Annotated in this window: 54 protein-coding genes and 2 riboswitches (1 of these 56 running past the window's edge); of the genes, 25 read left to right on the top strand and 29 right to left on the bottom strand. The window is 53.9% G+C overall.

Annotated elements, in window-relative coordinates:
- Positions 1-378 carry the 5' portion of a hypothetical protein gene (locus tag EDM57_RS20355; protein WP_122906522.1) on the bottom strand. It extends 57 nt beyond the left edge of the window, so only the first 378 of its 435 coding nucleotides appear in the window; it begins with the start codon at positions 376-378; its stop codon lies beyond the left edge, outside the window.
- A gap of 304 nt (positions 379-682) precedes the next feature.
- On the opposite strand from EDM57_RS20355, the gene EDM57_RS20350 reads away from it, so the two are divergent.
- Positions 683-2737: a methyl-accepting chemotaxis protein gene (locus tag EDM57_RS20350; protein WP_122906521.1), complete on the top strand. Its 2055-nt coding sequence runs from the start codon at positions 683-685 to the stop codon at positions 2735-2737.
- A gap of 192 nt (positions 2738-2929) precedes the next feature.
- A complete protein-coding gene (locus EDM57_RS24115; protein ID WP_425455822.1) occupies positions 2930-2989 on the top strand; it encodes a putative holin-like toxin in 60 nt (19 codons plus the stop codon).
- A 181-nt stretch (positions 2990-3170) separates the two neighbouring features.
- On the opposite strand, the gene gcvH is transcribed toward EDM57_RS24115, so the two are convergent.
- The 4 genes from gcvH to EDM57_RS20330 form a co-directional block, all read right to left on the bottom strand.
- Positions 3171-3551: a glycine cleavage system protein GcvH gene (gcvH, locus tag EDM57_RS20345; protein WP_122906542.1), complete on the bottom strand. Its 381-nt coding sequence runs from the start codon at positions 3549-3551 to the stop codon at positions 3171-3173.
- Between the two features lie 210 nt (positions 3552-3761).
- On the bottom strand, positions 3762-4949 hold the full coding sequence (locus EDM57_RS20340; RefSeq protein ID WP_122906520.1) for an aminotransferase class I/II-fold pyridoxal phosphate-dependent enzyme: 1188 nt from the start codon (positions 4947-4949) through the stop codon (positions 3762-3764).
- A gap of 3 nt (positions 4950-4952) precedes the next feature.
- The gene (locus EDM57_RS20335) at positions 4953-5315 is read right to left on the bottom strand and encodes an arsenate reductase family protein (RefSeq protein ID WP_122906519.1); all 363 of its coding nucleotides are present in this window, start codon (positions 5313-5315) and stop codon (positions 4953-4955) included.
- A gap of 90 nt (positions 5316-5405) precedes the next feature.
- Positions 5406-6218: a DUF2797 domain-containing protein gene (locus tag EDM57_RS20330; RefSeq protein WP_122906518.1), complete on the bottom strand. Its 813-nt coding sequence runs from the start codon at positions 6216-6218 to the stop codon at positions 5406-5408.
- A gap of 142 nt (positions 6219-6360) precedes the next feature.
- Here EDM57_RS20330 and EDM57_RS20325 point away from each other — a divergent pair, with 142 nt between their 5' ends.
- Positions 6361-7062: a polysaccharide deacetylase family protein gene (locus EDM57_RS20325; protein WP_122906517.1), complete on the top strand. Its 702-nt coding sequence runs from the start codon at positions 6361-6363 to the stop codon at positions 7060-7062.
- Between the two features lie 48 nt (positions 7063-7110).
- Here EDM57_RS20325 and EDM57_RS20320 read toward each other — a convergent pair whose 3' ends face one another.
- Positions 7111-7839, bottom strand: a complete 729-nt coding sequence (locus EDM57_RS20320; protein WP_122906516.1) for an amino acid ABC transporter ATP-binding protein — start codon at positions 7837-7839, stop codon at positions 7111-7113.
- A 228-nt stretch (positions 7840-8067) separates the two neighbouring features.
- Here EDM57_RS20320 and EDM57_RS20315 point away from each other — a divergent pair, with 228 nt between their 5' ends.
- Complete coding sequence (locus EDM57_RS20315; protein WP_122906515.1) at positions 8068-9078, top strand: CAP domain-containing protein; 1011 nt, start codon at positions 8068-8070, stop codon at positions 9076-9078.
- A 63-nt stretch (positions 9079-9141) separates the two neighbouring features.
- Here EDM57_RS20315 and EDM57_RS23475 read toward each other — a convergent pair whose 3' ends face one another.
- The 9 genes from EDM57_RS23475 to EDM57_RS20275 form a co-directional block, all read right to left on the bottom strand.
- The gene (locus tag EDM57_RS23475; RefSeq protein ID WP_170163485.1) at positions 9142-9282 is read right to left on the bottom strand and encodes a hypothetical protein; all 141 of its coding nucleotides are present in this window, start codon (positions 9280-9282) and stop codon (positions 9142-9144) included.
- A 142-nt stretch (positions 9283-9424) separates the two neighbouring features.
- Complete coding sequence (locus EDM57_RS20310; protein ID WP_122906514.1) at positions 9425-10609, bottom strand: MFS transporter; 1185 nt, start codon at positions 10607-10609, stop codon at positions 9425-9427.
- Between the two features lie 42 nt (positions 10610-10651).
- Complete coding sequence (locus tag EDM57_RS20305; RefSeq protein WP_122906513.1) at positions 10652-12727, bottom strand: ABC transporter ATP-binding protein; 2076 nt, start codon at positions 12725-12727, stop codon at positions 10652-10654.
- A gap of 25 nt (positions 12728-12752) precedes the next feature.
- On the bottom strand, positions 12753-14495 hold the full coding sequence (locus EDM57_RS20300; protein WP_122906512.1) for an ABC transporter ATP-binding protein: 1743 nt from the start codon (positions 14493-14495) through the stop codon (positions 12753-12755).
- A 131-nt stretch (positions 14496-14626) separates the two neighbouring features.
- Complete coding sequence (locus EDM57_RS20295; RefSeq protein WP_122906511.1) at positions 14627-15181, bottom strand: GNAT family N-acetyltransferase; 555 nt, start codon at positions 15179-15181, stop codon at positions 14627-14629.
- A gap of 161 nt (positions 15182-15342) precedes the next feature.
- Positions 15343-16389 (bottom strand): S-methyl-5-thioribose-1-phosphate isomerase, encoded by a 1047-nt coding sequence (mtnA, locus tag EDM57_RS20290; RefSeq protein ID WP_122906510.1) that lies wholly within the window; start codon positions 16387-16389, stop codon positions 15343-15345.
- Positions 16386-17615 (bottom strand): S-methyl-5-thioribose kinase, encoded by a 1230-nt coding sequence (mtnK, locus tag EDM57_RS20285; RefSeq protein WP_122906509.1) that lies wholly within the window; start codon positions 17613-17615, stop codon positions 16386-16388. The genes mtnA and mtnK overlap by 4 nt, the downstream gene beginning before the upstream one ends.
- Before the next feature lie 134 nt (positions 17616-17749).
- A riboswitch (SAM riboswitch) is annotated at positions 17750-17895 on the bottom strand.
- Positions 17896-17986: 91 nt separating this feature from the next.
- A complete protein-coding gene (locus EDM57_RS20280) occupies positions 17987-19180 on the bottom strand; it encodes an anti-sigma factor (RefSeq protein ID WP_122906508.1) in 1194 nt (397 codons plus the stop codon).
- Complete coding sequence (locus EDM57_RS20275) at positions 19177-19695, bottom strand: sigma-70 family RNA polymerase sigma factor (protein ID WP_246005866.1); 519 nt, start codon at positions 19693-19695, stop codon at positions 19177-19179. Before EDM57_RS20275 ends, EDM57_RS20280 begins: the two co-directional genes overlap by 4 nt.
- A gap of 158 nt (positions 19696-19853) precedes the next feature.
- Positions 19854-20002: riboswitch (SAM riboswitch) on the top strand.
- 110 nt (positions 20003-20112) lie between these two features.
- Here EDM57_RS20275 and EDM57_RS20270 point away from each other — a divergent pair.
- Genes EDM57_RS20270 through EDM57_RS20255 form a run of 4 tightly spaced genes read left to right on the top strand, consistent with a single transcriptional unit; the run spans position 20113 to position 23179 of the window.
- Positions 20113-21327 (top strand): 2,3-diketo-5-methylthiopentyl-1-phosphate enolase, encoded by a 1215-nt coding sequence (locus tag EDM57_RS20270; RefSeq protein ID WP_122906507.1) that lies wholly within the window; start codon positions 20113-20115, stop codon positions 21325-21327.
- Positions 21324-21992, top strand: a complete 669-nt coding sequence (locus EDM57_RS20265; protein WP_122906506.1) for a 2-hydroxy-3-keto-5-methylthiopentenyl-1-phosphate phosphatase — start codon at positions 21324-21326, stop codon at positions 21990-21992. Before EDM57_RS20270 ends, EDM57_RS20265 begins: the two co-directional genes overlap by 4 nt.
- Positions 21993-21995: 3 nt before the next feature.
- Positions 21996-22649, top strand: coding sequence for a methylthioribulose 1-phosphate dehydratase (locus tag EDM57_RS20260; protein WP_122906505.1), 654 nt, complete (start codon positions 21996-21998; stop codon positions 22647-22649).
- A 17-nt stretch (positions 22650-22666) separates the two neighbouring features.
- Positions 22667-23179, top strand: coding sequence for a 1,2-dihydroxy-3-keto-5-methylthiopentene dioxygenase (locus tag EDM57_RS20255; RefSeq protein WP_122906504.1), 513 nt, complete (start codon positions 22667-22669; stop codon positions 23177-23179).
- 55 nt (positions 23180-23234) lie between these two features.
- Here the strand turns inward: EDM57_RS20255 and EDM57_RS20250 are convergent, their stop codons facing one another.
- The 6 genes from EDM57_RS20250 to EDM57_RS20225 form a co-directional block, all read right to left on the bottom strand.
- Positions 23235-24350: a Ger(x)C family spore germination protein gene (locus EDM57_RS20250; RefSeq protein WP_122906503.1), complete on the bottom strand. Its 1116-nt coding sequence runs from the start codon at positions 24348-24350 to the stop codon at positions 23235-23237.
- Complete coding sequence (locus EDM57_RS20245) at positions 24347-25447, bottom strand: GerAB/ArcD/ProY family transporter (RefSeq protein ID WP_122906502.1); 1101 nt, start codon at positions 25445-25447, stop codon at positions 24347-24349. Before EDM57_RS20245 ends, EDM57_RS20250 begins: the two co-directional genes overlap by 4 nt.
- Positions 25444-26979: a spore germination protein gene (locus EDM57_RS20240; protein WP_122906501.1), complete on the bottom strand. Its 1536-nt coding sequence runs from the start codon at positions 26977-26979 to the stop codon at positions 25444-25446. Before EDM57_RS20240 ends, EDM57_RS20245 begins: the two co-directional genes overlap by 4 nt.
- A 158-nt stretch (positions 26980-27137) precedes the next feature.
- The gene (locus tag EDM57_RS20235) at positions 27138-28916 is read right to left on the bottom strand and encodes an acyl-CoA dehydrogenase family protein (protein WP_122906500.1); all 1779 of its coding nucleotides are present in this window, start codon (positions 28914-28916) and stop codon (positions 27138-27140) included.
- Positions 28917-28952: 36 nt separating this feature from the next.
- The gene (locus tag EDM57_RS20230; protein ID WP_122906499.1) at positions 28953-30131 is read right to left on the bottom strand and encodes an acetyl-CoA C-acetyltransferase; all 1179 of its coding nucleotides are present in this window, start codon (positions 30129-30131) and stop codon (positions 28953-28955) included.
- A 19-nt stretch (positions 30132-30150) separates the two neighbouring features.
- A complete protein-coding gene (locus tag EDM57_RS20225) occupies positions 30151-32559 on the bottom strand; it encodes a 3-hydroxyacyl-CoA dehydrogenase/enoyl-CoA hydratase family protein (RefSeq protein WP_122906498.1) in 2409 nt (802 codons plus the stop codon).
- 496 nt (positions 32560-33055) lie between these two features.
- On the opposite strand from EDM57_RS20225, the gene EDM57_RS20220 reads away from it, so the two are divergent.
- From EDM57_RS20220 to EDM57_RS20210, 3 genes are all read left to right on the top strand, one after another.
- Positions 33056-33994 carry a phage tail family protein gene (locus EDM57_RS20220; protein WP_148039129.1) on the top strand — a complete coding sequence of 313 codons (939 nt, stop codon included), beginning with the start codon at positions 33056-33058 and terminating at the stop codon, positions 33992-33994.
- Positions 33991-34455 (top strand): SMI1/KNR4 family protein, encoded by a 465-nt coding sequence (locus EDM57_RS20215; protein ID WP_122906496.1) that lies wholly within the window; start codon positions 33991-33993, stop codon positions 34453-34455. The genes EDM57_RS20220 and EDM57_RS20215 overlap by 4 nt, the downstream gene beginning before the upstream one ends.
- Positions 34456-34809: 354 nt before the next feature.
- Positions 34810-35274 carry an RNA 2'-phosphotransferase gene (locus tag EDM57_RS20210; RefSeq protein WP_246005865.1) on the top strand — a complete coding sequence of 155 codons (465 nt, stop codon included), beginning with the start codon at positions 34810-34812 and terminating at the stop codon, positions 35272-35274.
- Between the two features lie 326 nt (positions 35275-35600).
- Here EDM57_RS20210 and EDM57_RS20205 read toward each other — a convergent pair whose 3' ends face one another.
- From EDM57_RS20205 to EDM57_RS20185, 4 genes are all read right to left on the bottom strand, one after another.
- Entirely contained in the window at positions 35601-36713 is a 1113-nt protein-coding gene (locus EDM57_RS20205; protein WP_122906494.1) for an S-layer homology domain-containing protein, read from the bottom strand.
- A 259-nt stretch (positions 36714-36972) separates the two neighbouring features.
- On the bottom strand, positions 36973-38640 hold the full coding sequence (locus EDM57_RS20195; protein ID WP_122906492.1) for a putative ABC transporter permease subunit: 1668 nt from the start codon (positions 38638-38640) through the stop codon (positions 36973-36975).
- Positions 38633-39358: an ABC transporter ATP-binding protein gene (locus EDM57_RS20190; RefSeq protein ID WP_122906491.1), complete on the bottom strand. Its 726-nt coding sequence runs from the start codon at positions 39356-39358 to the stop codon at positions 38633-38635. The genes EDM57_RS20195 and EDM57_RS20190 overlap by 8 nt, the downstream gene beginning before the upstream one ends.
- Before the next feature lie 169 nt (positions 39359-39527).
- Positions 39528-39944 (bottom strand): hypothetical protein, encoded by a 417-nt coding sequence (locus EDM57_RS20185; protein WP_122906490.1) that lies wholly within the window; start codon positions 39942-39944, stop codon positions 39528-39530.
- A 197-nt stretch (positions 39945-40141) separates the two neighbouring features.
- Here EDM57_RS20185 and EDM57_RS20180 point away from each other — a divergent pair, with 197 nt between their 5' ends.
- The 8 genes from EDM57_RS20180 to EDM57_RS20145 all read left to right on the top strand — a co-directional run bounded on the left by EDM57_RS20180 (position 40142) and on the right by EDM57_RS20145 (position 46627).
- Positions 40142-40756, top strand: coding sequence for a hypothetical protein (locus tag EDM57_RS20180; RefSeq protein WP_122906489.1), 615 nt, complete (start codon positions 40142-40144; stop codon positions 40754-40756).
- 374 nt (positions 40757-41130) lie between these two features.
- Positions 41131-42249 (top strand): glutamate 5-kinase, encoded by a 1119-nt coding sequence (proB, locus tag EDM57_RS20175; RefSeq protein ID WP_122906488.1) that lies wholly within the window; start codon positions 41131-41133, stop codon positions 42247-42249.
- A 43-nt stretch (positions 42250-42292) separates the two neighbouring features.
- The gene (locus tag EDM57_RS20170) at positions 42293-43561 is read left to right on the top strand and encodes a glutamate-5-semialdehyde dehydrogenase (RefSeq protein WP_122906487.1); all 1269 of its coding nucleotides are present in this window, start codon (positions 42293-42295) and stop codon (positions 43559-43561) included.
- 19 nt (positions 43562-43580) lie between these two features.
- On the top strand, positions 43581-44423 hold the full coding sequence (proC, locus tag EDM57_RS20165; RefSeq protein WP_122906486.1) for a pyrroline-5-carboxylate reductase: 843 nt from the start codon (positions 43581-43583) through the stop codon (positions 44421-44423).
- Between the two features lie 137 nt (positions 44424-44560).
- Positions 44561-45379, top strand: a complete 819-nt coding sequence (locus EDM57_RS20160; RefSeq protein WP_122906485.1) for a hypothetical protein — start codon at positions 44561-44563, stop codon at positions 45377-45379.
- Between the two features lie 108 nt (positions 45380-45487).
- Positions 45488-45796: a ferritin-like domain-containing protein gene (locus EDM57_RS20155; RefSeq protein WP_122906484.1), complete on the top strand. Its 309-nt coding sequence runs from the start codon at positions 45488-45490 to the stop codon at positions 45794-45796.
- Between the two features lie 15 nt (positions 45797-45811).
- Entirely contained in the window at positions 45812-46144 is a 333-nt protein-coding gene (locus EDM57_RS20150) for a spore coat protein (protein ID WP_122906483.1), read from the top strand.
- 150 nt (positions 46145-46294) lie between these two features.
- The gene (locus EDM57_RS20145) at positions 46295-46627 is read left to right on the top strand and encodes a hypothetical protein (protein WP_122906482.1); all 333 of its coding nucleotides are present in this window, start codon (positions 46295-46297) and stop codon (positions 46625-46627) included.
- A gap of 43 nt (positions 46628-46670) precedes the next feature.
- On the opposite strand, the gene EDM57_RS20140 is transcribed toward EDM57_RS20145, so the two are convergent.
- A complete protein-coding gene (locus EDM57_RS20140) occupies positions 46671-48119 on the bottom strand; it encodes an aminotransferase-like domain-containing protein (RefSeq protein WP_122906481.1) in 1449 nt (482 codons plus the stop codon).
- A gap of 150 nt (positions 48120-48269) precedes the next feature.
- On the opposite strand from EDM57_RS20140, the gene EDM57_RS20135 reads away from it, so the two are divergent.
- The 4 genes from EDM57_RS20135 to EDM57_RS20120 all read left to right on the top strand — a co-directional run bounded on the left by EDM57_RS20135 (position 48270) and on the right by EDM57_RS20120 (position 51134).
- On the top strand, positions 48270-48899 hold the full coding sequence (locus tag EDM57_RS20135; RefSeq protein WP_122906480.1) for a LysE/ArgO family amino acid transporter: 630 nt from the start codon (positions 48270-48272) through the stop codon (positions 48897-48899).
- Between the two features lie 61 nt (positions 48900-48960).
- Positions 48961-49578, top strand: coding sequence for a DUF47 domain-containing protein (locus EDM57_RS20130; RefSeq protein WP_122906479.1), 618 nt, complete (start codon positions 48961-48963; stop codon positions 49576-49578).
- A 20-nt stretch (positions 49579-49598) separates the two neighbouring features.
- On the top strand, positions 49599-50609 hold the full coding sequence (locus EDM57_RS20125; protein ID WP_122906478.1) for an inorganic phosphate transporter: 1011 nt from the start codon (positions 49599-49601) through the stop codon (positions 50607-50609).
- A 135-nt stretch (positions 50610-50744) separates the two neighbouring features.
- A complete protein-coding gene (locus EDM57_RS20120) occupies positions 50745-51134 on the top strand; it encodes a cupredoxin domain-containing protein (RefSeq protein ID WP_122906477.1) in 390 nt (129 codons plus the stop codon).
- Here the strand turns inward: EDM57_RS20120 and EDM57_RS20115 are convergent.
- Genes EDM57_RS20115 through EDM57_RS20105 form a run of 3 tightly spaced genes read right to left on the bottom strand, consistent with a single transcriptional unit; the run spans position 51124 to position 54265 of the window.
- A complete protein-coding gene (locus EDM57_RS20115; RefSeq protein WP_122906476.1) occupies positions 51124-52344 on the bottom strand; it encodes an MFS transporter in 1221 nt (406 codons plus the stop codon). The two genes, EDM57_RS20120 and EDM57_RS20115, sit on opposite strands and share 11 nt — an antisense overlap.
- Before the next feature lie 9 nt (positions 52345-52353).
- On the bottom strand, positions 52354-53289 hold the full coding sequence (locus EDM57_RS20110) for a 4-hydroxy-3-methylbut-2-enyl diphosphate reductase (protein WP_122906475.1): 936 nt from the start codon (positions 53287-53289) through the stop codon (positions 52354-52356).
- A gap of 46 nt (positions 53290-53335) precedes the next feature.
- A complete protein-coding gene (locus EDM57_RS20105) occupies positions 53336-54265 on the bottom strand; it encodes a ketopantoate reductase family protein (protein WP_122906474.1) in 930 nt (309 codons plus the stop codon).
- 225 nt (positions 54266-54490) lie between these two features.
- On the opposite strand from EDM57_RS20105, the gene glnA reads away from it, so the two are divergent.
- Both glnA and EDM57_RS20095 read left to right on the top strand, forming a co-directional pair.
- Positions 54491-55909 carry a type I glutamate--ammonia ligase gene (gene glnA, locus EDM57_RS20100; protein WP_122906473.1) on the top strand — a complete coding sequence of 473 codons (1419 nt, stop codon included), beginning with the start codon at positions 54491-54493 and terminating at the stop codon, positions 55907-55909.
- 293 nt (positions 55910-56202) lie between these two features.
- Positions 56203-56643, top strand: a complete 441-nt coding sequence (locus EDM57_RS20095; RefSeq protein ID WP_122906472.1) for a hypothetical protein — start codon at positions 56203-56205, stop codon at positions 56641-56643.
- Positions 56644-57017 lie beyond the last annotated feature (374 nt).

Here is a 57017-nt window from a genome sequence, read left to right as displayed (position 1 = left end):
TAACCGTGTTAAACGAATCATGAGTGCTTCGCGCCACTCTTCATCTTTTAACTCCTTGGCAATACCGAGCAAATCCAGGGAAATATCAATCTGCTGCTTCAAGACATCGGAGAAGCTCGCTGCTTCATCCGTCATGGTACAATTCTCAAACAACTCGGATGTATTGTCAACACTCACAAAATCAGCGAAATCGACTTCGGGCGCCTGATCCCCCTGAGCATATTCTACTAAAATTTCGTACTCTCCCTCAATAGCGGGATGAACCTCAATTCTGTCACAAACAGGACAAAACATGATGGGGACGTTGTGTACAAGCGTTCTATAATGACGGACTGAGCCTACGGAACCAACCATTCCTGCACCGCAGCAAAAACTCATAAATAGTCTCCCTCCTTCTTCCCCAAACAGCGAAAAGCGTAAGACGCGTCTGGTCGAAACTCTCTGTCTGTACCCGCATTGTAACCCGTAACCCTGCTGATGCTCTACCGCAAAAAGATGCCAATCAATTTATGGTAAACCGAATTGTCATACCATTGTACTCGATTTGTCTGCGTTTGAACACCATTTTCTGATTAGTTAGAAGATTTATCGCGATTCCCAAATATTGTTGTAAAAAAGTTTGGATTAAGCCGATAACGGGAATAAGTACACAGCTAGTCATATGTAAAAGGAGAGCGGTACTATGTTTCGTTTTAAAAGCCTTCGTGCACGGACACTTGCAATTACGCTTCCTGTAATTGTCCTGACTTTCGTGCTTCTGATGAGCATGGCCTTCATGTTCTCCTATGCCCAGTTGAACAAGGAACTGACCGAAAAAATGAACTACCAGCTGGACTTGCTCGGCAACAAAGTGGAGCAGGAACTGGAAGCGCACAGCAAAGTAACGCTGAACATGGCTCGGGTAATCGAAATGAGTCCGATTACTTATTCGCTGGAGCAGTTGGATTCCCTGCTGACGAAAACGGTTCCCATCAATGAAACGTCTGTCGGCATGGGGATTTTCATGGAGCCGTACGCTTTTGATCCGGCCAAGCAGTTCGTTTCCACTTACGGGGCCAAAAAAGACGGCAAGGTGAGCATCACATACGAGTACAATTCACCTGCCTTCAATTATCCGACGCAAGAATGGTACAAGATCGGTGCCTCGACAAAAAAAGCGACGGATTACACCCCGCCTTACTATGACGAGATTTTGAAGCTTCCGATGACGACTGTCGTTGCTCCGTTTTACTCTCCGGACAAAAAGCTTTTGGGGGTAGCAACGGACGACATCACGCTCACGGATATTCAAACGATGGTCTCGGGTACAAAAGTAGGCGAGACTGGCTGGGCCTTCCTGCTCGACCAGGGCGGCAAGTACCTGTCCCATCCACAGTCGGACAAGATGATGGTGGAATCCGTGCAAACCGACAGCAACACGTCGCTCGCAGAGATCGGTCCCGGTCTGCTCGCCGAAAGCGAGGGCATGAAAACTTTTTCCGACGACAATGGCGTCAACCGTGTATATTTCAAAAAAATCCCTTCCGCAAATTGGACGATCGCGCTCGTCATGCCGGAAAATGAATTTGCCAAACCGCTGAACGCTCTGGCTTACCAGCTTGTCACTGTCAGTCTGCTCGGGCTGTTGATCCTGATTGCCGTCATTTATTTTTTCAGCAAATATTTGACCGGACAAATCAACAAGGCCAACCAGCTCTCGGAAGCTCTGTCCTCCGGTGATTTCACCGCTTCGATGGATGTCAAGACGGTCGATGAGATGGGCGTCATGGCGAGCCGGTTCAATGCGATGACCGCCACCTTGCGCGAAACGCTCAGCCAGGTCAGCTACAGCGCCCAACAAGTCGCCGCTACCTCCGAACAGCTGATGGCGAGCGCCGAGCAGACGAGCAAGGCGACGGAGCAGATTGCCCAATCCGTTCAGGAGATTGCCTACGGAACAGAGCAGCAGGTCGATGCGACCAATCAGGGCAGCGATGTCATCAACGAGATCGCCCGGCATATTTCCGTAATGGAAAAAGGAATCGAGGAAGTCAATTCCTCTACCCGCGATGCCAATCGTCAGGCGACGGAAGGCAATCAGATGGCGGCCAAGACAGTGGAGCACATGACGGTGATTCACGGACAAATGGAACAAACCGCGTCGGTGGTCAACGCACTGGGACAGCGCTCCCAGGAGATCGGCCAAATGATCGAGCTGATTACCTCCATTGCCAGCCAAACCAATCTGCTCGCCTTAAATGCAGCAATCGAGGCAGCCAGAGCCGGCGAGCAGGGACGAGGCTTTGCCGTTGTCGCTGACGAGGTACGCAAGCTGGCTGAACAATCCAGCTCGGCAGCCGAGCAGGTAAGCAACATCGTCGCCGACATTCAGCGCGATACGGAATCGGCCATCGCGGCCATGAGCCATGGCTCCGCCATCCTGGGAGAAGGCATGACGCTGGTCAACGCGACCGGAACAGCTTTCGAACAAATTGCCGACTCTACCGCCCACTTGCTGACCCGCACAGACGAAGTGTCAGCGGAGATGAAACAAATCAGCCAGGAAATGCAAGCCATCGTGACAGCAATCGACCATATTTCCCAAATCGCCATGCAGTCTGCGGGCAACTCGCAAACCGTTGCCGCCGCGGCAGAAGAGCAGAATGCATCGATGGAAGAAATATCGGCAGCAGCGACCATGCTTGCGAAGATGGCAGAAGAGCTGAACGATACGGTGCGCTCGTTTAAGCTCAGTTAACGGGTTGATGTTTTTGCGCTCTATAGGGAAAGGCTTCGCCTGGCAGTTAGTCGCCTGGCGAAGCCTTTTTCTTTTAATAGGGGAGGGTGGATACCACACATTTATCCAAAATACGTGCTATCATTTTTTTGTACAATTAGATCGGCTCCTCAAGGGTGGTCGGCTCATCCCCAATGAGAGGGGGTGAGGCTGATGGAGGTTTATCAGGCGTTGGCGTTGATGCTCATGTTCGGCATGTTCATCCTCGCTTAGCTCACGTACCTCAAAAAGAAGTAGACCGCCCTTGAGCTTGCGAGGCCAGGCGGCCAGTTCCTCTCTTGCCAGAGGTCCAATTTTCCTGTTTTCTCTTTCCACTGCGGCAACGCTCTACCAGCCTCTGCCTGCTAAAAAAGCCAGGGCACCACATGCCCCGGCTTTTTGTGTGACTTGCAACCTATTCTTTTACCATAGACTCGTACTTGTCGGCATCCAGCAGCTTGTCCAGCTCTGCTGCGTCGTCCATCTCGACAGCGATCATCCAGGCCTGCTCATAAGGCGAAGAGTTCACCAGCTCTGGTGCATCTTCCAGTTCGCTGTTTACTTCCACTACTTTTCCGGATACAGGAGCGTACAGCTCGGATACGGTTTTCACCGACTCCACACTGCCAAATGGCTCATCCTGTTTGATTGTCGCGCCTACCTCTGGCAACTCGACAAACACGATGTCACCCAGCTCTGATTGAGCAAAAGCGGTAATTCCGATGTACGCTTTGTTGCCCTCTACTCGCACCCACTCATGCTCTTCACTGTAACGTAGATTTTTCGGGAATTCCATCGTTTTCATATCCTCCTATCGGGTACAATCCACTACACATACATTATTAGACGAACATTCGCGGATTCCTCTTCGCTTAAAAAAATTCTGAGGCACTGCTCAGCAAGCGATTTCAACATCTGTATCTTTTTCCAAATTAGGCGGATGAATACCTGTGATTTTCAGACCGCTGCCGCCGATTTGTCACGCCATACGGGATTGGCGTGCAGCCTATACCCCTGCTCGTCTTGTGAGAATGCCCGACTCCGCAATCGAGCGAGCCGCCTGGCGCAGCACTTCCGGGCTTTGCACGAGCGCGATCCGCACGTAACCTTCCCCTTCATCGCCAAAGGCGCTGCCGGGGATGACGACCACTCCTGCTTCTTCCAAAAGCGCAATGGCAAACTCGCGGGAGGTCCAGCCTTTTGGCACGGGTGCCCAGACGAACATTGTCGCTTTTGGCGGCTCAATGTCCCAGCCCGCCTCAGCCAGTGCTGTCAGCAAGACGTCGCGGCGCTCCTGGTAGACAGGGCCGACACTGTTCTTGCCGCCTGCTTCCCGATCCATGCGCAAAGCTGCGACTGCCATCTGCTGGACTGGCAAGAAGACGCCGTAGTCGACATTCGACTTGACGATCGCCAGCGGCTTGATAATCTCGCTGTTGCCGACTACATAGGCAATCCGGCAGCCCGCCATGTTGAAGCTCTTGGAAAAAGAGTTGAACTCGATCCCGACCTCTTTGGCTCCCGGCGCTTGCAGGAAGCTGGGCGGACGGTAGCCGTCAAAAGCCATCTCCGAATAAGCGAGGTCGTGGACAACGATGATGTCGTGACGCTTGGCGAATGCGACGACCTCTGTGAAAAAGTCGACGGTGGCCACAGCCGACACCGGATTGTTCGGATAGTTCAGAATCATGAATTTCGCACGGGCTGCAATCTCGTCCGGGATGTCCGCGAGCTTCGGCAAAAAGCCGTTTTCAGCGCGCAGCGGCATCCGGTAAGGAATCGCCCCTGCCAGATGCACGCTCCCCTCGTAAATCGGGTAGCCGGGATCAGGCACGAGTACGATGTCCCCCGGATCGGTCCAGGCCAAAGCAAAGTGCGCGAGTCCATCCTGTGAGCCCATCAGGGAGTGAACCTCGCCGTCCGGCGCAAGCTCCACGCCGAAACGGTATTGATACCAGCGCGCCACTTCCTCGCGAAAGGCTGCAGTGCCCTCGCTCAAGGCGTAGCCAAATGCGCCTGGCTGTCTGGCAGCATCGAGCAAAGTCTCCAGCAACTGGTCTTCAGGCGGCTGATCGGGGCTGCCGATACTCAAATCGTACACAGCCCTTTTTTTCGCGACTTCTTTTTTTCGCGCAGCCATCTCGGAAAAAATCGCGGCAGACAGGTTTTGCAATCTTTTGGACGGTTGGCGCATCTTCTACTTGCCTCCCCACGCTTTTTCCAGCTCGTCTTCCTTGAAGCCCAGCGTCACCGTGTCATCGCTTGCCAAAAGAGGGCGCTTGATGAGCTTGCCGTTGGAAGCGAGCAAGTCGAGCATTTCCTCTTCTGTCATCGTCGGCAGCTTGTCCTTTAGCCCAAGTTCACGGTATTGCACACCGCTGACATTGAAAAACTTGCGCAGGTCAAGCCCGCTCGTCCGCCAAATCCGGCGAAGTTCCTCCTTGGAAGGCGGCGCATCGACAATCGGCACTTCCTCGAAGCTCACCTTGTGGTCTGTCAGCCATTTTTTCGCTTTGCGGCATGTATCGCATTTGTTGTACAAATACGCTTTCATGGTCATGCTCCATTCCCTCGCTTTTCGTTATGGAGTGATTCTCTCTGGTAAAAGAATACCACACCGTTCCGGACAATGTTTGCCTGAACTTATGCACTATGCAGGGCGGCTCGCCTTGATCTCCACCTGGTAGCCGGCATGCTTGCGCACCTGAAAAACGCCGTTTTCAAAAATCAGGTACTGCGCCTTGACGCCGATCAGCCGTCCGCCGAGCTGCTCCTCTTTGTCCAACGTTTTCGAATTGATCTTGTCCAGCGACTCCAAGATCGGATATGTAATATCCACCCATTCGTCTTCCCTGTATTGAAAAGGTTTGAACGCTTCGGGAAACTGGCTGTACACCTCGTCGCGCATGGCAAGCAGGTCGACTTCCTTGACGTCGCCCTTGAGCATTTTGCGCCAGTTGGTTTTATCTGGCAAAAATTGGCTGAGATGATACTCCAGCTCCCCCGCCATCCGGCGCGTCGGCACTTCCGCAATCGGGATCGCGCGAATCGCCCCCTGATCGACCCAGCGTTTGAGCTGGTTGTGCTTGCGCGTCAGTCCGACCTTGATGTCGCTGGAAACGGCCAGATAGACGTAATGCGGGATCATGCAGTATTGCTCACCGAAGCTTTCGTCCCGGCACGTCCCCTGGTCAAAATGACATTCGTGCGGCTTGACGATGCACAAGTCATTTTCCGGCAGTTTGGTAAAACAGGGGTAGCAGTACCCGTTGTTAAATGTTTTGTTCGTTTTGCGCCCGCAGGCGATGCAGTTTTTTTGTCCCAGATAGGAAATGGTCAGTTCGCTGCCAAGCCATTCATTTAAAGGCAGACGGTCTTCACCGATGTTCAGGTAGTAGTCGACCGGCTTTTCCCGCCCGTGATAATCGTGGGTCAGACCGTGCAAAATACCGCGGAGTTCCACTTCATTCTCTCCTCTCCGATTGTACAGTCCTTTCATTTTACCATATCGCCTGTGTACACCGGACGCTGTTTTCTTTTGGCAGCATGTTTTGCAAAGCGCCGGGTGAACCTAAACTATCTCAATCAAAAGGAGGGCGTCCGTCATGAGCCGCGTCGTGCTGTACGCTTTTTTGCTGGCCTGCCTGCTCGGCTGCGGAATAACTCCTGCCCTGGCCCGTGAACTGCTCCCCTCTTACGAACCGATTCACCGGATCGACACGAACAAAAAAGTGGTCGCCCTGACCTTTGACGATGGCCCCGATGCGACCTACACCCCGAAAATTTTGGAGGTGCTCCACAAAAACCGGGTGCCCGCCACCTTTTTCGTGCTCGGCTCCCAGGTGGACAAACATCCAAAGATGCTGCAATGGATTTACAAGGCCGGACACGAGATCGGCAATCACGGCTACCATCATGTTGACTTGAACAAGCTGACAGAACACGAGGTGTACGAGGACATCAAGCGAGCCGAACGCTCCATTCTGAGAACGACGGGCATTCTCGCCCAATACTACCGTCCCGCCGGAGGTGTCCTGACCCACGACGTCATGAATGCAGTGCAGGCAAGCGGCTACGACATCATCCACTGGTCGGTCGATCCGCGCGACTGGTCCCTGGCGAGAACGGCGTCCGTCATAGCCAAAAGCGTGAAAAGCAACGTATCGTCCGGCGACATTATTTTGTTCCACGATGGCGGCCTGAACCAGAAGCAAACCGTCGCAGCCCTGCAGGAGCTCATCAGTGACCTGCGCTCGCAAGGCTACCGTTTTGTCACCGTCTCGCAACTGCTGGATGAAGCAAAGTAAAAAGCACCAACGCCTCGCTCTTTCGCGAAGCTGCTGGTGCCTTGTTTTTTAGACCAGAACTTTTCCGAGAAAAGAACGCAGCCGCTCATGACTGGTGTTGTCGAATAGCTCCTTGGGGCTTCCTTCGGCCATAATTACGCCCTGGTCCATGAAAATGATGCGGTCGGCGACTTCACGGGCAAATCCCATCTCGTGCGTGACTACAACCATCGTCATGCCTTCCTTGGCCAGATTCTTGATGACGGTCAGCACCTCTCCGACCAGCTCCGGATCGAGTGCGGAGGTCGGCTCGTCAAACAGCATGACTTTCGGATTCATCGCCAGCGCACGGGCGATCGCCACCCGCTGCATCTGTCCCCCCGACAACCTGTCCGGATACACATCTGCCTTGTCTTCCAGCCCGACCTTTTTCAGCAGCTCCAGACCCTGCTTGCGCGCTTCCTCCTGCGCGACCTTTTTCACCTTGACCGGCGCCAGCATGACGTTTTCCAGAACGGTCTTATGCGGAAACAGGTTGAAGCGCTGGAACACCATCCCGACTTCTTCCCTGACCTTGTTAATGTCTGTCTTGGGGTCTGACAAGTCATGCCCGTTGATGACGATCCTCCCGCTGGTCATTTGCTCCAGTTGGTTCAGACAGCGCAAAAAGGTACTTTTTCCCGAGCCCGACGGCCCAATGACACACACGACTTCCTTTTCCGCCACCTGTGTCGTAATTCCTTTCAATACCTGAAGCTCTCCGTAGCTTTTCGTCAAATCGGTCACTTGAATAATCATTGTCATCCCCCTAGTAACGGTAAATGCGTTTTCTGTATCTTTTACATAACTATATTGTACCGCAATAGTTTGAAAATTGCATGAATAGTCTGCAACCTACACCCCATTTTCATTCGGAGGATGTTTCTTTTTTCGTAGCAGATTTGCTTCCTAAGACCCTTTTTGCAGCCCGTCTTTTCACCGATATTGTAAACAACCGAGCCTATTTCACTCCGAGGAGGTAGATATATGCGCAAGAAAAAAGGAATCAGCATCCTCGCCCTGGGTCTTTCCCTGGCTCTGCTCGGCCAGCTGTCACCCGTATCGGGAGTTTTTGCTCCTGTCGCTGCCGCACAGCAAGTTGCAGTCAAATCGGTGTCCACGTATGGCATCCAGCTCGGAATGAGCACAGCTCAGGTCGAGCAAAAGCTGGGCAAGCCCGCACGCAAAGACCCAAGCCACACCGGAGTAGAATGGTGGATTTACAACCAAGATTTGAACAACTACATCCAGGTCGGCATCCAAAACGACAAAGTCGTCACCCTGTTTACAAACGGAGCAAAAACCAACATCGGGGGAATCACGATCGATTCCACCACCAAAGCCTTGCAGGATGCGTGGGGAGCGCCGCAAAGCACCTTGACCATTACCCCGTCATTGCGCATCCAGGACAATACGCTCAAGCACCCGACCTATATCCATAACGGTCAGGTCATCACCTTTTCCATCGATCAACTGGGCGGCAACAAAGTGGCAGGTGTCCGCATCTCCACACCGGAGCACTTCGCCACAATCGCCATGGGCCTGATGTACCCGATTGTCTATACACAATTGCCGGCACAGCCAAAGCTGACAGACGCCCAGATCAAGCAAGCCGCCATTGCTTATGAGAAAGAAAATTTCGATTTGCTGAACGTAGCACGGCTGCGTGCCAAATTGCCTGTCCTGACTTGGGACGAGCAGGTAGCGGCCGTCGCCAGGGCGCACAGCAACGACATGGCGCAACACAACTACTTCAGCCATCACTCACCGACAACCGGGAGCCCGTTTGACCGCCTGAAAAAAGCAGGCATCCGCTACAGCTACGCGGGCGAAAACATCGCCTACGGCCAACTGGACGGGATCGAAGTCCATATGGGCTGGATGAACTCCTCCGGTCATCGGCAAAATCTGTTGAATCCAAACTACAGGCAGTTGGGCGTCGGCGTCGTCATCAAAGACGGCCAGCCGTTCTACACGCAAAATTTCATCAGGAAATAATCGCGCAAAAAAGACACGCCAGCACGAATGCCATGGCGTGTCTTTTTGTTGCCAAAATGGAAGTTACTTCTGCGCAGCCGCGTTCGCAGCAGGAGCTGGCGGCGGAGCCTGACCCTCTTCGGAAAAGAACGGGATGACGACCAGACTGAGGATGAAAAACAAAATCCAGACGAGCCCCCGCTTGAAAATGCACGGTGTCAGCATCGGGTCAACCCCTTCCAAAAAACACTTCTTCTATAACAATACGCTTCCCTCCCCTGCGCCCGTTTATACTTTTTCTCACAGAAAAACCCGGTTTCGCCCAGAAGATCGATGAAGTCCGCGACGGCTTCTTTATGGACAGATGTCAGCCTTGCTTTTGCAAAGGCAGCGAGTAGTGCTCTTTCTGAGACTTGCTGTTTTTGGCAAACAGACAGGCAGCGGCGAAGACCACCAGGAACGCTCCCATCAGCCAAAACATCGTCCACGGCTCCCACAGCTCCATGAGCAAACCGTTGACGTTTGGCGCAAGAATGCTCGCTACCCCAAAGTTGATTCCCGCTATAATCCCCGCAGTCGGCACCATGGCCGCAGGCAAAATATCGGCCGAATAGGCCAGACCGAGCGAATAGAAAGACCCGACGGCCGCCCCGGCAATCCCGAGCAGCAGCATCATCAGCCAGACGTTCTCCCCGGCCAGCGGGAACAGGAAAAAGGCAATGCTTCCGACGATGGCACAGGTGAGCATCACTTGTCTGCGCCCGATCCGGTCGCTCAGTGTCCCCAGCGGCATTTGCAAAATAATGCTGCCCACCACGAACGATGGAAGAATCAGGGAAACCCATTCCAGCGACAAGCCTGTGCGCAATGCATAGACCGGAAAGCTGCCGTTGAGCGACGTCTCCATGAACCCGTATAAAAAGGAAGGAATCAGCGACAGCCAGCCGATGCGCAAAACGGTAGCGTATTTGTTTTGCTTCTTTTCCGTTTGCTTGAGCTGTTCGGGATATTCGTTTTGAATCCGCGACAAAAGCAAAATGGCAATGGCGTACAAAAACAGCAAAACGCCAAAAGGAACCCACAGCCCAAGCGGCAGCAGATTCAAGCCAAGCGGCCCGATGCTAAAGCCTACGCCGTACGCCAGCCCGTACAAGGACAGGTCGCGTCCCCGCGTTTCTGGCGCGGCAATTTTTGTCACCCACATCTGACTGGAGTAATGCAGGGCGGTGTCGCCAATCCCCATCAGCAAGCGTAAAACAAACCAGACAGCCAGGTGGCTGAACAGCGGAATCAGTGCCGTTGCAATCGTGAGCAGCAGCATTCCCCACAAAATCGTGGAACGGTAGCCGATTCGCCTGAGCGGACTTTCCAGCAAAGGCGAGGCGATCACCATTCCCACATACAAAGCGGCGGCGTTCAGTCCGTTTATGACCGACGAGACGCCCTGCTTTTCCAAAAGCACAGCCAAGAGCGGAATGCTCAAGCCTTGGCTCAAGCCCGATATGGCCACAACCAGAATCAACACCCAAAAGGTATATCTCGATGAAGACATGGTGTTGAAGCTCCTTTCCCCTAAATCCTCTATCCATTCACTTTAACGTAAAAGACTCCCCTGTTGAAGCTGGTACATTTTTTGATACAGTCCATCCTGTGCCATCAGTTCGTCATGTGTTCCCCGCTCTACGATTTCTCCACGGGACAAAACGAGAATCTGGTCGGCGTGCTGGATGGTTGACAAACGGTGGGCGATGATAAACGTCGTTCGCCCGCGCGACAGGACGTGCAGCGCTTCCTGGATCGCAAGCTCCGTTTCGCTGTCGATGCTCGCCGTCGCCTCGTCAAGAATCAATATCGCCGGATCGGCCACCAGTGCCCGCGCAAATGAAATGAGCTGCCGCTGTCCCGCTGACAACGTCATGCCGCGCTCGACAACAGGCTCGTCGTACCCTTGCGGCAGGCGCGTAATAAATTCGTCGGCCCGCACTGCCTTGGCGGCCTGCACGACTTTTTCATCGGAAATCGCGTCGTTGTACATGCGAATGTTGAAGCCAATGCTGCCCGTAAACAAAAACGGGTCTTGCAGCACCAGCCCGATATGACTGCGCAGCGAGTGCGTGTCGATCTGGCGCATGTCTTTTCCGTCGATCAGGATGCGCCCTTTTGTCACCGGATAAAAGCCGAGCAGCAAGTTCATCAGCGAGCTTTTGCCCGACCCGGTATGGCCGACGAGCGCAATCGTCTGGCCCGGCTTCGCGGTGAACGAGACGTTTTTCAGCACGTACTCCTCTTCGTTGTAGGCAAACGACACCTGGTCGAACACCACTTCCCCGCGCGGCCGCGCGATTGGCTCTCCGGCTTTCGGCGATTCGACCGCCGTGTCCAAAATATCGAAGACGCGTGTCGCCGAGATCGTCGCCTGCTGCATTTGCGACAGACGGTTCATAATCATGTTGATCGGCTCGAAAAAGCGGCCCATGTAATCGACGAAAGCAAACAGCGCCCCGAACGAAATGACGCTGTGAAACGACGCCGAGCCGTAGTACCAGATAATCAAGGTCAGGGCGATTTTCCAGATCAGATCGACAGCGGGCCGCAGCAGAAGCGACTCCAGGTTGATTTCCTTCATCCGCACCTTGAAGTAGCTTTCGTTCACCTGCGCGAACTCTTTTTGCACGCCTTCCTCGCGGCGAAACGCCTGGACAATCGCCATGTTCTGGATCATTTCGTTGATCGTCGCGTTCATGTCGCCGAGCTTCGCCCGAATCACTGCGTAGTAGCGGGAGCTGTACTTTTGATAGAAGTAAACCAGAAGCGCAAGCAGCGGCACCGTCAGACAGCAAAACAGCGCCAGCTGCGGCTGGAGCACGAACAGCGCGATCAAAATTCCGATCAAATAAATGCCATTTTGCACAAATGTGGCCAGCACGCTCACGTACAGCTCGCGAATCGCCTCGGTGTCGTTGCTCACGCGGGAGACGAGAGAGCCAACCGGCGTCTTGTCAAAAAAGGACACAGGCAGCTTTTGCAAATGCACGAACAGCTTCATCCGCATCTGCTGAATGATGCGCTGGGCAATCGTTTGCAGCCACAAAATCTGCACGTAGTTAAAGCCTGCCGACAGCAAAATCAGCGCTCCGTACCCGACCGACAGCCAGATGATCGGCTGCACGTCGTTTTGGTACATCGCCAAAACTTCTTCGCCCGTCAGGCGGATTCCTGTCGGGGCCGCACTCGTTCCCGCCGCATCGCCAGCCGTCACCGCAAAGCGCTCCCGGCCATTTTCCGGCTCAATCGGCGTGAACTGCTTCTCGCCATTTTGCTCGATTTTTCCCTCGATCAAGTAATACGTCGTGCCTTCCGCAACGACGGTCACTTCGTTCGCCTGGATGCTGCCGGGTGTCAAGCCCGCATCGGCCAGCATATCTTCCCGTACATAGTAGCGATCGTTTATCGCCACCGCCACGTCCTTTTGCACCTGCGGCTTTTCTGCAAACTCGTACCAGGGCTTCTGGATGGCGAGAATGTGGTTGTCGATCATCACCTTCGCCAGAAACGGTCCCGCCAGCTCCGCACTCGTCCCGAGCAGAAGCAGGATCAGCGCTCCCGCTATTTGCTTCTGAAACGGCCGGGCAAACGCGGCCAGCCGCTTCCATACCTGTTCTTTTCCCACGAAACGCTCTCCCCCTCTTCGCGGCCTAGCCGGCAACATCCCGCTCCATTTGCTGCCTGCGATACTGCTCCGCATACCAGCCATTTTGCTGCATCAGCTCATCATGTGTTCCCCGCTCGACAATCCGCCCTTCGTCCAGCACGAGAATCAGTTCGGCGTGCTGCACGGCAGACAGGCGGTGCGCGGTAATAATCGTCGTTTTATGGGCACGCTCCTCGCGCAAATGACGCAAAATCGCCTCTTCCGTCCGGGCGTCAACAGCCGACAAGGAATCGTCGAGAATGAGGATGCCTGCATCGAGCAGCAAAGCTCTGGCGATGGAAACCCGCTGTTTTTGCCCGCCTGACAGCGTCACGCCCTTTTCGCCCACCATCGTTTGCAGGCCATCGCGGAACTGGGCCAGATCATTGTCCATTTCCGCCAGCTTGAGCGCGTGCAGAATCTCCGCCTCGGTCGCTTGCGGCCTTCCAAATGCCACGTTTTCCGCAATCGTCCGCGAGAACAGCAAATGCTCCTGCGGCACATAGGCGATTTTTTCCCGCAGCGCGGCAAAGGACAGCTGTTCAATCGGCACGCCGCCGACAAACAGCGACTGCTCCTTCAACTCGTATTGATGCAACAGGGCGCGGCACAGCGTCGACTTGCCGCTCCCCGTCCGCCCGACAATGCCCAGCGTCTCGCCTTCCCCAAGCGAAAAGGTGATGTCCGTGAGCGCAGGCTTTTCACTGCCCGGATAGGCAAAAGAAAACTGACGGGCTTCTACCGTATTCGGCGTCTCGGCTGTCACCGGATGGGCGGCTTCCTGCACATCCGGCTGTTCCTCCAACAGCTCGGAGAGGCGCTTGTGCGATGCTCCGCCGCGCTGCAGCACGTTGACCAGCCAGCCAAAAGCGAACATCGGCCAGATCAAAAGCCCCAGGTACAGGTTGAAAGCGACCAGATCGCCCAACGAAATCGCACTCGTAAAGACGAGGTATGTGCCATAGCCAAGTCCGATCAGGAAGCTGAAGCCGATAATGATCCCAATCGTCGGCTCGAACAGCGCGTCGATCCGCGATACGCTCACGTTGCGCTCCAGCGTTTTTTCACTGACCCGGCGGTAGGCTTCAATGTCTTCCTTTTCCTGCACAAACGCTCGCAGCACACGCACACCGGAAACCGATTGCTGTACGTGGTCGTTCATCTCGCCAAACGCTTCCTGGGCGAGATAAAAGCGCTCGTGCAGCAGTCTGCCGTAGTAGGCGGTGGACCAGGCCAAAAAAGGCATCGGGATCAGCGCCGCCAACGTCAGCTTCCAATCGATGACCGTCACCATGACACCGAGCGTCAGCAGTGTCATAAACAGCGAATCGACCAGTGTAAGCACGCCTGTACTGGCCGTCTGTTCAATCGCCGGAATGTCGTTCGTTGCGACCGCCATCAAGTCACCGCTGCGCCTGCGATGGTAAAACGACGGCGTCATCCGCGTCAGGTGCGCAAACAGACGCTCGCGCAAAATTCGCTCCAAAATCAGCGCACCGCCGTTGAGCAAGTACCGCCAGGCAAAGCGCATCACGTACAGACCGACACCGAGCGCAAGCAGAATCGCAACCGTCCTGGTCAAGTCCTGCGGCGTCAAGGAGCTGTTGCGCATCGCATCGACCGTCTCTCCGATCAGACGTGGCGGCCAAAGCATCAGGACGTCGATGAGAAACAAAAACAGGATACCGATTGTGTACCGTTTCCAGTACGCGCGAAAAAACCACGATAGCTCCTTGAGTGTATGCAAGCAGATCCCCCTCCAAATCATGGGCACCGTAATTGTACAATTATATATAAAAAAGGCCGCGCGCATCACGCAGCCCCTTTGTTGCTTCCTACATCGTAATTTACTGAATTTTCTTTGTCAATCCAACATTTTTAGCTGCGTCTGGCCAGCCATTCTTCCTTTAACATGCTGTACACCGCATGGTCGACGAAATGGTCGTACAAAAACTCGTTGCGGCGCAGGATGCCTTCCAAATGAAAGCCCAGCCGCTCCGGGATCGCCCTGCTCCGGTAATTTCCCGTCGCCGCCTGAATCGTCACCTTTTCCAGCCCCCACGAGCCGAAAATGAGATGGTCCATGTACGCCGCCACTGCCTTTGTCATCAGTCCCTTGCCCTGGAACTGGGCGCCGAGCCAATAGCCGATTGCCGTTTTCCTGTTGATCCAGTCAATATTATGTACGCCCAGCGTTCCGGCCAGCCGTCCGTTGTGCCAGATTCCGTAGTGAATGCCCTGGTTGTCGTTATGCTGCTGGATCGTTCGCTGGATAAAATGGCTCGTATCCTCGACACGCTGCGTAAAATCCAGCCACGGCAGCCACTCCTTCAGGTAGGGTCTGTTCGTATCCGTAAGCCAGAACATTTCGGCAGCATCGGACAGCTCCAGCTGTTTGAGAAATGTCTCCTCATCAAGCGGTATCATTCTCATGCAAAAAGCCCTCCTTGTATTCATGTAGATGCAGCGGCTAAAGACTGGCAAACGACTGCTTACGCTCGATTATGCGACCCGAGCCATTATTTGGCAAGCAGTACGGTCATTTTTGCGCAAAAAAGCGCCGCCAGCGAACTGGCAGACGCTCATGGACGTGATTATTGTTTGCTTTTTGCGATCTCTTCCGGTTTGAAAATGCCTGTCTCCGTCACAATTGCCGTAATGTACGCAGCTGGCGTCACATCAAACGCCGGATTGTACACCTTGATGCCATCCGGTGCCACCTGTTTGCCCAGGCCGTGCGTGATTTCCTCGGCCGGACGTTCCTCAATCGGAATGTCCGCGCCCGTCGGTGTTGCCAGGTCGACAGAGGACAAGGGAGCTGCCACGTAAAAAGGAATGCCGTGCGCTTTTGCCAAAACAGCTACCCCGTACGTGCCGATTTTGTTGGCGACATCGCCGTTCGCCGCCACGCGGTCTGTTCCGACGACGACCGCTTGCACTTTGCCTTGCGCCATCACCATCGCCGCCATGTTGTCGCAAATCAGCGTGACGTCGATCCCTGCTCGCTGCAGTTCATACGCGGTCAGACGAGCGCCTTGCAAAACGGGGCGAGTCTCGTCTGCGTACACTTTCAGATTCCAGCCGCGTTCCTTGGCCAGATAGAATGGAGCCGTTGCCGTTCCGTACGCTGCCGTAGCGAGCGCCCCCGGATTACAGTGCGTGAGAACGCCCATGCCGTCTTGCAGCAGCGTCAGCAGATGCTCCCCGATTGTCCGGCACACCTCCGCGTCTTCCGCTTGAATCGCCAGCGCTTCGTTGAGTACAGCGGCTTTCAGCTCTGCGATGGACAGGGCAGCGTCTTTTTCTTTTTCCACGCGCGCCTTGATCCGGTCGAGCGCCCAGAACAGGTTGACAGCCGTAGGGCGGGATGTGCCCAGGTAGTCTGCCTGGCGGTTCAGCTCCTGCCAAAACTGTTCGTACGTCTGTGCCTCGCTGTCGCGAATCCCCAGGTACAATCCATACGCTGCGGCCATGCCGATTGCCGGCGCGCCGCGCACTTCCAGGCGGCGAATGGCGCCCCATACTTCTTCTGCAGTCGTCAGGTGCAAGTAAATCGTCTCTACTGGCAACCGCGTCTGGTCGAGCAAGACGAGCACATCGTCTTCCCACTTGACTGGCGTGATTTGTGTGCTGATTGTCATACTGTCGTTGCCTCCTGATAGTAGCGTGCGGTTACTTGGCGGACGATGTCCGTAATGTCTGTCGATTCTTCGACGGTGGCCCGGCCGAGAATCAGTGCTTCTCCGATTGCCAGCGCCAGTCGCTCGGCTTCTGCCCGTTTTGCATCGTCTGCGATGGTGTTCAGATCAGCCACTCCCGCAAGTCCGATCACGCGGCGCAAAATTTTGCAGCCGGCATAGCCTGCCGTGTCCTGAATCAGTCGCTTCACGTAGCTTTGCCACAAGCCTTCGACGTGAGCGCTGCGCTCTTTTGCCTGCTTGTGCCAGAGCTGAACGAACTGGGAAACAAATTCGTTCCAGACATCTTCCACCGTTTCCAGCAAGTATTCGCGGTAGGAGTCGCGTTCTCCTTGGTCTTCCTGCAATCCGTGCTGGCCAGCGTAGTTGAGCAGCAGGTTGGCGATGACCGCGCCGATGTCGAAGCCGATTGGTCCGTAGTAGGCAAATTCGGGATCGATCACTTTCAGGCTCGTCTCGGTGATGAAAATGCTGCCCGTGTGCAAGTCGCCGTGCAAAAGCGCTTCTGTGCGCGTGAGGAAGTCGTATTTCAGCTTGGCGATTTCCAGCTTGAGCGGCTTGTTGTTCCAGATCGCTTCCACTTCCCGGCGAATCAGCGGGTTGAAGTTATTGGTCTGCGCATTTTCGTACGGGTCGGTAAAGACGAGATCTTCTGTGATTTTGCATAATTCCGGATTTATGAATGTTCCGACGAGTGCTTTTTTGTCGTACGGATGCGCGCCCAAATCCGATGTGTAGAACAAGGTGTGCGCGAGAAAACGACCGATCTGCTTGGCGAATAGCGGGTAGCGGTTTCCTTCAATCAGGCCCTTGCGCATGATCGTATGGTCCCCGACGTTTTCCATGACGGTCAGTGCCAGCTCCTGATCGTAGTGATACACCTCCGGCACGAGATCCGGCACGTATTTGTGCTGAATGCGGAGTGCTTCACTCTCGATTCGGGAGCGGTCGATGGTCAGCGGCCACGATTCGCCCACGACGCGCGCAAACGGAAGCGCCTGCTTCACGATCACTTTTTTTCCGGTAGCCGGTTCCTGAATATCGAACACCAGATTCAGATTCCCATCCCCGATTTCGCGGCTGGTCAACTCGGCCCCTTCCGTAAACAGACCCGGCAAGCCTTTTACGTACTCCACTGCTTCCTGTTCAGTCAATGCGCGGTATGCCATGATTGATTACTCCCCTCGTTTAAGTCGTTGCTCTCTATCTGCAGCAGACTGGTCATATCGTTCAGCCATGCAAAAAACCTCTTTTCCGAAGAAAAGAGGTCGCTGTCGTCACGTACAAATAACGTGTCATGTCCCCCTTATCTTCCAGACCACTTTTGTTTCTGCAGGAATTAGCACCGTGCACGTCGCTGGTTGTTTTCATCGCTGTTCGCGTCAACATAGCGTCGTGTCGGTTGCCGGGTATCATCGGGCCAGTCCCTCCACCTTCTCTGGATAAGGTATCCAAACGTATGCGGTTTTGATTTAGTTTGAATCATACAACCTGGGGTTCTGCGATGTCAACATTCTTTTTTGCAAAAACGGTTCGCCCTTTACCAGCTTTTTTGTGTCCCCGATGCGGCGGGGCGGTCCCAGTTCCACCAGTCGATTTTCCCGACAAATGCGGCGGTAATCGCCTTTTCCTCCTTGAGCCTAAGCAACTCCTTCGTTGGTCCGGTCAGGACGGCGCCGTAGATGCGCACGCCTTTTTCCTGCAAATAGCGATAGCGCTCCTCGATATGCGGGTCGCCGCCCGGAAGCAGCGCAGAGCCGATGTCGCGCGCCAGGCTTTTTTGCTCGGTCAAATATTTCATCTCGCCCATGAAGGCGGCCATTCGCCGCTCGCTTTCGCCGTTCACCTGAATCGGAGCGGTTCCGTAATCCAGCGCCCGCTCGGCAAAGCCCCAAACATCCCCCGGGCCAAGCAGCAGATTGCCGAGGCCTTCGTCTGCCTGTTTCAACTCCACTCCCGTGTCGACGGCAAACCAGACCGTTTCTTGGCTGTCGCTGATGATATGGCGGGAAACCAGCTTGACGTACTGGTCATACGTCAAGAAGCTGTCAAACGAGATCGCCAGCTGGGAAACCGTTCCCTCCGGCAGCTTTTCCAGCGTTGTCCAGGCAGGCGTGCGCAAATAGGCCGTGTCTTCTTCCGGTTCTCCAGATGACAACGGGTAGCGGAAAAACAGTTTTTGCTCCCTGACGCCACCTGTCCACTCTGGTCTGGCGCTCACGTTCCACAGTACATTCGTGCTCCGAAAGCGGCCAGCGTTTTTGGCCTCTCTGCCAACTTGCTCGCGCAGTTCCATGTCGATGCTGCCGTACAACAGCCCCACCTGCGATCCGCTGCTGCCCACGCTCACGCCCGGCTGGGTAAAATTGACCATGTCCCGCGCCACCCGGAACAAATCGTCATACATCAGCTTGCCCACCCAGCCGTTTACAAGCAGCAAGAGCACACCTGCAAGGCAAGGAATCGCGAAGGCATAAAAGGAGGCCGTCAGCCGGTTTTTCCATTTTCCACGACGGACAATGGCCCGCTGTCTGGCTTCGGACAGTCCTGACGCGGCTTCCGGCCCGCCGTCTGTCCCTTGTTCTTCCCCGAGCAATAACCGTTCCAGCCGCTCGGCGTACTCTTCGTCGTCTGCCAGTTCCTCGCCCAGCTGTTTCGCTTCCTCGCCCGTCAAATCTCCTCTCAGGTAAGCAAGCAGTTTTTGCTCGCGTTCCCCTCCATTTCGACTCGTCATAGCCCTTCCTCCTTCCAAAGTTGTCGCATCTTTTGCCGTCCCCGAAACAGAGAACGCTTGACATCTGCCAGTCCGATTCCCAGCACCTCCGCCATTTCCGCGTAGGAAAACTGCATCGTCGACAGCAAAATCACCTGTCGCTGCTTTTCCGGCAGCCGATCCAAACAGGCGGATACCGCCTCCCACAGCTCCTGATTCACGAGCTGCTCAGCGGGATCGACTGCGGAAGCATCCAGCCGATCCGGCACGCTCCCGACGTAATCGACTGGCCGCCGCTTCTGTTTGCGATGCCAATCCACGAAGGCGTGGTAGGCCACCTTGAACAGCCACGGCCGCACTTTTTCCCCGTGATAGTCCTCCAGGGAGGCAAACGCGCGAAAAAAAGTCTCCTGCGTCAAATCTTCCGCCTGCCTCTGATCGCGTGTGAGCCGGAAAAGATAGCGGTATATATCGTTTACGTGCAACTGGTACACGTCCTCCAAGCCTACTTTCCCAATGTCTCCACACCCTTTCATCCCATACCACGCACGCTGTGTAAAAAAGTTTCACTTACTCCCTCCTTCTCCCTGTGAGCAGATGCACATTCCCGTAAAAAACAAAGATTGACTCGGGAAACGAGAAGGCATATCATGGGGGTATCGCACACGGATCGATGTCGTGTGAACCATATTCACTCTTATCGCGAGCTGGCTGAGGGACTGGCCCTATGATGCCCGGCAACCGGCGCTATTTTTTGTGTTCGACGAAATAGCGAAACGGTGCTAATTCCAACGGATAAGAGTCGGAGCTGTTGCTTCCGGCTACTGACCCGAGAGATGAGAGGAGACGAGACGTTTTCATAGTCGACAACCGCCTCCCCGCTCAAGTGGGGAGGCTTTTTTACATGTTTCGAAACGATCACGACGGCTTTCAAGCTGCCAAGGAGGACTAGCATGAGTGAGCAACGCATCCTCGTCACCTATTTGACCCAAGCCAAAGACTTGAACAAAAAAGCGGCTGCCATCGCAGTCGGCATGACGGTCGGCTCGTGGACGGACTTGCCCGCCGCCAAGCAGGCAGAGCTGGCGCCGTACCTGGGCGAAGCGGTCAGCGCCACTCCGCTGGAAACATTGGAAAACGGGGATGTACGCGGGCTGATTACCGTCAGCTACCCGACCCGCAACTTCACCAGCGATATTCCGTCGCTTCTGACCGGAATTTTCGGCAAGCTCTCGATGGACGGAAAAATCAAGCTGGTCGACATCGCTTTTCCCGACTCGTTCCTCCAGGCTTTTCCCGGACCGAAGTTCGGCATAGAGGGACTGCGCAGCCGACTGAACGCCCATAACCGTCCGCTCCTGATGAGCATTTTCAAATCTTGCCTGGGCTTGCCGTTTGACGATCTGAAAACGCAATTCAAGGCACAGGCGGCAGGCGGCGTCGATTTGGTCAAAGATGACGAAATTTTCTTCGCAGACGACCGCGCGCCGTTTTTGGAGCGCATCCGGGCGTTCAAAGAGATTGCTCGGGAAACCGAAGCCGAGACAGGCAAGCCAGTCCTCTACGCCGCCAACCTGACTGGCCCGATCAACGAGCTGAATGAAAAAGCAAAACGCGCAGTCGAAGCTGGCGCCGACTGCCTGCTGTTCAACGTGCTGGCCTTCGGCTTCGATGCCTTGCACCGTCTGGCAGCCGATCCGGATGTCAACGTCCCGATCATGGCGCACCCGGCGCTCGCAGGCGCGTACTATCCGTCGCCTGACTACGGCATCGCCACACCGCTTCTGCTCGGCACCTTGATGCGAATCGCCGGAGCAGACCTGGTGCTGTTCCCGTCCCCGTACGGCAACGTTGCGCTGGACAAAACCGAGGCATTGCAGCTCGCCCAAAACCTGACGACACCGCTTGCGGGCGTGCGCCGCTCGTTCCCGGTTCCGTCCGCAGGCATTCATCCCGGACTCGTACCGCAACTGTATCAGGACTTTGGCCTCGACCAAATCGTCAACGCGGGCGGCGGCATCCACGGCCACCCCGGCGGCGCAACAGCAGGAGCGAAGGCGTTTGTCGATGCGATCGCAGCCGTCACTGCCGGACACAGTCTGGCCGAAGCCGCTGCCGGATCGCCGGAGCTTGCCGTCGCCCTGGAAAAGTGGGGTGGCGCACGATGAGCAAAAAGCTCGTACTGTTCTGCGATTTCGACGGAACGATTACGGAAAAGGACAACATCGTCGCGATTGTGAAAAAGTTCGCTCCCCCCGAATGGGAAGCGATCACCGAACAAATTTTATCGCAACAAATAAGTGTGCAGGAAGGCGTCGGCAAGCTGTTTCAGCTGCTGCCCTCCTCGCTGCGTCAGGATATTGTGGACTACATCGTCCAGGAGGCTACGATTCGCCCCGGCTTCGCCGACTTCGTCCGCTTTTGCCGCGAGGAAGGCATCGAGCTTCTGATTACGAGCGGCGGCATCGACTTTTTCGTCCAGCCGATTCTCGCTCCGTTTGACCTTGGCGGTGTTCCGATCTACTGCAACGGCAGTGACTTCTCCGGCGAGAACATCACGATCACGTGGCCGCACTCCTGCGACGAGCACTGCACAAACGGCTGCGGCATGTGCAAGACGACCATCATTCGCCGCTACGACCCTGCCACTCACTATCGCGTCGTCATTGGCGACTCGATCACGGACCTGGCTGGCGCAAAAATCGCAGATTACGTCATCGCCCGCTCCTTCCTCGCCGAGAAGGCGAAGGAGCTTGCACTTTCGCATAGCACATTTGCGACCTTCCACGACGTGATTGGCACACTGACGGAACTGAAACAGGAGGTTGTCTGATCCATGACCGCAACACTCGAACAACGTCTGGACGCTTTTCGCCGTCTGGACGACGTCAAGCTGACCTTTGCCCGCCGGGACTGGTTTCCCGGCACCAGCGGCAATCTCTCGATCAAAATCCAGGATGAGCCGCTGCAATTTGCCGTAACCGCAAGCGGCAAAGACAAGACCAAGCTGTCGCCGGAAGACTACCTGGTGGTCGATGGAGATTCCCGCCCTGTAGACGCGACTTCGCTCAAGCCGTCCGCAGAGACGTTGATCCACGCCGTCGTCTATCAAAAGTTTCCGCAGGCAGGCGCCTGCTTCCACGTGCACACGGTCTGGAACAACCTCATTTCCGAGCTGTACTTCGGCCAGCGCGCCTTCTCCATCCAGGGGCAAGAGCTGATTAAAGGCTTGGGCATTTGGGAGGAAAACGCCCGGATCACGGTTCCGATTGTTGAAAACTTTGCCGATATTCCGACACTCGCTGCTGCGATTGAAAAAGTCATCACCCCGGAAATTCCGGGTGTGCTTATCCGCAATCACGGCATTTACGCCTGGGGCGGCAACGACTTTGAGGCAAAGCGCCACCTGGAAGCATTTGAATTTTTGTTCGAGTACCACGCCCGCTGGCTGCAGTTGCGCCAAGCTGTCGTGTCCACTACAACCAATTAATCAAGGAGGTATGCAAGATGGCACAAATCCGTTTTCACGACACGAACGAGTACATTTCCGCACCGGAGGAAGTCATTTCCTTTTTGAACAGCCAGGAGATCATTTACGAAAAATGGGGCGTAGACCGCCTCGATCCGAAGCACCGCGACAACTACAGCCCGACCGAGGAAGAAAAGCAGGAAATTCTCGACGCCTTCAAGCCGGAGATCGAAGCAATCAGCAAACGCCGCGGCTACCTGACGGCAGACATCGTCGTTCTCTCCGACCAAACCCCTAACCTCGATGAGCTGCTCGTGAAATTCAAAAACGAGCATCATCATACCGACGATGAGTGCCGCTTCTGCGTGGACGGCCACGGCATTTTCGCCATCAAGGGCAAAGACGGACGCTACTTCGACGTCGAGCTTGAGCCAGGCGACCTGATCTCTGTACCGCCTAACTTCCGTCACTACTTCACGCTGATGGACGACCGCAAAATCAAGGCAATCCGCCTGTTCGTCACACCTGCGGGCTGGGAAGCCATCTACTAATACTGAAAGCACCCTTAACCGTTCCATGGCGAAAGGGTGCTTTTCCTTTTTCGGCTCACTTGATAACGCCATTGCTTTTAATCGACACCTCCGGCACAAAACGGACATCGGCTTTGGCAAATGCCGCTGCCCAATCATCCTGCACCTTTTTCCACGCCTCGTACTCGTAGGCGCGGGCGTACACGCCAAAGCCAAACGGGTCTGTCCCGTTCTCCTGGCACTTTTTGACCAGACGTGTGAACTCTTTTCGCAGTTCCTCCACAATCATCTTCTGCATTTTTTTGTAATCCTTTTCCATGTCGAATGGAAACTGCCTTTCAGCGATGTCTACAAGCAATCGCAACTTCACGTCAAAACGGAACTGGTTGTTGCGATAGCTCACCTTCACATCGCGATTGGTGCCTCTTAAAAAAAAGCTGAGCCTGTCCTTGACGATTTTCTTGCGGTCATCCTGAATCGGAAGCGGAATGGTCATGGAAGTCTCACCCTCCCTTTCGTGCAAGAACATTTGCAAAAGCATCGTATCTCTGGACTCAAGCAATCCTGCGTACGTTCCGTCGTGTCTCAGCAGCGCCGTGCCCATAATCTTGACAGCACGGTCCAATTTGATTTCCGTTAGTACAGCCGTCTCTCCTTTTTCCACCATTTGCCGATGAAATTCCTGTACCCTTGTCTTGACCGTCAAGTTCCGCTGATTGGCTGTATCAATCAGCTTGGTGAGGTGGAGCGGAAGGCGCGGTTTATCTATAGGGTCAAAAGCGAACAACTCCGCGAGCGGACCGTCAAAAACCACCACCCGCGCATTGACCGAGAAGCGGGCATCCCGAAACATGACGTCCATCAGTTGGAACCAGTGCGGATGCTCCAGCAGTTTTTTTCCGATCACAAACACCTGGATTTTCCCGGACAGGGTCAAAGCTGTTGCCATCTCGTCAAACCTTCCTCTCGCCTGGCGCATCGAATCCGCCTTGACCCCGTACTCCTCTTCATTCAGTCTTGCTTCCCTGCTAAACACCGGACTGGACAAGTAGAAGATTAGCTCATTTTTTTCATTGAGATCGATCCCCGTCATCAGCGTGATCGTCGCATCCTCCAGAATGATCTGGTCTACGCAGCCTGTCAGGGATACGACCATGCAGAAAAGAAGCAGAATTCGCCCATACAATCTCATGCCTTTCTCTCCTCTGACGGCCTTCGCAAAAGCCAGATGGGCACTACAGCCAAAGCGGGCAGGGCGTAGCCAAACACAATCCCGCCGAAGCTCCAGAGCTCCGTCAGCTTCTTCAGGTCGATAAAGTTTGGCGTATACAACCATAGTGCCAGGACGATCAACAGCAAAAAGATAGCCAGATGCTTGCGGTGGTCGACCGTCCCCATCATTTGGCTTGTCGAGAAGACCGTGAAATAAAGATAAGGAAAGCTGGTTGTCGACAAGTAGAACAGATAGAAGGCCAGGAAAATAATATCCATCCGCTCCAGAAAGCGATATTCAATGACCTTCCATAAATTCAGCGTCGGCCACGTATACTGCGTGATTTCATCCGGACTGAAAAACGTGTAGCTAAATAAAGTGATGTGCAAAAAAATCAGCATCGACAATGTGTTGGCCACGATGATCCCAAGCGAAGCATATTGCTTTCTTTGCAAAAAAGGATAGAGAAAAAAGGCCAGCTCAAAGCCCAAAAAAGACAAGATCGTCGATTTGGTTCCCGTCACAATCGGTCCTAAGCCTTCCTTCACAATCGGGAGCAAGTAGAGCCATTTCGTGTGGGGCATTGCCGTCATCAGCACAACCGGCATCCACAGTGTCATATAAAAGATCAGCTCTGCATAGCGTCCAAGCACGCGCAGGCCGCCCTGGATAATCATGTAGCACGGGATCGCCAAAAAAATGGTGACGACATATCCGGGCGTCCTGGAGAGAATCCACGAATTGATAATCGCCGCCGTATGGGTAATAACCGTCACGGCTGCCACTGCACAGTAGAGGGCGATTAGAACTATGCATGCTTTGCCCAGCCATTTCCCGAAAAATAGTGTGAGCAGATCGTTGATCGTTTTATCGGGATAGCGCTTCATGATGCTGATAATGAGCAGGCTGGCAATCACCGCCAAGGCCCAGCCCAATATAATCGAAATCCAGCCGTCCGTCCCTGCCACCTCCGCCAACTCGCGCGGCATCGACAATACGCCAATCCCTACCTGTGCGCCGTGAATCAAAAAAATGTACTGGAAGACCGTCAGTTCGTTAAAGGCATACCTTTTCATTTCCCATCTCCTCTTGGGCGGTTATCCCCCTGCCTTTTGGATTGAATGACTCTGGAGCTGACCGGCCGATCTTTCATGCTCCAGAGAGGCAAGCGCACAAAGAAATCTTTCCAGTCACTGAAACGAACAGGCGCCAGCGGGCTTCCGTACGGGACACCGAGCGATTCGAGCTGGATCAGATGGCCGATCAAGCCCATCAGCCCGACGATAATCCCCACGATGCCAAACAAAGCAGCCAGCCCCATCATGAGAAAACGGAGCAGTCGGACTGCTGCCCCCATATCGGAATTCGGGATAATAAACGAGGAGATGGCGGTAAACGCGACCACAATTACCATGATGTTGCTGACAACCCCCGCCTGTACCACCGCCTGTCCAATGACGATCCCCCCGACGATCCCCACAGTCTGTCCAATCGGCGCAGGCAGCCTGACCCCTGCTTCCCGCAGCATTTCCAGTGTCAGCTCCATAATCATCGCTTCAAGCAAAGGCGGAAAAGGCACTCTCTCCCGCGACTCCCCCACAGATAAAATCAGGTCGAGCGGAATCACCTCGTAGTTGAACGAAATCAGGGCGATATAGACAGCCGGGAGAAAGGTGGCGATGAGAAAAGCCATCCCGCGCAACATGCGAATAAACGTCGCGACAAGCCAGCGCGTGCTGTAATCGTCCACGCTTTGAAAAAAGGCAGAAAACGTAGCAGGGCCGACGAGGACGCTGGGTGAACGGTCTACCATGACGACGATCTTGCCCTGTAAAATATGCGAGGCTGCCGAATCAGGGCGCTCCGTTACCATGAACTGCGGAAAAGGGGAAAACGGGTTGTCTTCAATCAGCTCCGCCAGCTCGCCTGAATTGAGAATCGTGTCAATCCTGATGAGCTTGATCCGGTCCTCCATCTCCTGCAAAACCTCCGGGTGAACGACATCCCGCAAATACAGGACCGACACCCGGGTAGCCCCCCTGTCCCCTACCAAAAACTCCTTGATCTTCAATTCCCGGTTGGGCAAGTAACGGCGGATGAGAGCAATATTTTGAATCGCTGTCTCCACAAAGCCCTGGTGGGCACCCTTCAGGGCTGCTTCCAGTTGCGGTTCCTCGATCGCCCGCTGCGGCCAGCCGTGTGTCTCCAGAACGAACGCCTCGTTGCGCCCTTCTACGAGCATGATGCAGCTACCCTCGAAAATCTCCTTTTCAACCGTGGCAAAATCGTAGGCGACCGTGACCTCCCCCACCGAGATCCGGTCCAGAATTTTTGCATCTCCCCTCGCCTGCTGTTTCAGCAAGGGCCGCAATATATTGTTGTTAATGGAGTTTTTGTCGACCAGCCCGGTCAAATATACGATTGCTGCCGTCCCTTCAACAAAACTGCTTTCAAACGTGCGAATTACCAGGTCAGGGGTCAGCGTGAATATGTTCTGCAGTTCGGCGATATTTTCACTCAGGCTGTTGCTCAAAGGGCGGGCAGGAAACGACTGAATTCTGTCTTTGGCCGATACCCTTTTTCTTCTCAGCCATCCTCTCAACGTCATCTCGAACCATTCCCATCCTCTGCTAGTATGTTCTATTAGCGTTCGTGACAACTTTCAATAATATGCATGCCCGCCCAATATTCCGCAGCAGCCGCCAATAGAAAAAGGAGCAAAGAATGATTCTTCGCTCCTTTTTTCGCTATGCGTATCTTTGCGGCTTACACCACGTATCCGCCTGCTTCGATGACGCGATCGGCAATCGACCGTTTCAAGGCAACCGTATTGATCGGCGTACGGCGTGTCAGCTTTTTCAGAATGGAGAGGCGCAGCCGCAGCTCATCTCCTTCTTCCATGAAAGCGAGCGCTTCTTTGGCCCACGCTTCGATGCGGTCAAACGCTTCCTGCACATAAACCGCTGTCATCGCAAGCTTATGCTGCTCCGCTTCCAGACCGTTTGCCGCAATCGCTTTTTCCGTGCGCTTCACGATGCTGTCCATCGCGTACAGCTCGATCAGCATGTCGGCAGCAAAAGCCAAAAGCTCCTGCTCCTTGGCAACCGCTTGCTGGTATTTCATCAGCGCAGAGCCTGCCACCATCAGGATGATTTTGCGTGTCATGTTGAGCAGATGCTTCTCGACCGCAAGTGGCGCTTCCTCGATCTCCTCCGGGTAATAGCTCATCAGTTCGGCTTGCAGGCTCGTTGCTGCTTGCATAAGCGGCAGTTCGCCTTTCATTGCCTTTTTCACCAACGTGTCCGGAATAAGCAGTCGGTTGATCTCGTTCGTGCCTTCAAAAATCCGGTTGATCCGCGAGTCGCGGTACATGTTCTCGATCTCGTACTCGGACATGAAGCCGTATCCGCCGTGGATTTGCAGGCCTTCGTCCACGCAGTAGTCCAAAACCTCTGTGGCAAACACCTTGTTGATCGAGCATTCGATAGCGTAATCGGCAATCGCCTTCGCCACTTCTGCACCGTCATCTGCTTTTTCGCCCAGTCGACTCAGTGCCATGTCGAACAGGCCGACTGTGCGGTAAACGGAGCTTTCTGCGGCGTACGTCTTGATTGCCATGTTCGCCAGTTTGTTTTTAATCAGAGTGAAATTGGCGAGTGGTGTCTTAAACTGCTTCCGCTCCTTCGCGTAGTTTGTCGCCAGCTCCAGCGCTTTTTTCGCGGAGCCGACTGCACCGACTGCCAGCTTGTAGCGGCCTACGTTCAAGATGTTGAAGGCGATGACGTGGCCTTTGCCCGGCTCGCCCAACAGGTTTTCCACTGGCACTGGCACGTCTTGCAAAATGACGGTGCGGGTCGAAGAGCACTTGATCCCCATTTTCTTTTCTTCCGGCCCAAACGACACGCCTGGGAAGTTGCGCTCGACGATAAAGGCCGTGAATTTTTCGCCGTCGATTTTCGCGTAGACGATAAATACGTCAGCAAAACCGGCGTTGGTGATCCATTGCTTTTCACCGTTAAGAATGTAGTGCTTGCCGTCAGCAGAAAGTGTCGCTGTCGTTTTCGCTCCCAGGGCGTCGGAGCCGGAGCCTGGCTCTGTCAGGCAATAGGCTGCGAGCCGTTTTCCGGACGCCAGATCAGGCAAATAGCGCTGCTTCTGATCCTCGTTTCCAAAGTAGACGATCGGCAGCGAACCGATGCCCACATGTGCGCCGAAGCTAATTGCGAAGCCGCGCGCCAGCGAAAACTTTTCAGTCACCAGAGCCGTACTGACTTTGTCCAGGCCAAGTCCATCGTACTTCTCCGGCACATCGCCAGCCAACAGACCAAGCTCCCCTGCTTCTTTCAGCAGACGGACGGAAATGTCGAAGTTGTGTTTTTCCAATTCTTCCAGATGCGGACGAACTTCGTTGACGACAAAGTCCTCTGTCGTTTTCGCGATCATTTTCTGCTCGTCGTTGTACTCCTCCGGCACGAACATATCGTCAGCCGAACCTGCGTCAATCAAAAAGCTTCCACCGCGGATCAATTCTTTCGTATCTGCCATGCTATCCCTCTCCTTTTATGAAAATGGACATACGTGCTAGATCATTTCAAAAACGCCTGCGGCGCCCATGCCTCCGCCGATGCACATCGTCACGACGCCGTACTTGCCGCCTCTGCGCTTCATTTCATTCAGCAGCGAGACAGTCAGCTTCGCGCCGCTGCAGCCGAGCGGATGGCCCAGGGCGATAGCGCCGCCGTTGACGTTTACTTTTTCCGGGTCCAGGCCAAGCTCGCGAATGACCGCAATCGACTGGGACGCGAACGCTTCGTTCAGCTCGAACAAATCGACGTCGCCCAGGCTGATTCCCGCCAGTTTCAACGCCTTCGGAATCGCGACGACCGGACCAATTCCCATGACATCCGGGTCCACCCCGCCAACGGTAAAGGAACGGAACTTGGCGATAGGCTGAACGCCCAGTTCTGCCGCTTTGTCGGCTGACATGACGATCACCGCTGCTGCGCCGTCGCTCGTTTGCGAAGAATTCCCGGCAGTTACAGTGCCCTGCACGTGGAAAACCGGCTTCAGCTTGGCAAGTGCCTCCATGGTCGTATCCGGGCGCGCACCTTCGTCCTTGTCAAAAATGCGCTCGCGGATATGCACCACTCCGGCTTCGTCTACCGTGTACTGCTTCACCGTCAAAGGAACGATTTCGTCCTGGAACTTGCCCGAGTTGATGGCCGCGACCGCGCGCTGATGGCTGCGCAGGGCGAACACGTCCTGGTCCTCGCGAGTCACATGGTAGCGCCGCGCCACTTCTTCTGCTGTATGCCCCATGCTCATGTACGCCTCTGGCATCGTTTCCACCAGGGTCGGGTTGAGCGCGATCTTGTGGCCGAGCATCGGCACGAGGCTCATGCTCTCCACTCCGCCTGCCACGACGACGTCCGAGCTGCCGACCATAATCTGCTGCGCCGCATAGGCAATCGTCTGCAAGCCGGAGGAGCAAAAACGGTTGATCGTAATGCCCGCTACGTTTGTCGGCAGTCCGGCGCGCAGTCCGATCAGCCGCGCCATGTTCATGCCCTGCTCCGCTTCCGGCACGGCCGTCCCCATGATGACGTCCTCAATTTCCGCCGGGTCCAGTTGCGGAACACGGCGAAGCAAATCCGCTACGACGGCTGCCCCCATGTCGACGGGATGCACGTCTTTGAGACTTCCTTTTTTCGCTCGGCCGACCGCAGTACGGGCCCCTGCGACGATTACTGCTTCTCTCATCGTTTTACCCTCCTTCTTTCTAGTTGCGCAAAGGCTTGTTTTTCATCAGCATGTGCTGCATCCGCTGCTGGGTCTTCGGCGTCTTGATAAGCGAGAGAAACGCTTGCTTTTCCAGCTCCAGAATGTAGCTCTCGGTCACTTCCGTACCCGCCGGCACGTTGCCGCCAGACATGACGTAGGCGATTTTCGATGCGATCAGCTCGTCATGCTCGGAAATGTATCCGCTCTTTTTCATCGCATAAATGTTTTGGCGTAAGTTAGCGTAGCCTGTCTCCCCGATGACGCGGATTTTGCGCGGCTGCGGCGGCGTGTAGCCTTCTTTGTCCATCGCAAGCACCAGCTGCTTCGCATCGTACAACAGATGGTCGGAGTTGATGCTGATTCTGTCCGTCGGCCGCAAGTAGCCAAGGTTGATCGCTTCCTGGCCGCTGGTCGAAACTTTTGCCATGGCAATGGTCTCAAACGCTCTGGCGACAAACGGGAACGGATCGACTGGCACGCTGCCGCCCTCCGGCACGTTTTCCATCGCCCGGAACAGCATCTCCTTCGTGCCGCCGCCACCTGGCAAAAGCCCGACGCCGACCTCGACAAGCCCAAGGTACGTCTCCGCCGCTGCCTGCACACGGTCGGCCAGGAACGTGACCTCGACACCGCCGCCGAGCGTCATGCCAAACGGTGCTGCCACGACCGGGCGATGCATGTAGCGAATCGCTCTCGCTGCTTTGTGGAAATTGCTGACGAGCATGTCAAGCTCCAGCCAGTTTTCATCCTGCGCCTCCATCAGTGCCATCGCGAGGTTCATCCCGACGCAGAAGTTTTTGCCCTGATTGCCGATGACTAGTCCGGCGAAGTTTTTCTGCACTTCTATTGCCGCCTGGTTCGCCATCTGCAATACATCCAGTCCGAGCGCGTTGTGCGGCGAAGTGAACTCCAGACACGCGACGCCATCTCCAAGGTCGATCAGGGCAGCGCCCGCGTTTTTCTTAATCAGCTTGCCTTGCTCCTTGAGCGCGGCCAGGTTGATGTTTTCCTTGTTTTCTTCGATGCCCTTGTAGACGCCGCCGATTGAAAAGACCTGGCGCTTGCCTTCTGCCTTCTGATAAAAGGAGGTTTTGCCGCTTGCAAGCAGTTCCTCAACCAGTGCGGGAATCCGCTCGTTTTCCTCGCGCATCCGCGCCACTGATTTTTCCACGCCGATGGCATCCCACGTCTCAAACGGCCCCATCTCCCAGCCGAAGCCCCACTTCATCGCCTGGTCGACCGCAACGATGTCGTCGGCGATCTCGTAAGCCTTTTCAGCCGAATACAGCAGCACTTTTTTGAAGACGCTCCAAACAAACTCGCTGCCCTTGTCCTTGCCGTACACGAGCGCCCGCAGCTTTTCCGGCAGCGTTTTCGCCGCCTTCGCTGCATCGAGCGACGGGAATTTCGGCTTTACGCTCGGGCGATACTCCAAGGTGTTGATGTCCAGCGCCAAAATTTCTTTGCCCTGCGCCGATTTCACCTGTTTGAAAAAGCCTTGCCCGGCCTTTTGCCCAATCCAGCGCTTCTCGACCATTTGCAAAACGAAATCCGGAACCTCAAAGATGGCACGCTCGGTTTCGTCCGTACTCTTGTTGCGGACGTTACCTGCCACATGGACGTACGTGTCCAGCCCGACGACATCCAGCGTGCGAAACGTCGCGCTCTTCGGACGGCCGATTACCGGGCCTGTCAGCGCGTCGACTTCATCTACCCCAAGACCAAGCCGCACCATCTCGTGGATCGAAACCTGCAATCCGTATGTACCGATGCGGTTGGCGATGAAGTTTGGCGTGTCCTTGCAGATGACCATTCCTTTTCCGAGTACATGCTCGCCAAAGTGCTTCATGAAGGCGACGATGGCCGGGTCGGTATCGCGTCCGGGAATCAGCTCCAGCAGCTTCAAATAGCGCGGCGGGTTGAAAAAGTGCGTGCCGAGAAAATGTTTGCGGAAGTCGTCTGAGCGGCCTTCTGCCATTTCGTTGATCGAAACGCCAGACGTATTGGAAGAGACAATCGTTCCGGGCCTGCGGTGTGCTTCGACTTGCGCAAGCACGCTTTTCTTCACTTCGAGGTTCTCCACGACGACCTCGATGATCCAGTCGACTTCGGCGAGCAGTGGCAAATGGTCCTCGAAGTTGCCTGCTGTTATCAGCTCGATGTTCTTTTTATCGTAGAGCGGGGCTGGCTTTTCCTTGAGAAGCCTGTCTTTGCCTGCCTGTGCAATGCGGTTTTTCACTGCGGGATCAGCCAGGGTCAGCCCTTTTTTGCTCTCGTCCGCCGTCAGCTCACGCGGTACGATGTCCAGCAAATAAGTAGGGATTCCGACGTTGGCGAGATGCGCGGCAATCCCGGCACCCATGACGCCCGCGCCAAGTACCGCCGCTTTGCGAATTTTGCGTTCCATCTTCAAATCCTCCTTTTTAGGGAACCTCTGTCGAGGCATAGTCACGAATGCTGTCTTACTCGCTTAATTTTCAGACTAGTAGATATTTTTATAAGTTCTACTATTCTTTACCATATTCCTGTATGAGCAGGCTCATGCTTTTGTTGAATGAATGCTCATTCATTTTGTTGGCCAAAAAATACATCCCACGCATTGGCTTTGCTTCCCGCCTTGAGATGTTTGGCTGCTCCCGACTGAATCACCGTTCAGTTTTATTGTAAACGAAAATTCTGTCATTTGCAATCGCCACTTGCCACTGTTTCTGCTTTTTGCAAAACAACAAGGTGCTGTCTTCCTGGGGACAGCCGTTCACGTGGAAGGGTGGGATCGGACGACGTTTCCCGCGTTTGACGACGAGCCGAAGCAAGGAACGCCCCCACCCCCGGAACCGCCGTTTGATTGGGGAAAGCTGGCCCTTTGCGTGCTCGGGGCTGTGGCGATTGTTGGGGCAGTGGCATTGACGGTAGCGACGTTTGGCGCTGGTGCGGTGATTGGAGCGGCAGCGGTTGGGGCAGCTTTGGGAGCGATAGGCGGTGTCGTGATGACCGCCTCGAACGATCTCATCAACGGGGAGGCGAGCAGTCCGTCCGCGTATATCAAAAGCGCCGCCCAAGGGGCCGTGATCGGCGCGGTATGCGGAGCGATTTTCGGCCCCGTTGCAGGCATTAGCGGAGGAGCGGTTGTGCCGCTGACGGGCGGACAAACGACCGTAGGGCTTGGCTCGGCGATGTTTATGGGGGGAACCTCGGGATATATTGATTATTCGCTGCGGGAGCTGTGGGACGGCCGGACGCCGGATGGAGGCCAGGCGTTGGAGTCGTTTGCGGTTGGGGCAGCACTGGGCGGAGCTTTTTCCGTAGGGACGTCCTGGTTGGCGAAAGGTGCTGAGAGGGTTCGCGGGGCGTTGAAGCGGGGGGCGAGTTCTGGGGTTGAGGCGACGGGGAACCCCGTAGTAAAAAGAGAATTTAGGACAGCAACACAAGCTGATAAGGATTTAATTGATCAACTAAGAATTAAATACACTGCAGGTAAAACGAGAAACGTTGCAGCTGCAAAGGGGAAAATCGGAGATGATATAATAAATTTAGAAAGTGTTAGTGGTAAGTTTACTGACAAAGATTATTTCAACAAAGGGAACTTTAAGCCTCCACAACCGGATGAATATAAGCATCAAGGTCCTATATCAGAATTTACTAATCATACAGAGCAGAAAATCGTTGGATATTTAAGAACCAAATATAAAGACAATCCAAATATTAAAGGTGAAATAGAGATTATTTCTGAACGCCCCTACTGTGACAACTGTATAGATTTAGTTGGATCAGTTCCAACTAGAATTTCCAAACATTACAGTGACGCGTGTGGAGGTATTACCAAAAGGAGAAAAATAGAATGAAGTATCTATCTAATTTTATCTGTTTGCTAAACAATGATGGGATACCGATGATTCCATGTACCGATGAGGATTTGACATATTTACAAAAAATGATTGACGGTAAGAAATTTCCAGAAGCATATCTTGAATTCCTTAAAACAATGGGTAGAGGTACAGAACATACTTTTTTACGAGGCCATTCTTGCTTCATGGATGAATTATTCATTATAAATGAAGGTGGGCGGGAATTACTGGAGGAAAATGACTTTTCTAAGAACTTAACAGAAAATGACTTTGTTTTTTGGATGAGTCAAGGATGTATGTTTTGCTTTTTCAAATTTAATGAGGGTGATAATCCTCCAGTTTATTTTTATTCTGAGAGTAGTGATCAAGACGACTTTTACAAAATCGCAGATTCGTTTACCGATTTCTTAGTAGGAATGTATACAAAAGACAAAAATATATTTAAAAAGAAAGATTAATGAATATTATGTTGGAATTTTTACCAAAAAACATATCTAAAGTTTACATATTAAAGCAAGACCGTTCAAACTCTTGATAAACTTTTAAAAGCTCTTTCCCCTCTTGAACCATGATTAGGGAATGAGCTTTTTTGGATTGGATTGTTAATGCAGTTAGAAATTCACCTGATTGGCGGATAGTGCTTGAACTAGCTGATGAAATCAAGGGTTACTTAGGGGCTGATTAAAAACTGCCTCCTGTTTGTAAACAAATGGATAAACAGTACAATGTTGAGTGAATCCTTGTTTCGTTAAACCATTGCACATATTCCCCTAATTCTTGCTATTTCAGCGAAGAACTACGCAATGTGGAGGATGATTAAATCTGGACTTATTAAAATTAAGCAAGGAAATAAACAGTGGGAATCTGTAGACGAGCAAGTTATCGTTAATATGATTGAGAATTCAGCTAAGAAACGACATGAGATTTTAAATGGTAAAATTAGAGCACTTTATGGTCATTCAACTCCTCAAAAAATATTAAAAACTGTAGCTACTCCACCATCAATCCTTTTTCATGGAACATCTAGGCATCTATTTGAACGCATTAGGAATGAGGGGCTTAAACCAATGGCAAGGCAGTACGTTCATATGTCTGTTGATATTCATACAGCCAACATGGTGGGAAAACGTAAGGATTCAAAACCAATACTATTAAAAATTCAGGCAGGAAATGCTGCACGTGACGGGGTGAAATTTTACCAAGGCAACAATTTAGTTTGGTTGGCAGATTATGTTCCATCTCAATATATTTCTGTAGAACAAACTCGATTCGCTTAATTTAACCTTGGCTGGCTTCATGCCTTTGAGGTTTTTTTTGGTGGGGGTAGTGCCGAATGTATAAGTCGAGGTTGAAAACGTGCTCGGTCACATCAAGGGCAATCGGCCGTTCCATCGGTTCCTTGCTCGTGCCAGGGCAGTTTCACACCGAGTTTGGGATTGTGGCTTTGGCCCACACCCCACTGAAAGTAGCGAGTATCACCTCACCACTTTCCACCCAAAACAAAAGAACCAAAAAAATGGGACGGGGACAATTGCGTTTCCCGCCCCATTTTTTTTGGTTTTGGACTTACTTATTAGACAGCCACCTATACCTTGGCACCCGCCTATTTTTCCGAATAAAGCACCGCAATGATTTTCCGCCCAAAAGCACTGGACGCATCCGGCTCCAGCTTGTACTCGATCTGGAAGTCTCCGTTTACCGGATCGAGATAGTGGCCGATCAGCCAAAGGATTTTCGGGTCGTTGCTATCTGCCTTGCTCGTAAGCGTCATCGGGCCGTTGTACTTCGGCACTTGCGGAAGCGTCGCCATTGTTTGTAAAGTTTCGGGAGCGAACACTGCCGCCAGACGGGCCTGATTGTTTTTCTCCAGTGCGAAAAGAGCCGAGCGCAAGTACAACTGTGCGATTTTTTGCTGCTGAACCAACGTTCCGCGGAACTGGGCAGCTATATCGGTGCGGTAATAATCGAGCAGTCGCTTCATGACGACGGCGTATTCGGCACGGGTCATGATCCTCTCGGGTGAAAACGTCTTTTCTGTCAAAAACAGCTGGAACTCGCGGATAGCCAGCGGGTACGGAGAGTATGTATCACGGTAGAACCGATCCTGCTTCCACTCGTAAAAGCTGTTGAAGTAAGTAACGGCGTCCTGCGGCTTCAAATTGGCCGTCCGGAATTTTTGCGGAGCCAGCACATGGAACAAGATCAGACTGGCCTCTTCCCTGGACAAAGGCCGCTGCATGGCTTCGCTGGACAGCCACCAGTCAGGATTTTCTTTCTGCTGCTTTCTGAGCAGTTGTCCGCTTTCGGCGAGATGCAAGTAATAGAGCATCCGGTCGCCAGGATCGTAGCTGGAAAGAGCGTTCGTTTCAACTTGCCAAATCGCCTTCATATTGACCAACAGCTGTTCTACTTCCCCCCGGAGCAGATAGCGGTGGTCCAGATTGTTTTTTCGCTGCGGCTGCTCAAGCGAGCCGTACGCTGTCTCAAATACGCGGTTGAGCAATGCCAGTGCTTCGCCGCGGGTGATCGGGTTGTTCGGATAAAACGCGTGCTTGCTGTTTCGTTTCACAATCCCCAGATTTGCCAGTTCTTCAATCTGTTGCTCTGCCCAGTGTCCTTGGGTGTCATCGAAAACACCTGCAGCATGTGCCCCGCCCGTCCATATCCCTTGCACGAGCAGCAACGCCATGAGAAAACAGAGAGCAAAACGCTTCATGTTTTACGCATACTCCTTTCTTCGTTTGCCAGAATCTTTACCCCTTTTCTATGTAGATGTTCCTGCCCTCTCCTGGGCAGAAATGTCCCGGACTCGACATTCGTCTCGGACAACAATGATCCCCCTTTCATGTATCGGGATGGATCGCGCACTTCTTTATACCCCGTTTTCCCCAAATGTCCCTCATTTGCCTTTATCCAGTGAAAAAAGCCGCACTCCGGCACGGGAAGAACCGCTTCCAGAAGCAGCCTGACTATCCTCAATCCTCAATATTTTCCAGCCATTTTGGCCCTTTGACAACAAGCATCCGGTAAATGGCAACGTCCAACAGGGCAAAAAGAGCGAAAAGCCCCAGCGCCGTTGCGAACAGGGAAGCCTCCACATACATCACACACACGGCAACCAATCCTCCCGTCACCAAGCCGAAGAGCAGCGAAAACAGCGGATTGAAATTTTGCTTCACCGCTTCCTGTTCCGAACTCCATACCAGCTTGGGCAGGTGCAGGTCGACCATGATGCCGATCAGGTTGATGAAAATTACGCCTGGAATCCCGCACAGGGCCGCCCAAAAAATGAACTTTCCGGACAGCGACAGAAGCCAGACAGCTTCGGCCAGCAGCACCAGCATGCCCACCATGCTGAGGATGATGCCGGGCATGACTTTTGCCAGCAAAAGGTGCTGAGGCAAAATCGGCAATGTCTTGTTGTAAAAGAACCCTTGTCCATCCCTGGAAATCGCCGTAACCGAGGTACTGTTAAGAGCGCCAAGCAGCAGAATCGCCGCGAAGGCAATCGCCAGGCTGACAGCCCCGGCATGCTCGCCCTGCAGTGACGCTTGCAGGCGCGCGAGCAACTCTCCGCTATCCCGACGGGCGAGCACAGGCAGCAAGGCCAGGATCGGGATGAGCAGGCTAGAGAGCGTGCAGTTCAGCAAAAAGGCGGGCGTCCGCCAAAGAATTTTCCATTCCTTCCAGAAGTAAGACAGTAGTCTTGAGCGCTGCTTCACGAGTTTTTGAAAAGCCGTCTTTCCGATCGCCTTTCGTTTGGCTGCGGCTTCGCTGATCCCCATGACCCCCGCGAAGTAAAAACTGTTTCCGACCACAAGAAAGACGACAAGACTGGCAAGAACCACGAGGAAAAAAGCGGCCAAAAAGCCGAGCGATTCCAGTGTGCCACCATCTTGCAAAGCGAGCGCGGCCAGCCTGCCCGCCGGGAAAAACTGCGTCACCAGATTCAACAGCGCGTTCTCCTGGCTCGCAATCATTTGCTGCAACTGTTCCAGGCTGTCTACCCCGCCGCTCGACTGGCGCTGGACGAACATTTGAAACCCGACTGCCAGACAGATCGCGAACAGGCCGCTGATTAGCCGGAAGCGCTCCTTGCTTTTGCCCACGTTCGTAAAGCGCATGAACAGCATGACAAGAAGAGCCGCCATCACTAACGGCACGATGGGCACAGCCAAAAAAATGAGGACGGCAAACAGGTAGTACACAATGCCTCCCCCGCTTTTCACCCCGTATGTTACCAAAAGCGGTCCCAGCAAGACCAGTGCCGTAAGATACTCGTAGCAGAGCGCGACAACGAATTTGGCTCCCAAAATGTGCGCGGGCCGAAGCGGCAACGGCAGCAGTTGCTCGACATCCTGCGAGTAATAAAACACGCTCAGGACGTACAAAATCCCGAAGATGAAAATGGCCAGCGAAGCCACTGTAAATCCTAGCCCAAGCAGCGCCCCTTCCTGTCCGATCAGCGCAAGACCGTCGTACATCGCGGAAAGAAAGACGACTGCCCCGAGAATCATTGGGATAATTCCGATGACGAGCGCCAAAACAAGCAACAGCTTCTTCCAGCCGCTTCCTTTTTTCGCCCCCCAGATCGATTCCGCATTTTTTAACAGCACTTTGGATAACAGCAGGACTTTACTCATGCTTCGTCAGCTCCAGGAACAGGCTTTCCAGCGAATGATCCGACTGAAAATGCTGCTGCATCTCCTTGAAAGTGCCGCAAAACAAAATTTTCCCCTTGTTGATAATCGCGACACGGTCACACAGTTTTTCTGCCACTTCCAGCACGTGTGTGGAAAAAAATACCGTTCGTCCACTGTCGGCATGCTCCCGCATCATTTCCTTTAGCGTAAATGACGCCTTGGGATCGAGTCCGGTCAGCGGCTCGTCGAGAATCCACACCTTTGGGTTATGGACAAGCACACCCATTATCATGATTTTTTGCCGCATCCCGTGCGAGTAGCTCTGAATCGGATCGCCGAGCGCACTCGTCATTTCAAAGCGGCTCGCCAGCTCCAGAATCCGCTGCCCGCGCACGTCTTTTGGCACCTGGTACATATCGGCCATGAAGTTTATGTACTCCAGCCCTTTCAGCCGCAAAAACTGGTCCGGACTGTCCGGCACGTAGCCAAATTGCTGCTTGGCCTCAAGCGGCTGTGTCGCGATGTTTTTTCCGTTAATCGTGATCTCGCCCTGGTCCGGGCGGATAATTCCCGTCACCATCTTGATCGTGGTCGTCTTCCCTGCGCCATTGGGGCCAAGGAACCCGAATATTTCTCCATTTGGCACCGTGAGATTCAGTTGATCGACCGCTTTGTTTGTTCCATTGTAGCTTTTCGTCACATTTATCAGCTCAATCATGCCCGTCCCTCCTTTTGCTTATCGTCTTTTCATTTCCATAAGATTCCACCTTATGCTATACGCCCGCACTCCCAAAAAGTTGCGGATACGCAAAAAAGCCGTCAGTTTCCCAACGGCTCATCACGCATTTTTGTCCAGCGCAAAAATCAGCTTGAACACACAACCATATCTACTCTAGCGGGAGAAAGCTTCCATCGCGCAGCATGGTCAGCTCGCCCATGATGAATGCCAAATCCTCGGATTCACCCAGCTTGCCACTCTCCGCCAGCGCTTCCAGGCGGCGCAGCAGCATGTTCGCAAAATCGGCGATTTGTACAGGCTGTGCTTCCATATCGGCGTCATCGAGCACATCGTAGCTGGTCAGTGCTTCCAGGTGTGTCACGATGCGGAATCCGCCGATCTCTCCCAAAAATTCCTGCTTGTTGATTTTCGATTTTTCCAGCTTTTGCAGCATGGACAAGATATCGTTTGCTACTACGCTTGGAAAAGCAACCTGGTAAAAGTTGCGGTTTTTCGCCTCGACGGTCTTGATAATCAAAATGTCAATGCCATCCGGCTTTTTCGCTTTTTTTCCAAATCCAAACATGTATGTTCACCTCATATCGTTCGATCTGCACAACTCTCTTCATGATAGACATAATCCGGGTGTCAGACAACCCCTATCCTGTTTCCTTTTTCCCGAACATGACGGCTGTTTTGCAACTGGCTCCTTTTCACTTGGTTATTTTTTTCTTTGGCCACACATGCTAACAGGTAACAACGGCTTTTCAAGTGAGGTGCGCGATGAAAACCAACTGGAAAAAGTGGATGATTTTTCTGTCCTTCTCCCTGATCGTCACAGGCTGTGCCCTTCCCGGCAAGGAAGAGAGCAAAAGCAAGACGAAGGCCCGGAACAAACCCGTGAAGCTGTCTGCAATTCAGAAGCTCGGCGACAACAAAATGGATGTCGTCCTGTTCCTCAACCGTGCCGAGCATTTGCTGGAGGAAGTGTACTTCGCCGCGCTCGACAACGCCAAGGGCAAGACGATCTACGAGGATGGGCTGGTGTTCCGCGAGCTGCCGAAGCGATTTGACAGCAAGGATAAAATCGTCAATTACTTTGGACGTTTTTGGAGCAAGCCGCTGGCACTTTCCATGTACGACAAGCTGACGACGAAGCTCGTCAAGGAAAAGCTGTACATTGCGATCCCGCGCGTCGACTACCCGGTCCTGATCTCCGTCCGCAATACGACTGTCGCCAAAGAAAACGGCGAACTGAACGTGACGGTCCAGAACGCAACCGACCCGTCTTTTGCCTCCGACCAGACGCTTCAATACCGCCTCGTTCGCGACCAGAAGACGAAACGGTTCGAGATCAAGTCGAGAGCGGGCGCATATGGCAGCGAACAATTTCAATAATTTCTCTTGACATTTCTTATATGCCCGACGAATAATAGTGAATTAACAAGCGCATAGCAAGCGGCAATGACGGGGAACAGTAAAACCGCCCTTCAGGTCCAGAGAGCGAAATCCGGCGGCTGAGAGATTTCGTCCATGAATCGGTTTGAACCCACCCCAGAGCATCCAGGGAAGACCTGGACAGGTTTCTTTCACCTGTTATCAAAGAAAGAGAGCTGGATGTTTGCGACTTGACGGGTATTTTCTGTCGGCAAACGTCAATTAAGGTGGTACCGCGTAAGGCTAACATGCCCTTTCGTCCTTAACAAAGAGACGATTGGGCTTTTTTTATTGCTTTTTTACATGGATACAAGTGAGTGCTAGGAGGTCAAGGCATGAAGAAGGGAAAAATGCGAGTGGTGGTCAAAGTCGGCAGCAGTTCGATTGCCGCAGCGGGCGGTGGGGTGGACCCGGCGAAAATGTCCTTGCTCGTCTCTGCCATCAGCAAGCTGCGCGAAGCCGGGCACCAGGTCGTGCTCGTTTCCTCGGGTGCGGTCGCGAGCGGCTATCAACTGCTTGGCTACCAGCAGCGCCCCCGCTCTCTCGCTGCCAAGCAGGCCGCGGCAGCCATCGGGCAAAGCCTGCTGATGCAGACGTATACGCAAATGTTCGCAGCCCATCACCTCAGCGTGGCGCAAATTTTGTTGACGCGGGGAGACTTCTCGGATCGCGAGCGCTATCAGCACGCTTTTCAGACGTTGTCGCTGCTTTTGGACAAAAACATTTTGCCGATCATCAACGAAAATGACACCGTATCGGTTGCGGAGCTGACCTTTGGCGACAACGACATGCTCGGCGCGCTGGTCGCCGGGCTGGTCCACGCTGATTTGTACATGATTCTCACCGATACGAACGGACTGTACGACAAAGACCCGCGCCACCATCCAGACGCCCGGCGTATTGACTCGCTTGAGCAGGTGACAGAGGAAATCGAGGCGTTGGCAGGAGGAGCGTCACAGCTCGGCACGGGCGGTATGCGCTCGAAGCTGATCGCCGCGAAAACGGCGCAAGGCTTGGGGATTCCGAGCTTTATCGGAAAATTGGCGCAATCGGCTGATCTCGTCAAGGTGCTGGAAGGAAACGGTGACGGCACCTACGTCGGCTATCATCCCGAAGCGCCAGTATCAGCCGGCGTCTCCACGCGCAAACAATGGATTGCGCTCCACTCCCCTGTTCGCGGCAAGATTACTGTCGACAGCGGGGCGGCGGAGGCGATTTTGGAAAAAAGCCGCAGCCTGCTTCTGGCGGGCGTCCGCGATGTCTCGGGGATGTTCGAGGAAGGCGAGGTGATCGAGGTGTATTGCGAAGGCACCTTGATCGGCAGGGGCGTCAGCAGGTACGGCGCGGCCCAGCTTCTGGAATCTCTCTCACCTTCCGGATTGACGCGACGCAGCGGTACCGTGATACACCGTGATGAATGGACCCCGGCACGCTCGAAAGCATTTTTAACTTAAACCGCTTTTTACTGAAAAAGAGAGATAAGGAGATGGGGAGACAATGGAAAACCTGAAAGAAAAAGTGTATGCACAGCTCTCACTGGCCAAACAGGCTTCCCGACAAATGGCGCTGTTGACCCGTACAGAAAAAGACAAGGCACTGGCTGCCATCGGAGAAAAACTGCTGGCTGATGCCCAAACCATCCTGGCGGCAAACGAGCTGGATATTGCCAAGGCGGAAGCTGACGGCCAGCCCGCTTCCTACCTCGACCGCCTGCGCCTGACACCTGCGCGTATAAACGATCTTGTCGAGAGTCTGGCTGCCTTGGCCGCTCTCGATGATCCTGTCGGACAAAAAATGGCTTCCTGGACGCGGCCGAACGGTCTTGTCATCGAACAGATTCGCGTCCCGCTCGGCGTCATCGGCATGGTGTACGAAGCGCGGCCCAATGTCACGGTCGATGCGGCGGCGATTGCGCTGAAAACCGGCAATGCGATCGTCCTGCGCGGCAGCCACAGCGCCGTCAACAGCAACGTCGCACTCGCCCGCTCGATTCGCGAAGCGCTGGCAGCGACAGACCTCCCCGAGGACGCCGTGCAGTACCTGCCTTTTGCCGAGCATGCCTCTGTCGATCTGTTATGTACCGCAAACGGGCTGGTCGACGTCATCATCCCGCGCGGCGGAGCAGGCCTGATCCAGCGCGTGCTGCAACTGTCCAGCGTGCCTGTGCTGGAAACGGGAGTGGGCAACTGCCATATCTACATCGATCAGGCGGCCCGCTACGACATGGCAGAAGCCATCACCGTCAATGCGAAAACAAGCCGCCCCGCCGTCTGCAACGCAGCCGAAACGCTGCTTCTCCACCGCAACTGGCCGCACGACTACCAGCGGGCGCTTTTGCAAAAGCTGCTCGATCAAGGAGTCGAGCTGCGCGCCTGCGAGAAAACGCGGGAGGCACACCATGAGCTGGCTTCTCTCCTGCACGAAGCGCAGGCAGAGGACTGGGATACGGAATACACCGCTCTCATCCTGGCTGTCCGCACCGTCGATAGCCTGGACGAAGCGATTGCGCATATTACCGCACACAGCACGGGCCACTCCGAAGCGATTGTGACGGAAGACGCTGCGGCAGCCAATCAATTTTTGTCCGCTGTCGATGCAACTGCTGTCTATCATAACGCCTCTACCCGCTTTACCGACGGCGGCGAGTTCGGCTTTGGCGCGGAGATCGGCATCAGCACGCAAAAGCTGCACGCCCGCGGGCCGATGGGTTTGCCCGCACTCACTTCCTACAAGTACGTCGTACGTGGAACCGGACAAATTCGCTAGGCCAAAGGAGGAAACAGCGATGAGCAACCAAACAGCTAGTATAGCAACCGGACAAATTGGCTTTCTCGGCGCAGGCTCCATTGTGGAAGCGATGCTTGCGGGGATTTTGAAAAAAGGGTTGACCGCAGCAGACCGCATTTTCGTCACCAACCGCAACAACGCGGAGCGTCTGGAGCAGTTGACGGACACATACGGAGTCAACGCCACCACGGATAAACTGGCGGTAGCGCGGGCCTCTGACATTTTGATTTTGGCGATCAAGCCGAAGGACGCGAAGGAAGCGCTGCTCGAACTGCGCGGAGCTGTCTCTGCAAACCAACTGATTATTTCCGTTATCGCGGGCGTCCCTACCAGCCTGATCGGCGAATGGCTGGGGGTAGACTGCCCGATCATTCGCACGATGCCAAACACGTCCTCTGCTGTCGGGCTGTCTGCAACAGGACTGAGTGCCAATGCGTTTGTGCGTCCCGAGCAGCTCGCCCTCGCCACCCGCCTGTTCGAAGCGATTGGCACCGTATACGAAGTGGCAGAAGAAGAACTCGATATTATTACAGGGCTGTCCGGCAGCGGCCCGGCCTATATTTATTATTTGGTCGAAGCGATGATGGGAGCGGGCGCGACAGCCGGGCTGGATCGGGAAATGGCGCGTCAGCTCACGCTCCAGACAGTGATCGGCGCGGCCCATATGCTGCTGGAAACGCGCGCGGAGCCTGCCTTGCTGCGCAAGCAAGTCACCAGCCCTGGCGGAACTACACAGGCCGGGCTGGAAGTGTTGGAGTCGTATCGGTTCCAGGAGGCGGTAACATCAGCCATCCTGCGGGCGACCGAGCGCGCACGGGAAATGGGCGCGCAGTATCGGTAAGCGTTTTTCGCGGAAGATAGTTGCCGCGTAAGCCGCCTGTGCGTTACGATGTTGGAACAAAGCATGTCCAGACGCACAGGCATAGAGGCGCACTGTTGCCCGATTTTTTGCGAGAAACTGAACGAGGGAGGTATCCGATGGAAATTTACGCCTTGTACGGCACCAGTGGTACGGGAAAAAGCTCCAGTGCATTAGAACTTTCCCACCGCATGAACATCGACGCCATTATTGACGACGGCATCCTGATCTACCAGGGGCGCAAGGTGGCGGGTACCTCCGCCAAGTACGAGAAAACGAAAATCCAGGCGGTCAAGCGGGCGATTTTTCATTACGCGGATCACGCAGAGGAAGTGCGGCGCAGTCTGGAGCAGATTCAACCGGGACGCTTGCTGATTCTCGGCACATCACAGCGCATGATTACGCGGATCGCCGAGGCGCTGCATCTGCCTTCTTCTATCGAATATATTCCGATTGAGTCGATCAAGCCGCCGCAGGAAATCGAAGCGGCGCGCTACGTGCGGGAAACGATGGGCAGACACGTCATCCCGATCCCCCGTGTCGAGGTGGAAAAAGACTATTTGCAGCGGCTGATTGCTTCCGCGACCCGCATTTTCAGCTCGAAAAAGGAAGTGATTGGCGAATCGACCGTCGTTCACCCGCCTTTTTCCGGCGGGCGCATCCTGATTCATCCGCAAGTGTTGCGCAAGATCGCGCAGGCTACGTGCAGCCGCTATGCAGAAGTCAGCCAGGTCGGCAAAGTCAACTTTTCCTTCGAGGATTTGCCTCGCCTCCAGATTACGCTCGCCCTCAGGCTACCCTTTTTGACAGATATGACCCGACTGCTTCGGGACATTCAGGAAGAGTTGCACAAGGAAGCGAGCTTTTGCCTCAATATCGCACCCGCCAGCATCGACATTCAGGTCGCTTCGCTGGAATTGGCTCCTGTGAAAGCGTGAAACCGGTCCTTTTTTCGGACCGGTTCATTTTTTGGCGGAAAGAGGCAGGGTTACTTGCGGCCTGTTTGCCCATCCTATACGTGTATCACACATGAAAGGAGCAATCAGATGCCATCCCTCATGTCTTCTGCGCCTTTTTCCCAAACACCGATTCCCGAGCCGCCCAAAGTCATCACGACCAAAGACTTGAGCTACCTGAAAGATGCCTTGTCCTGGGAACTGCTCGCCTTTAAAAAGCTGCACTTCTTTGCCCAGCAAGCCACAGACCCGGATGTGAAGCAATGTCTGGAAAAAGCAGGACGCATGCACCAGCAGCACTATCAAAAGCTGCTCTCCCACCTGCAAAACAACAACACAGCCGTCATGGCGACCTTGCCGCAGACCCAATCCCAACAACAGCAACAACAGATGCAGTAAGGGAGGAGAACAGGGATGCCAAACCAAAACCAGATCGCAAACCCGCAATCCGGACAGCTACCGCAAATCAAAGGGCCGCAAATGAATGACCGCGATTTTCTCAATGACTGTCTGGCGACGTGCAAATACCTCACAGACAGCCTGAACGTCGCGGTGCGCGAGGCGAGCCACCAGCAACTGTACAACGACATGCTGCAACTGCTGAATGAGACACACCAGTCGGCCCGGGAAGTGTACAACCTGATGTTCCAAAAAGGCTGGTACAAGCTCGAAGCAGAAGAACAGCAAAAGCTGCAGCAAGCTTACCAGCAGTTCTCCGGCTATTCCAGTCAGTTCCCGTATCAATAGTTTGGCTGTTTTTCCAGCATGGGTGATGCAGCCCTGGTCCGATTCCTGTTCGGGCCGGGGCTGTTTGTTGTGCTTGCGGCTTTTTCTTGTGGAGGGGCTTTTTACTTCTTTTTCCAAATTGTATAATTTATTGGAGAAGGAGGGATTCAAGTGAAAGACCGTTTGTGGTTTTGGCTCTCTTTGCTTTGCGGCCTGCTCGCTTCTGCAGGCTCCCTTGCTCTGTGGTACGTTTTGCTTTCTGAAAAGTCCCCCGGTTCTGTGTTGACGTTTCTTTGCCTCGGGCTTCCGGCGTTGCTCGGCCTGGTTGCTTCCTTTGTTAAGCCGCCCGTCATTCTGCTTTCCTTTGTCGTCTCTTTGCCGCTTTGCTTGTACTTGTCCATGAATGCAGACAAATTTTTCTTTTTCCTCATTGCCTCCTTGCTGTATTTGCTGTCCGGCGTGTTGAAATGCAAGACGGCAAAAGCCAGTTGGCTGCCCTGGTAACTGGCCGTTTTGTGCTTTCCGCAAACAGCCTGTCACCTCGTCTTCATCCTTTGCTCCGCAAGAGCCGGGCGACCGCAAACAACGCCCGCTCCAGTTCGTCGTCTGCCGCATACGCATACGACAAACGCAGATGCTGGCTGTCCGTCTGGTCGTACACGAAACCGGGATTGAGCAGGACGCCTTCTGCCAGCGCCTGGGTAAACAGCTTGCGCATCGACACGGGCTGGCGCAGGCGCAGCCAGATGTAAAAGCCGCCCTGCGGCACCTGCCAGTCGGCCAAGTCGGAAAACCACCGCGTGAGTAGCTCGTCCATCCGCGCTCTTCTTTCCTTGAGCGCCGCGCGGATTCGTTCGAGATGCCGTTGATAGCGCCCGCTCGTCAGCCATTCTGTCGCCGCCCACTGCGAAAGGGTGCTTGCGCCGTAGTCAATCTGCATTTTTACGTCGGCCAGCCGTTCAATGACTGGCTGCGGCCCGACGAGCCAGCCGATTCGCAAGCCAGGGCTAAGCGTTTTCGACAGGCTGCCAAGGTAGAGCACCAGCCCATTCTGATCGCTCGCCTTGAGCGGAGCAGGCCCCGGCTCATCCAGCCACAGCTCGCCATACACATCGTCCTCCAAAATGGGCAGCCGCTCCTGTTCACATACCGCCATAAGCTGCCGCCTGCGCTGCTCGCTCATCAAAATCCCGGTCGGATTGTGAAAAGCCGGGATCGTATAGAGCAGCGCTCCGTTATGAAGCAGCTTCTGCCGGGCGACAGAGGCAGGCGCTATTCCTTCCCCATCCATCGCGACGCCAGCCAGCCTCATCCCTGACGACTGGAATAACGACAGCGAAAACAGGTACGAGGGCTGCTCCAACAAAATCGTCGAGCCGCGGTGCAAAATCCCGAGCGAGATCAACTGCAAAGCCTGCAGCGCACCGGATACTACGAGAATCGACGCCGGAGAAGCCTCGATCCCTCGCGTACGAAGGTGAGCACTGATCGCCTCGCGCAGCGGCAAAAGTCCCTTTGGCTCGGAATAGCCAAGCTGCCTCATTTTCCCGCGCAGGTCACAAAGCACTTCCTCCATCTCTGCCCTCGGGATCAGGGCGGGCGAAAGCTCTCCTGTACCCAGACGGGTGTAGCGCGGATCAGGCTCATAGCGGTTAATGTCCTGGATCGTCGGCGAATTGGGCAAATGCGTGCCCGCCTGCACATACCCCAACCAATCCGGCGGCGGCGTGGTCGTCAACAGCGACCATGTGTTGTTGCAGATGACCGAGCCGCTCCCGACCGTCGACTCAATCAGCCCCTCCGCCTTCAGTTCCTCCAATGCAGTCACGACCGTGCTGCGGTTCACCCCGAAAGCAGCAGCCAAAGCACGCTGGGCAGGCAGCCTGCTGTTTACCGGCCACTCTCCCCGCACAATTTTTCCCTTGATGTACGCGACAATCTGCGCGTAGACAGGCAGGTCAGCCGATTTGTCCGGCTTCCAGTCAATGGTCAGCATCCGTCCCCACTCCTTTGCTCCATTGTACAAATTGGTTGGGGCAAAGGTAAACCAATTGGCTGGAGACATTCGCTCCTTCCTCATGAATAATGTCCATAGTGCATGCTTTTGCCTGCTGACATGACGACATCGAAAAAGGAGGAAGGAATCGTGCTGGAAGCCGCTCTGCACGGTTTTGTGCTCGCCTTCGGGCTGATTTTGCCGCTGGGGGCGCAAAACGTGTTTGTATTCAACCAGGGAGCCGTACAGCCTACGCTGTGGAGAGCCGCTCCCGTCGTCCTGACGGCAGCCGCCTGTGATGCGCTCCTGATTTTGCTCGCCGTCCTTGGCGTTTCTCTGGTGATCTTGACCGTTGCCTGGCTGAAAACCGTCCTGTACGTCATCGGGATCTGTTTTTTGCTGTACATGGGCTACCTGACCTGGCGCAGCCGCCCAAGCCTGGATCACCGTAATCAGGAAAGCTTTTCCGCCAAAAAGCAGATGATGTTCGCCGCTTCCGTCTCTTTGTTCAATCCGCACGCAATCCTCGATACCATCGGGGTCATCGGAACCAACTCGCTCAACTACGCAGGAGCAGAAAAATGGGGGTTCACCATCGCCTGCATCCTCGTCTCCTGCCTCTGGTTTTTCGGCTTGTCTGTGGCAGGGAGAATCATGGGCAAGCTGGATCGGTCCGGGTCCTTGCTGCGCAGCCTCAACATCGTCTCTGCACTCATCATGTGGGGCGTCGCTGCCTACATGACGAGCCAGCTGGATTGGGCCTGGTTCCGGGAAAAGTGAATAAATGCTCCCGCCTCCACTCAAAATATCCCTAGTCGGATTTTGATGTGGAGGTCTTTTCATGCTTTTTGCCAAATCAGACGCCCTGCTCGATCATTTGTACACGATCGCCAAAAACGTGTATGACTCTGCGATTTATTTCAATAATTACAAAATTACTTCGCTGGAAACACTAAAAAGCTTTGCCGAGGAAATGAAAGTGTATGAGTCCAAGGGCGACAAGCTGATCCACGAAATTATCGTCCGGATCAACAAAACGTTTATTTCGGCCATTGAACGCGAGGACGTGCTGAATCTGGCGGTCAAGCTGGACGATGTGCTGGACGGACTGGAGGGGTGCGCCGCTCGTTTGTACATGTACGACATCATGGAGCCGGATGAAGCGATGGTCAAATTTGGCCAACTGATTGAGGATGCCACCCAGCAAATTTTGTTCGCAATTGAGCTGCTGCAAAAACTGAAGCTGTCTGGCATGAAGGAGTACATTATTCGCATCAACGATCTGGAAAGCGCCGGTGATGAGTTGGTGCGCAACAGCATCAGGCAGTTGTTCAAGTCGACGAGCGATCCGCTTCACATTATGCAGTTCAAGGAAATTTACGATGTGCTTGAGGATGTTATGGATCATTGCGAGGACGTCGCCAACATGATGGAGACGGTGATTATGAGCAATACATAAACGAAGGAGGCTCTTCTTCCATGCACACTAGCCTGCCTCTTGTGATCGCTGTCATTGTTCTGGCCGTTTCCTTTGACTTCATTAACGGCTTTCACGATACAGCCAATGCCATCGCCACCACAGTCTCGACAAAAGCTTTGCCGCCGAAAATCGCCATCGCCCTTGCCGCGATCATGAACTTCGTCGGCGCGCTTGCTTTTACCGGGGTCGCCAAAACTATCGGAGGAAAAATTGCCGATCCCACCAAGCTGGAATACGGCGTACTGATCGTGCTGGCGGCTTTGGCCTCGGCGATTTTCTGGAATCTGGTCACCTGGTGGTACGGGATTCCGAGCAGTTCCTCCCATGCGCTCATCGGCTCCGTCGTAGGTGCTGTTTTCGCTTCGGCTGGCAGTTCGCACATCAACTGGAGCGGTTTTTTGGAAATTTTCGAGGCACTGATATTGTCGCCCGTCATCGCGCTCGTGGCCGCCTATCTGCTCATGAAGCTGGCTTACGCCTTGTTTCGCAGCATCCAGAAACCGCCCAGCAAAGTGAACCGGGGCTTTCGTTACTTCCAGATTTTCACTGCTGCCCTGCAATCTTTCTCCCACGGCACCAACGATGCGCAAAAAGCAATGGGCATCATCGTCTTCGCTCTGGTGGCTGCCGATTTGCATACGGATACGGCGACGATTCCGTTTTGGGTCCAGCTGATATGCGCCATTGCCATGGGGCTGGGGACTTCTGTCGGCGGCTGGAAGATCATCAAGACGGTCGGCGGCAAAATTACGAAAATCGAGCCGATCAACGGCGCGACCGCTGATTTAAGCTCGTCCACGATCATTTTTACATTTACGCAGTTAGGGCTTCCGGTCAGCTCGACACACGTGATTTCTTCGGGGATCATGGGGGTCGGCGCGGCCAAGCGGCTCAAGGGTGTCAATTGGGGCGTCGCCAAACGGATCATCATCACCTGGTTTATTACGCTGCCGATTTCCGCGGTGATCTCTGCGGCAATCTATTCCTTGTTGCGTTTGTTTTTTGAGTGAAGGCGATGCGGGCCGCGCCCGGTTTGCGAATGCCCAGCGTTTGCCGATGAGGAAAAATGTGTTTACTGTTGACAGAGTGGGGACAGGATAATAGTAACTTCATCATGTTATTGTCGCAAAGGAGCTGATTTGCAAATGTCTCGTCAATGGTTCCGGCAGCTTCGCTATCCCCTCATCGCACTGACCGTGACATTAACGCTGCTTTGGACGCATCATCACCAACGGTTGCATACTTCCTACGCCGCCACGACGCGGACGCACACTGTTACGATTTCCAGCGCCGGCTTTTTGCCCAACCAGTTGACAGCGCGGGCAGGCGAGCGCGTCGCATTGATGATCGTCAACGCGGATACACGCCCGCACAACCTCTCCATTCGCGATCTGAACCTGTCCTCGACCGAGCTCAAGCCGACGCAGTCTACGATCCTGCAGTTTTCTGCCGATAAAAAAGGGCGTTTTTTCTTTGTTTCGGACGCCCCCGGCTACCCGGAAAGCGGCTATCAAGGCATGCTTGTCATTGAGTAGCTTCGGCTTTTTCGTCGGGAGCTTTCTGCTTCCACGGCCCATACGCAATCAAGACCAGCGGGATGATCCCGATTACCGTAATGATTCCAAAAAACAAATAGATGCCCAGCGTCGAAAAAGCATCTTTGATCCAGCCAGCCACGAGATTACACAGCATCGTCCCCAGCCCGCCTCCCACCGAAAAGAAGATGGCCAGCGCCGTCACTTGCAGGGAGGCGGGCGTATTTTCGCGCACGAACTGGGCTGCCGTCGCCAGGTAAAAGCCTACCGAGATTCCTTGAATGAAAAACAAGGCGATAACCAGCGTCGTACCGGGGGCAGAGCTGTACCAGAGCCAGCGAGCCGCCCCGCATACAGCAGCGAACAACAGCGTCAGCTCCAGCCCCCACTTGCGTACAAAGACACCTGCCAGCTTCATGAACGGAGCTTCACTGCCTGCAAACAAGAGAAAAGCCAGCCCCACACCCGCCACCGTGCCGCCAATCTCCTGATAAAACAGGGAAAACCAGATGTTGTTCGCGTTCACCGCGCCAAGCACGCAAAAGGAGGCCAGCAAAAACAACAGGTAGCGCGGTATCCGCAAAAGATCCCGCATGCCAGCCAGCATGCCGACGCGAAAGCGCGGCGTCTCCTCCGATTCATCCGGCACCCGCAGCAAAAACAGCATGGCGATCAAGAGCGCGAGGCAATACGAGTAAAAGAGCATGGATGCCCCCCAGCGCTCGACCAACAGTCCTGTTACAAAGGCGGCGAGCGCAAAGCCAACCGCTCCCCACAGCCGGATGTCGCCGAATTGCAGGCCGTATTTTTTCGCGTAGCCCAAAGTGATGCTGTCGGATATTGGAATAATCGCGCTCTGGAAAAACGAGAGGATCAAATAGAACAGAAAGACAAAAGCGAAGGTAGACACGCCAACGAAGAAAAGCCCGGCCAGCCCCGAAGCGACAAGCGTCAGAATCAGAATGGCCTTGCGAATCTGAAAACGGTCACAAAGCAATCCCCACATCGGCTGGGCGACAATCGAGACAACCGGAGCGACTGCGCTAATCAGGCCGATCTGGGTGCCTGTGAGCGAAATGGATTTGTAATATTGCGTAATCAGTGGCGAGAAAGCACCCAACCCGTAGTAGAAAAAAAGATAAAGGGCGCAAAGACTGAAGTATCTCCCGAATGCGCCCGAAAGTCCAATACCGGAATGTGTTCCTGGCATATCGTTCTCCTATTTTACCCGTGGCAATATTTTATCCATCTCGACGGTTCGTTTCTTCTCCCATGTCGCCGGATTAAACTCGTCGAATTGCTCCAGGAAAGCAATGACTTCCTTGGTCAACGGGGTTGGCGTAGACGCGCCGGACGTAACCGCGACGCTTTTTTTGCCGCGCAGCCACTCGATGTCAAGCTCGGACAAGTCCGCGATCCGATACGACGGCACATTGGCGATCTCTTCCGACACCTGCGCCAGACGGTTGGAGTTGTTGCTGCGCGGATCGCCCACGACAATACACAAATCTGCCTCGCCAGCCTGTGTCGCGACCGCTTCCTGCCGCACCTGGGTAGCCAGGCAAATCTCGTTGTGCACCTCTACCCCAGGGAAACGCTGCAGAATGGCATCCATCAAATGCTTGACATCCCACTGGCTCATCGTGGTCTGGTTGGTGACGATCAGCTTGTCTGTGGGGATGTCGAGCGCGTCCAGCTCCTCCAGCTTTTGCACGAGATGCACGCGGTCCGGTGCGATGCCGACAGCTCCTTCCGGCTCGGGATGCCCTTTTTTCCCGATGTAGATGACATGGTAGCCATCCGCAATTTTTTCGCGGATCAAATCGTGCGTCTTCGTGACGTCCGGGCAAGTCGCATCAACGATGGTCAAGCCTTTTTCCCGCGCCTTTTTGCGCACCTCCGGAGAGACGCCGTGGGCGGTGAAGATGACCGTCCCTTCGTTCACCTGGTCCAAAAGCGCCAGCCGGTCTTCTCCATCCAATGTTTTAATGCCTTGCTTTTCAAACGCCTCGACGACGTGGGCATTGTGGACGATCATGCCCAAAATGTGAATCGGGCGGGGAAAGTCGAAGTTTTGCGCTGTACGCAGTGCCAACACCATGGCATCGACAACACCGTAGCAATATCCGCGGGGGGAAATCTTGATGACTTCCATCTGGACCCCTCCTAAAATTCTAATGACGTTCGCCCACTATTATACCTTATTTGCCTGCATCCCGCTTCTGTTCGTAAACCTTCAGATTATTGTAGACAACTTTCAGCAGCGGCGTGGACAAGCCTTTTTGTTCAGCGTGCTTCAACAGGTAGCCTTGCAGATGATCGGCCTCGACTGGAAGTCCTTTTTCCATGTCGCGCAGCATGGACGATTTCGTTTGCGGGCGCTGGTTTTGGAAGATTTCCATTTGCTTTTCCACAATGTCCGGCTTGATCGGCGCTTCCAGTGCCTTCATGACAGACACGATCTCCTCCGCGAGCTGTCTGGTCAGCTCCACGCCGTAGGCGGACTCGCGAATCGGACCGACAGCCGAGTTCATCAGCGTCGTAATACCGGAGAACATCGCAATAAACAAATATTTGTGCCAAACCTCGCGCTGGATGTTGTTGCTCGCCCGCATCGTGCCATTGATTTTGGAAAAAGCCTGCTCCAGCCGCTCTACGCGCTCGCTTTTTCCGCCTTCCCACTCGCCAAACACCGCCTCGTGAATCGGGCTCGTCTGCACGACGTCGCCTTCTGCGTTGAGCGTCGTTTCGATGAAGCAAAGCCCCCCAAGCACCCGCTCACGCCCAAAGCGCTCCCATAGCGGCTCCATGTGGGCGATCCCGTTCAGCAGCGGAATCACGATCGTGTCGTCCCCGACGTAAGGGGCAATCGCATCGATGCTCTCTGCGAGCGTGTACGCTTTGTTGGACAGCAGGACGACGTCGAACGGCCCTGCCGCTTCGCCCGCCTGAATCAGCTGCGGACGCTCCAGGTGCAGGTCGCCGTGGATGCTCTGCACCCGCAAGCCTCGCTCCTGCAATTGCTTGTATCTACGCTCGTGCACCAGAAACGTTACATCCACGCCCGACTCTGCCAGTCTGCCGCCAAAATACCCTCCGATGCCACCTGCCCCCAGTACCAGTACCTTCATCAAGATCGCCTCCGCGTTTATTCATAATAGTTCGTCTATATTCTACAAAAACGGAACCAAATTCTGAACCCCGCAATATGATGTTAGAAAAACTAACATTTGGAGTAAGAAAACCTCTTGACGAACATTGTCTGTTGTAGCTATAATTCGAAATATAGATTTTCAAGAAAACACGAACAATAATTGTTCAGATACAAAAATTTTTCGCGAATGGAGTGGGTTGTTTTGGATATGAAAACGGTTTTGTCCATCATTGATGCAGAGAAAGTGGAATATGTAGACTTCCGCATTGTCGATTTGCTTGGCCGCCAGCACCATGTTACCGTTCCTGCCTACGCAGTAGATGAAGGCACCTTCAAAAACGGCGTCGCCTTCGACGGCTCCAGCCTCACCGGCTACAAATCCATCGAAGAGAGCGACATGGTCGCGATGCCTGATCCTTCCACCGCTTTTCTCGATCCGTTTGTAGAAGCCAAAACGCTGAACATCGTCTGCAACATTGTCAATCCGGACAACACTCCATACACCCGCGATCCGCGCGGCATTGCCCTTAGAGCCGAGGCGTATCTGCAACAAACCGGACTGGCAACCGCAGCCTACTTCGGCCCGGAATCGGAATTTTTCCTGTTCGACAGCGTGCGCTACGACTCCGGCCCATCCGGTTCGTTCTTCCACATCGACTCGGAGGAAGCGTTCTGGAACACCGGAAAAGAAGGGCAAAACCTGGGCTACAAAGTGCGCAACAAAGGCGGCTACTTCCCTGTACAGCCAACTGACTCGCAAATGGACATCCGCAACGAAATGTGCACGCTGATGACCAAAGCCGGTCTGCATGTAGAGCGCCATCACCACGAAGTGGCAACTGCCGGCCAAGGCGAGATCAACTTCCGCTTCGACACGTTGACCCGCACGGCTGACAACCTGCTTTTGTTCAAATACATCGTGCGCAACGTCGCTGCGAAGCACGGCAAAACCGCTACCTTCATGCCAAAGCCAATCGTCGGCGACAACGGTTCCGGCATGCACGTCCACCAAAGCTTGTTCAACGGCGATACTCCGCTGTTCTATGAGCAAGGCGGCTACGCCAACCTGAGTGAGACAGCGCTCTACTACATCGGCGGCATTTTGCACCACGCTCCAGCCCTGATCGCGCTGACCAACCCAAGCACCAACTCGTTCAAGCGTCTGGTTCCAGGCTACGAAGCACCAGTCAATCTGGTATTCTCCAAAGGAAACCGCTCTGCCGCTGTACGGATTCCAGTCGCGGCTGTAACGCCAAAAGCATCCCGGATCGAATTCCGCACGCCAGACTCCACCGCCAACCCATACCTGGCCTTCGCTGCCATGCTGATGGCTGGCCTGGACGGCATCAAGCGCAAGCTCGACCCGCGCGAACTCGGTTACGGCCCACTGGACCGCAACATCTACGATTTGTCCGACGCGGAAAAGCATGAAATCAAGCGCGCACCAGGCTCCCTGGAAGAAGCCCTGACTGCCCTCGAACAAGACCACGCTTTCCTGCTCGAAGGCGACGTCTTCAACAAGGAAGTCATCGAAAGCTGGATTGCCTTGAAGCGTGCGGATATTCAGCAAGTAGAGCGTACGGTGAATCCGAAAGAGTTTGAGTTGTATTATGATCTGTAAAATTTATTCGTACAAAACTGCCCAGTAATTACGCGGGTTTTACCCATCAACAAATTAGCCCCTTCCGTTCAAGGAGGGGCTCTTTGCATTGGCCATGAAATGATCCTTTCGTGTCTGGGGAAACCCTGCAGCAAAATCGTTGCAAAATCACCTACAGAATCATTTACAATTAGTTCCAATTGTTTTACGATATATAAATTGCATGAACTAGTTCGGTAGACATTGATCGTCTTCCACCCGCAAAGTTTATGCACGAAGTAAATACGTACTTCCTTCCGGGAGGAGAGTCTGTTTTGAAAAAGAAAATAGCTTTTTTACTCATTATTTTAGCAGCGATTGCTGGTTGCTCTTATGCTGTAAATAGAATGAATGATACATCTCTTCATGAAAAAGCCTTAAATCAGATCACGAAAAATGATGAAGTTCGTATTGATATGAAGAGGTATTCTGACGATGCAAAGGTATCTCTAACAGATAAAGATAAGGTAGAAAAGTTGTTAAAGAGTCTCTCATCTGTGGAACTAAAAAAAGAAAACATGACTTGGCCGTCCGGTGATTATGCCATACGAGTATATGTCAACGGGGTAAATATACTCGGAATGGAAATGTTGACTGACAAAAATTACGTTTGGATAAATGAACAAAAAGGGGGCGTCTATAAGGTAAGTAATCAAGTTGATTTATGTAAAATAATCGAAGAGCAACACCTGGATTGGACTATTCCAGGACAATAATTTCACTTGATTCCCGACATAAAACGAGGCTGCCATGCTCTATCCCTTCAGCCTCGTTTTCAAATTTATTCTACAGAGCTTGGTTCTCTTCTTTTCTTAACGAGCCCCCACTATCCATTTTACTAAATAATTCCGCCCTCACTCGTTTTATTCCTCGAATACAAACTTTTGTAAACCTATGTAAACTTACATACTTGTATTTGACAAACGAAAAGTGCCGAGTTTGGCAAAGAGCGTTATTCACGAATATCACGAATATACAGTAGAAATTCATAATCATGCGAGATTTGACACGAAGCGCCTACGGGACGATTTCTTGCAAAAAGTCGGTATACCAAGGTTTCGCAAGGGTACGAAGCCTATCATGCTCGCCT

It is taken from the genome of Brevibacillus gelatini (genome assembly GCF_003710935.1).
GTDB classification, from domain to species: Bacteria; Bacillota; Bacilli; order Brevibacillales; family Brevibacillaceae; genus Brevibacillus; species Brevibacillus gelatini.
The sequence above is the reverse complement of the archived record's forward strand: the minus strand, read 5'-3'. Positions and strand labels throughout refer to the sequence as shown.

Coding starts and splice junctions, on each gene's coding strand:
- EDM57_RS20350 (WP_122906521.1), top strand. CDS start 683: ATGTTTCGTTTTAAAAGCCTTCGTGCACGGACACTTGCAATTACGCTT.
- gcvH (WP_122906542.1), bottom strand. CDS start 3,551: ATGGAATTCCCGAAAAATCTACGTTACAGTGAAGAGCATGAGTGGGTG.
- EDM57_RS20340 (WP_122906520.1), bottom strand. CDS start 4,949: ATGCGCCAACCGTCCAAAAGATTGCAAAACCTGTCTGCCGCGATTTTT.
- EDM57_RS20335 (WP_122906519.1), bottom strand. CDS start 5,315: ATGACCATGAAAGCGTATTTGTACAACAAATGCGATACATGCCGCAAA.
- EDM57_RS20325 (WP_122906517.1), top strand. CDS start 6,361: ATGAGCCGCGTCGTGCTGTACGCTTTTTTGCTGGCCTGCCTGCTCGGC.
- EDM57_RS20320 (WP_122906516.1), bottom strand. CDS start 7,839: ATGATTATTCAAGTGACCGATTTGACGAAAAGCTACGGAGAGCTTCAG.
- EDM57_RS20315 (WP_122906515.1), top strand. CDS start 8,068: ATGCGCAAGAAAAAAGGAATCAGCATCCTCGCCCTGGGTCTTTCCCTG.
- EDM57_RS23475 (WP_170163485.1), bottom strand. CDS start 9,282: ATGCTGACACCGTGCATTTTCAAGCGGGGGCTCGTCTGGATTTTGTTT.
- EDM57_RS20310 (WP_122906514.1), bottom strand. CDS start 10,609: ATGTCTTCATCGAGATATACCTTTTGGGTGTTGATTCTGGTTGTGGCC.
- EDM57_RS20295 (WP_122906511.1), bottom strand. CDS start 15,181: ATGAGAATGATACCGCTTGATGAGGAGACATTTCTCAAACAGCTGGAG.
- mtnA (WP_122906510.1), bottom strand. CDS start 16,389: ATGACAATCAGCACACAAATCACGCCAGTCAAGTGGGAAGACGATGTG.
- mtnK (WP_122906509.1), bottom strand. CDS start 17,615: ATGGCATACCGCGCATTGACTGAACAGGAAGCAGTGGAGTACGTAAAA.
- EDM57_RS20280 (WP_122906508.1), bottom strand. CDS start 19,180: ATGACGAGTCGAAATGGAGGGGAACGCGAGCAAAAACTGCTTGCTTAC.
- EDM57_RS20275 (WP_246005866.1), bottom strand. CDS start 19,695: ATGAAAGGGTGTGGAGACATTGGGAAAGTAGGCTTGGAGGACGTGTAC.
- EDM57_RS20270 (WP_122906507.1), top strand. CDS start 20,113: ATGAGTGAGCAACGCATCCTCGTCACCTATTTGACCCAAGCCAAAGAC.
- EDM57_RS20265 (WP_122906506.1), top strand. CDS start 21,324: ATGAGCAAAAAGCTCGTACTGTTCTGCGATTTCGACGGAACGATTACG.
- EDM57_RS20260 (WP_122906505.1), top strand. CDS start 21,996: ATGACCGCAACACTCGAACAACGTCTGGACGCTTTTCGCCGTCTGGAC.
- EDM57_RS20255 (WP_122906504.1), top strand. CDS start 22,667: ATGGCACAAATCCGTTTTCACGACACGAACGAGTACATTTCCGCACCG.
- EDM57_RS20250 (WP_122906503.1), bottom strand. CDS start 24,350: ATGAGATTGTATGGGCGAATTCTGCTTCTTTTCTGCATGGTCGTATCC.
- EDM57_RS20245 (WP_122906502.1), bottom strand. CDS start 25,447: ATGAAAAGGTATGCCTTTAACGAACTGACGGTCTTCCAGTACATTTTT.
- EDM57_RS20240 (WP_122906501.1), bottom strand. CDS start 26,979: ATGACGTTGAGAGGATGGCTGAGAAGAAAAAGGGTATCGGCCAAAGAC.
- EDM57_RS20235 (WP_122906500.1), bottom strand. CDS start 28,916: ATGGCAGATACGAAAGAATTGATCCGCGGTGGAAGCTTTTTGATTGAC.
- EDM57_RS20230 (WP_122906499.1), bottom strand. CDS start 30,131: ATGAGAGAAGCAGTAATCGTCGCAGGGGCCCGTACTGCGGTCGGCCGA.
- EDM57_RS20225 (WP_122906498.1), bottom strand. CDS start 32,559: ATGGAACGCAAAATTCGCAAAGCGGCGGTACTTGGCGCGGGCGTCATG.
- EDM57_RS20215 (WP_122906496.1), top strand. CDS start 33,991: ATGAAGTATCTATCTAATTTTATCTGTTTGCTAAACAATGATGGGATA.
- EDM57_RS20210 (WP_246005865.1), top strand. CDS start 34,810: ATGATTAAATCTGGACTTATTAAAATTAAGCAAGGAAATAAACAGTGG.
- EDM57_RS20205 (WP_122906494.1), bottom strand. CDS start 36,713: ATGAAGCGTTTTGCTCTCTGTTTTCTCATGGCGTTGCTGCTCGTGCAA.
- EDM57_RS20195 (WP_122906492.1), bottom strand. CDS start 38,640: ATGAGTAAAGTCCTGCTGTTATCCAAAGTGCTGTTAAAAAATGCGGAA.
- EDM57_RS20190 (WP_122906491.1), bottom strand. CDS start 39,358: ATGATTGAGCTGATAAATGTGACGAAAAGCTACAATGGAACAAACAAA.
- EDM57_RS20185 (WP_122906490.1), bottom strand. CDS start 39,944: ATGTTTGGATTTGGAAAAAAAGCGAAAAAGCCGGATGGCATTGACATT.
- EDM57_RS20180 (WP_122906489.1), top strand. CDS start 40,142: ATGAAAACCAACTGGAAAAAGTGGATGATTTTTCTGTCCTTCTCCCTG.
- proB (WP_122906488.1), top strand. CDS start 41,131: ATGAAGAAGGGAAAAATGCGAGTGGTGGTCAAAGTCGGCAGCAGTTCG.
- EDM57_RS20170 (WP_122906487.1), top strand. CDS start 42,293: ATGGAAAACCTGAAAGAAAAAGTGTATGCACAGCTCTCACTGGCCAAA.
- proC (WP_122906486.1), top strand. CDS start 43,581: ATGAGCAACCAAACAGCTAGTATAGCAACCGGACAAATTGGCTTTCTC.
- EDM57_RS20160 (WP_122906485.1), top strand. CDS start 44,561: ATGGAAATTTACGCCTTGTACGGCACCAGTGGTACGGGAAAAAGCTCC.
- EDM57_RS20155 (WP_122906484.1), top strand. CDS start 45,488: ATGCCATCCCTCATGTCTTCTGCGCCTTTTTCCCAAACACCGATTCCC.
- EDM57_RS20150 (WP_122906483.1), top strand. CDS start 45,812: ATGCCAAACCAAAACCAGATCGCAAACCCGCAATCCGGACAGCTACCG.
- EDM57_RS20140 (WP_122906481.1), bottom strand. CDS start 48,119: ATGCTGACCATTGACTGGAAGCCGGACAAATCGGCTGACCTGCCTGTC.
- EDM57_RS20130 (WP_122906479.1), top strand. CDS start 48,961: ATGCTTTTTGCCAAATCAGACGCCCTGCTCGATCATTTGTACACGATC.
- EDM57_RS20125 (WP_122906478.1), top strand. CDS start 49,599: ATGCACACTAGCCTGCCTCTTGTGATCGCTGTCATTGTTCTGGCCGTT.
- EDM57_RS20120 (WP_122906477.1), top strand. CDS start 50,745: ATGTCTCGTCAATGGTTCCGGCAGCTTCGCTATCCCCTCATCGCACTG.
- EDM57_RS20115 (WP_122906476.1), bottom strand. CDS start 52,344: ATGCCAGGAACACATTCCGGTATTGGACTTTCGGGCGCATTCGGGAGA.
- EDM57_RS20110 (WP_122906475.1), bottom strand. CDS start 53,289: ATGGAAGTCATCAAGATTTCCCCCCGCGGATATTGCTACGGTGTTGTC.
- EDM57_RS20105 (WP_122906474.1), bottom strand. CDS start 54,265: ATGAAGGTACTGGTACTGGGGGCAGGTGGCATCGGAGGGTATTTTGGC.